General features: G+C 71.9%; 59 protein-coding genes (2 of these 59 cut by a window edge). 31 read left to right on the top strand and 28 right to left on the bottom strand.

The window, feature by feature from the left end; genetic code table 11:
* Positions 1–1,069, bottom strand: partial view of a tetratricopeptide repeat protein gene (locus tag ACH4K4_RS10885; RefSeq protein ID WP_398166400.1) — the 5' portion only. The gene continues 281 nt to the left of window position 1, outside the view; only the first 1,069 of its 1,350 coding nucleotides appear in the window; its start codon is at positions 1,067–1,069; the stop codon falls past the left edge of the window.
* Between the two features lie 127 nt (positions 1,070–1,196).
* Between ACH4K4_RS10885 and ACH4K4_RS10890 the strand changes: the two genes are divergently transcribed.
* The 3 genes from ACH4K4_RS10890 to ACH4K4_RS10900 all read left to right on the top strand — a co-directional run bounded on the left by ACH4K4_RS10890 (position 1,197) and on the right by ACH4K4_RS10900 (position 3,252).
* Positions 1,197–1,451, top strand: a complete 255-nt coding sequence (locus ACH4K4_RS10890) for a hypothetical protein (protein WP_398167157.1) — start codon at positions 1,197–1,199, stop codon at positions 1,449–1,451.
* Positions 1,452–1,876: 425 nt separating this feature from the next.
* A complete protein-coding gene (locus ACH4K4_RS10895) occupies positions 1,877–2,320 on the top strand; it encodes a glycine-rich domain-containing protein (RefSeq protein WP_398166402.1) in 444 nt (147 codons plus the stop codon).
* Positions 2,321–2,424: 104 nt separating this feature from the next.
* The gene (locus ACH4K4_RS10900) at positions 2,425–3,252 is read left to right on the top strand and encodes a protein kinase (RefSeq protein ID WP_398166404.1); all 828 of its coding nucleotides are present in this window, start codon (positions 2,425–2,427) and stop codon (positions 3,250–3,252) included.
* A 17-nt stretch (positions 3,253–3,269) separates the two neighbouring features.
* Here ACH4K4_RS10900 and ACH4K4_RS10905 read toward each other — a convergent pair whose 3' ends face one another.
* Both ACH4K4_RS10905 and ACH4K4_RS10910 read right to left on the bottom strand, forming a co-directional pair.
* Complete coding sequence (locus ACH4K4_RS10905; RefSeq protein ID WP_398166406.1) at positions 3,270–4,019, bottom strand: hypothetical protein; 750 nt, start codon at positions 4,017–4,019, stop codon at positions 3,270–3,272.
* On the bottom strand, positions 4,016–4,660 hold the full coding sequence (locus tag ACH4K4_RS10910; RefSeq protein WP_398166408.1) for a TetR/AcrR family transcriptional regulator: 645 nt from the start codon (positions 4,658–4,660) through the stop codon (positions 4,016–4,018). Before ACH4K4_RS10910 ends, ACH4K4_RS10905 begins: the two co-directional genes overlap by 4 nt.
* 97 nt (positions 4,661–4,757) lie before the next feature.
* On the opposite strand from ACH4K4_RS10910, the gene ACH4K4_RS10915 reads away from it, so the two are divergent.
* Positions 4,758–5,504 carry a Clp protease N-terminal domain-containing protein gene (locus ACH4K4_RS10915; protein ID WP_398166410.1) on the top strand — a complete coding sequence of 249 codons (747 nt, stop codon included), beginning with the start codon at positions 4,758–4,760 and terminating at the stop codon, positions 5,502–5,504.
* 47 nt (positions 5,505–5,551) lie between these two features.
* Here ACH4K4_RS10915 and ACH4K4_RS10920 read toward each other — a convergent pair whose 3' ends face one another.
* From ACH4K4_RS10920 to ACH4K4_RS10930, 3 genes are read right to left on the bottom strand one after another with little or no spacing between them, the layout of a single operon-like run.
* Complete coding sequence (locus ACH4K4_RS10920) at positions 5,552–6,289, bottom strand: isocitrate lyase/phosphoenolpyruvate mutase family protein (RefSeq protein ID WP_398166411.1); 738 nt, start codon at positions 6,287–6,289, stop codon at positions 5,552–5,554.
* Positions 6,286–6,750: a carboxymuconolactone decarboxylase family protein gene (locus tag ACH4K4_RS10925; RefSeq protein WP_398166413.1), complete on the bottom strand. Its 465-nt coding sequence runs from the start codon at positions 6,748–6,750 to the stop codon at positions 6,286–6,288. The genes ACH4K4_RS10920 and ACH4K4_RS10925 overlap by 4 nt, the downstream gene beginning before the upstream one ends.
* The gene (locus tag ACH4K4_RS10930; RefSeq protein ID WP_398166415.1) at positions 6,750–7,220 is read right to left on the bottom strand and encodes a carboxymuconolactone decarboxylase family protein; all 471 of its coding nucleotides are present in this window, start codon (positions 7,218–7,220) and stop codon (positions 6,750–6,752) included. Before ACH4K4_RS10930 ends, ACH4K4_RS10925 begins: the two co-directional genes overlap by 1 nt.
* 47 nt (positions 7,221–7,267) lie before the next feature.
* On the opposite strand from ACH4K4_RS10930, the gene ACH4K4_RS10935 reads away from it, so the two are divergent.
* Positions 7,268–8,701: a PLP-dependent aminotransferase family protein gene (locus tag ACH4K4_RS10935; protein ID WP_398166417.1), complete on the top strand. Its 1,434-nt coding sequence runs from the start codon at positions 7,268–7,270 to the stop codon at positions 8,699–8,701.
* Here the strand turns inward: ACH4K4_RS10935 and ACH4K4_RS10940 are convergent.
* Positions 8,675–9,571, bottom strand: coding sequence for a hypothetical protein (locus ACH4K4_RS10940; RefSeq protein WP_398167159.1), 897 nt, complete (start codon positions 9,569–9,571; stop codon positions 8,675–8,677). The genes ACH4K4_RS10935 and ACH4K4_RS10940 overlap by 27 nt on opposite strands.
* 124 nt (positions 9,572–9,695) lie before the next feature.
* Here ACH4K4_RS10940 and ACH4K4_RS10945 point away from each other — a divergent pair, with 124 nt between their 5' ends.
* Both ACH4K4_RS10945 and ACH4K4_RS10950 read left to right on the top strand, forming a co-directional pair.
* Positions 9,696–10,097, top strand: a complete 402-nt coding sequence (locus tag ACH4K4_RS10945; RefSeq protein WP_398166419.1) for a hypothetical protein — start codon at positions 9,696–9,698, stop codon at positions 10,095–10,097.
* Between the two features lie 40 nt (positions 10,098–10,137).
* A complete protein-coding gene (locus ACH4K4_RS10950; protein WP_398166420.1) occupies positions 10,138–11,322 on the top strand; it encodes a glutathionylspermidine synthase family protein in 1,185 nt (394 codons plus the stop codon).
* A gap of 35 nt (positions 11,323–11,357) precedes the next feature.
* On the opposite strand, the gene rocD is transcribed toward ACH4K4_RS10950, so the two are convergent.
* Positions 11,358–12,572 carry an ornithine--oxo-acid transaminase gene (gene rocD, locus ACH4K4_RS10955; RefSeq protein WP_398166421.1) on the bottom strand — a complete coding sequence of 405 codons (1,215 nt, stop codon included), beginning with the start codon at positions 12,570–12,572 and terminating at the stop codon, positions 11,358–11,360.
* 251 nt (positions 12,573–12,823) lie between these two features.
* Between rocD and glyA the strand changes: the two genes are divergently transcribed.
* The 3 genes from glyA to ACH4K4_RS10970 all read left to right on the top strand — a co-directional run bounded on the left by glyA (position 12,824) and on the right by ACH4K4_RS10970 (position 15,954).
* Positions 12,824–14,101, top strand: a complete 1,278-nt coding sequence (gene glyA / locus ACH4K4_RS10960) for a serine hydroxymethyltransferase (RefSeq protein WP_398166422.1) — start codon at positions 12,824–12,826, stop codon at positions 14,099–14,101.
* A 110-nt stretch (positions 14,102–14,211) separates the two neighbouring features.
* On the top strand, positions 14,212–15,225 hold the full coding sequence (gene trpS, locus ACH4K4_RS10965) for a tryptophan--tRNA ligase (protein WP_398166424.1): 1,014 nt from the start codon (positions 14,212–14,214) through the stop codon (positions 15,223–15,225).
* A gap of 147 nt (positions 15,226–15,372) precedes the next feature.
* Positions 15,373–15,954, top strand: coding sequence for a 2'-5' RNA ligase family protein (locus tag ACH4K4_RS10970; protein WP_398166425.1), 582 nt, complete (start codon positions 15,373–15,375; stop codon positions 15,952–15,954).
* Positions 15,955–15,973: 19 nt separating this feature from the next.
* Here the strand turns inward: ACH4K4_RS10970 and ACH4K4_RS10975 are convergent, their stop codons facing one another.
* On the bottom strand, positions 15,974–16,729 hold the full coding sequence (locus ACH4K4_RS10975) for a decaprenylphospho-beta-D-erythro-pentofuranosid-2-ulose 2-reductase (protein ID WP_398166426.1): 756 nt from the start codon (positions 16,727–16,729) through the stop codon (positions 15,974–15,976).
* A gap of 41 nt (positions 16,730–16,770) precedes the next feature.
* Complete coding sequence (locus ACH4K4_RS10980) at positions 16,771–18,141, bottom strand: FAD-binding protein (RefSeq protein WP_398166427.1); 1,371 nt, start codon at positions 18,139–18,141, stop codon at positions 16,771–16,773.
* A 255-nt stretch (positions 18,142–18,396) separates the two neighbouring features.
* On the opposite strand from ACH4K4_RS10980, the gene ACH4K4_RS10985 reads away from it, so the two are divergent.
* From ACH4K4_RS10985 to ACH4K4_RS11000, 4 genes are read left to right on the top strand one after another with little or no spacing between them, the layout of a single operon-like run.
* Positions 18,397–18,912 carry a phosphatase PAP2 family protein gene (locus ACH4K4_RS10985; protein WP_398167161.1) on the top strand — a complete coding sequence of 172 codons (516 nt, stop codon included), beginning with the start codon at positions 18,397–18,399 and terminating at the stop codon, positions 18,910–18,912.
* On the top strand, positions 18,905–19,882 hold the full coding sequence (locus ACH4K4_RS10990) for a decaprenyl-phosphate phosphoribosyltransferase (RefSeq protein ID WP_398166429.1): 978 nt from the start codon (positions 18,905–18,907) through the stop codon (positions 19,880–19,882). The genes ACH4K4_RS10985 and ACH4K4_RS10990 overlap by 8 nt, the downstream gene beginning before the upstream one ends.
* Positions 19,883–19,902: 20 nt before the next feature.
* Entirely contained in the window at positions 19,903–20,436 is a 534-nt protein-coding gene (locus tag ACH4K4_RS10995) for a GtrA family protein (RefSeq protein WP_398167163.1), read from the top strand.
* A gap of 9 nt (positions 20,437–20,445) precedes the next feature.
* Positions 20,446–21,393 carry a YihY/virulence factor BrkB family protein gene (locus ACH4K4_RS11000; protein ID WP_398166431.1) on the top strand — a complete coding sequence of 316 codons (948 nt, stop codon included), beginning with the start codon at positions 20,446–20,448 and terminating at the stop codon, positions 21,391–21,393.
* Positions 21,394–21,415: 22 nt separating this feature from the next.
* Here ACH4K4_RS11000 and ACH4K4_RS11005 read toward each other — a convergent pair whose 3' ends face one another.
* Positions 21,416–22,876: a D-alanyl-D-alanine carboxypeptidase gene (locus ACH4K4_RS11005; protein WP_398166432.1), complete on the bottom strand. Its 1,461-nt coding sequence runs from the start codon at positions 22,874–22,876 to the stop codon at positions 21,416–21,418.
* On the opposite strand from ACH4K4_RS11005, the gene ACH4K4_RS11010 reads away from it, so the two are divergent.
* The 5 genes from ACH4K4_RS11010 (at position 22,875) to ACH4K4_RS11030 (ending at position 27,235) form a co-directional block, all read left to right on the top strand.
* Entirely contained in the window at positions 22,875–23,132 is a 258-nt protein-coding gene (locus ACH4K4_RS11010; protein ID WP_360136385.1) for an SCO4848 family membrane protein, read from the top strand. The genes ACH4K4_RS11005 and ACH4K4_RS11010 overlap by 2 nt on opposite strands.
* Positions 23,133–23,540: 408 nt before the next feature.
* Positions 23,541–23,852: a hypothetical protein gene (locus ACH4K4_RS11015; RefSeq protein ID WP_398166434.1), complete on the top strand. Its 312-nt coding sequence runs from the start codon at positions 23,541–23,543 to the stop codon at positions 23,850–23,852.
* Between the two features lie 49 nt (positions 23,853–23,901).
* Entirely contained in the window at positions 23,902–25,371 is a 1,470-nt protein-coding gene (locus tag ACH4K4_RS11020; protein WP_398166435.1) for a WXG100 family type VII secretion target, read from the top strand.
* A gap of 101 nt (positions 25,372–25,472) precedes the next feature.
* Positions 25,473–26,663 (top strand): S8 family serine peptidase, encoded by a 1,191-nt coding sequence (locus ACH4K4_RS11025; RefSeq protein ID WP_398166436.1) that lies wholly within the window; start codon positions 25,473–25,475, stop codon positions 26,661–26,663.
* A gap of 62 nt (positions 26,664–26,725) precedes the next feature.
* Complete coding sequence (locus ACH4K4_RS11030) at positions 26,726–27,235, top strand: FBP domain-containing protein (RefSeq protein ID WP_398166438.1); 510 nt, start codon at positions 26,726–26,728, stop codon at positions 27,233–27,235.
* Positions 27,236–27,285: 50 nt separating this feature from the next.
* On the opposite strand, the gene ACH4K4_RS11035 is transcribed toward ACH4K4_RS11030, so the two are convergent.
* Both ACH4K4_RS11035 and ACH4K4_RS11040 read right to left on the bottom strand, forming a co-directional pair.
* Complete coding sequence (locus ACH4K4_RS11035) at positions 27,286–28,014, bottom strand: TetR family transcriptional regulator (RefSeq protein ID WP_398167165.1); 729 nt, start codon at positions 28,012–28,014, stop codon at positions 27,286–27,288.
* 131 nt (positions 28,015–28,145) lie between these two features.
* Entirely contained in the window at positions 28,146–28,973 is an 828-nt protein-coding gene (locus tag ACH4K4_RS11040; protein ID WP_398166439.1) for an alpha/beta fold hydrolase, read from the bottom strand.
* On the opposite strand from ACH4K4_RS11040, the gene ACH4K4_RS11045 reads away from it, so the two are divergent.
* The 3 genes from ACH4K4_RS11045 (at position 28,972) to ACH4K4_RS11055 (ending at position 30,400) form a co-directional block, all read left to right on the top strand.
* Positions 28,972–29,397 carry a MerR family transcriptional regulator gene (locus tag ACH4K4_RS11045; RefSeq protein ID WP_398166440.1) on the top strand — a complete coding sequence of 142 codons (426 nt, stop codon included), beginning with the start codon at positions 28,972–28,974 and terminating at the stop codon, positions 29,395–29,397. The two genes, ACH4K4_RS11040 and ACH4K4_RS11045, sit on opposite strands and share 2 nt — an antisense overlap.
* Before the next feature lie 157 nt (positions 29,398–29,554).
* Positions 29,555–29,875 (top strand): hypothetical protein, encoded by a 321-nt coding sequence (locus tag ACH4K4_RS11050; protein WP_398166442.1) that lies wholly within the window; start codon positions 29,555–29,557, stop codon positions 29,873–29,875.
* A 39-nt stretch (positions 29,876–29,914) separates the two neighbouring features.
* Positions 29,915–30,400: a hypothetical protein gene (locus ACH4K4_RS11055; protein WP_398166444.1), complete on the top strand. Its 486-nt coding sequence runs from the start codon at positions 29,915–29,917 to the stop codon at positions 30,398–30,400.
* Between the two features lie 14 nt (positions 30,401–30,414).
* On the opposite strand, the gene ACH4K4_RS11060 is transcribed toward ACH4K4_RS11055, so the two are convergent.
* The 5 genes from ACH4K4_RS11060 to ACH4K4_RS11080 form a co-directional block, all read right to left on the bottom strand.
* Complete coding sequence (locus ACH4K4_RS11060; RefSeq protein WP_398166446.1) at positions 30,415–31,188, bottom strand: succinate dehydrogenase iron-sulfur subunit; 774 nt, start codon at positions 31,186–31,188, stop codon at positions 30,415–30,417.
* Positions 31,188–32,942 carry a succinate dehydrogenase flavoprotein subunit gene (gene sdhA / locus ACH4K4_RS11065; protein ID WP_030676862.1) on the bottom strand — a complete coding sequence of 585 codons (1,755 nt, stop codon included), beginning with the start codon at positions 32,940–32,942 and terminating at the stop codon, positions 31,188–31,190. Before sdhA ends, ACH4K4_RS11060 begins: the two co-directional genes overlap by 1 nt.
* Positions 32,943–32,967: 25 nt before the next feature.
* Positions 32,968–33,450, bottom strand: coding sequence for a succinate dehydrogenase hydrophobic membrane anchor subunit (locus ACH4K4_RS11070; protein ID WP_398166447.1), 483 nt, complete (start codon positions 33,448–33,450; stop codon positions 32,968–32,970).
* Positions 33,451–33,459: 9 nt separating this feature from the next.
* Entirely contained in the window at positions 33,460–33,840 is a 381-nt protein-coding gene (gene sdhC / locus ACH4K4_RS11075; RefSeq protein ID WP_003985924.1) for a succinate dehydrogenase, cytochrome b556 subunit, read from the bottom strand.
* A gap of 252 nt (positions 33,841–34,092) precedes the next feature.
* Complete coding sequence (locus ACH4K4_RS11080) at positions 34,093–34,812, bottom strand: 2-oxo-4-hydroxy-4-carboxy-5-ureidoimidazoline decarboxylase (protein ID WP_398166449.1); 720 nt, start codon at positions 34,810–34,812, stop codon at positions 34,093–34,095.
* A gap of 113 nt (positions 34,813–34,925) precedes the next feature.
* Here ACH4K4_RS11080 and ACH4K4_RS11085 point away from each other — a divergent pair, with 113 nt between their 5' ends.
* The 3 genes from ACH4K4_RS11085 (at position 34,926) to ACH4K4_RS11095 (ending at position 38,517) form a co-directional block, all read left to right on the top strand.
* Positions 34,926–36,554 carry a glycoside hydrolase family 20 protein gene (locus tag ACH4K4_RS11085; protein ID WP_398166451.1) on the top strand — a complete coding sequence of 543 codons (1,629 nt, stop codon included), beginning with the start codon at positions 34,926–34,928 and terminating at the stop codon, positions 36,552–36,554.
* A 293-nt stretch (positions 36,555–36,847) separates the two neighbouring features.
* A complete protein-coding gene (locus ACH4K4_RS11090; RefSeq protein WP_398166453.1) occupies positions 36,848–37,537 on the top strand; it encodes an RNA polymerase sigma factor in 690 nt (229 codons plus the stop codon).
* A complete protein-coding gene (locus ACH4K4_RS11095; protein WP_398166455.1) occupies positions 37,537–38,517 on the top strand; it encodes a hypothetical protein in 981 nt (326 codons plus the stop codon). The genes ACH4K4_RS11090 and ACH4K4_RS11095 overlap by 1 nt, the downstream gene beginning before the upstream one ends.
* Before the next feature lie 161 nt (positions 38,518–38,678).
* On the opposite strand, the gene ACH4K4_RS11100 is transcribed toward ACH4K4_RS11095, so the two are convergent.
* Entirely contained in the window at positions 38,679–39,500 is an 822-nt protein-coding gene (locus ACH4K4_RS11100) for a L,D-transpeptidase family protein (protein WP_398166457.1), read from the bottom strand.
* A 291-nt stretch (positions 39,501–39,791) separates the two neighbouring features.
* On the opposite strand from ACH4K4_RS11100, the gene ACH4K4_RS11105 reads away from it, so the two are divergent.
* The gene (locus tag ACH4K4_RS11105) at positions 39,792–40,004 is read left to right on the top strand and encodes a hypothetical protein (protein ID WP_398166458.1); all 213 of its coding nucleotides are present in this window, start codon (positions 39,792–39,794) and stop codon (positions 40,002–40,004) included.
* Positions 40,005–40,220: 216 nt separating this feature from the next.
* Positions 40,221–43,175, top strand: coding sequence for an AAA family ATPase (locus ACH4K4_RS11110; RefSeq protein ID WP_398166459.1), 2,955 nt, complete (start codon positions 40,221–40,223; stop codon positions 43,173–43,175).
* Between the two features lie 55 nt (positions 43,176–43,230).
* Here the strand turns inward: ACH4K4_RS11110 and ACH4K4_RS11115 are convergent, their stop codons facing one another.
* The 5 genes from ACH4K4_RS11115 to ACH4K4_RS11135 all read right to left on the bottom strand — a co-directional run bounded on the left by ACH4K4_RS11115 (position 43,231) and on the right by ACH4K4_RS11135 (position 46,076).
* Positions 43,231–43,641: a hypothetical protein gene (locus ACH4K4_RS11115; protein WP_398166460.1), complete on the bottom strand. Its 411-nt coding sequence runs from the start codon at positions 43,639–43,641 to the stop codon at positions 43,231–43,233.
* A 20-nt stretch (positions 43,642–43,661) separates the two neighbouring features.
* Positions 43,662–44,048, bottom strand: a complete 387-nt coding sequence (locus ACH4K4_RS11120; protein WP_398166462.1) for a hypothetical protein — start codon at positions 44,046–44,048, stop codon at positions 43,662–43,664.
* Between the two features lie 34 nt (positions 44,049–44,082).
* On the bottom strand, positions 44,083–44,763 hold the full coding sequence (locus ACH4K4_RS11125) for a hypothetical protein (RefSeq protein WP_398166464.1): 681 nt from the start codon (positions 44,761–44,763) through the stop codon (positions 44,083–44,085).
* 23 nt (positions 44,764–44,786) lie between these two features.
* Entirely contained in the window at positions 44,787–45,164 is a 378-nt protein-coding gene (locus ACH4K4_RS11130; protein WP_398166465.1) for a hypothetical protein, read from the bottom strand.
* A gap of 204 nt (positions 45,165–45,368) precedes the next feature.
* Positions 45,369–46,076: a FadR/GntR family transcriptional regulator gene (locus ACH4K4_RS11135; protein ID WP_398166467.1), complete on the bottom strand. Its 708-nt coding sequence runs from the start codon at positions 46,074–46,076 to the stop codon at positions 45,369–45,371.
* A gap of 134 nt (positions 46,077–46,210) precedes the next feature.
* On the opposite strand from ACH4K4_RS11135, the gene ACH4K4_RS11140 reads away from it, so the two are divergent.
* Entirely contained in the window at positions 46,211–46,735 is a 525-nt protein-coding gene (locus ACH4K4_RS11140) for a gluconokinase (protein WP_398166469.1), read from the top strand.
* A gap of 53 nt (positions 46,736–46,788) precedes the next feature.
* The gene (locus tag ACH4K4_RS11145) at positions 46,789–48,186 is read left to right on the top strand and encodes a gluconate:H+ symporter (protein ID WP_398166471.1); all 1,398 of its coding nucleotides are present in this window, start codon (positions 46,789–46,791) and stop codon (positions 48,184–48,186) included.
* Here the strand turns inward: ACH4K4_RS11145 and ACH4K4_RS11150 are convergent.
* Entirely contained in the window at positions 48,122–48,946 is an 825-nt protein-coding gene (locus tag ACH4K4_RS11150; protein WP_398166472.1) for an AraC family transcriptional regulator, read from the bottom strand. The two genes, ACH4K4_RS11145 and ACH4K4_RS11150, sit on opposite strands and share 65 nt — an antisense overlap.
* A 54-nt stretch (positions 48,947–49,000) precedes the next feature.
* Here ACH4K4_RS11150 and ACH4K4_RS11155 point away from each other — a divergent pair, with 54 nt between their 5' ends.
* Positions 49,001–50,221, top strand: coding sequence for an MFS transporter (locus ACH4K4_RS11155; RefSeq protein ID WP_398166473.1), 1,221 nt, complete (start codon positions 49,001–49,003; stop codon positions 50,219–50,221).
* Here ACH4K4_RS11155 and ACH4K4_RS11160 read toward each other — a convergent pair.
* Positions 50,202–51,749: an FAD-dependent monooxygenase gene (locus ACH4K4_RS11160; RefSeq protein WP_398166475.1), complete on the bottom strand. Its 1,548-nt coding sequence runs from the start codon at positions 51,747–51,749 to the stop codon at positions 50,202–50,204. The genes ACH4K4_RS11155 and ACH4K4_RS11160 overlap by 20 nt on opposite strands.
* Before the next feature lie 44 nt (positions 51,750–51,793).
* Between ACH4K4_RS11160 and ACH4K4_RS11165 the strand changes: the two genes are divergently transcribed.
* A complete protein-coding gene (locus ACH4K4_RS11165) occupies positions 51,794–52,447 on the top strand; it encodes a TetR/AcrR family transcriptional regulator C-terminal domain-containing protein (RefSeq protein WP_398167166.1) in 654 nt (217 codons plus the stop codon).
* On the opposite strand, the gene ACH4K4_RS11170 is transcribed toward ACH4K4_RS11165, so the two are convergent.
* Positions 52,407–53,651 carry an acyltransferase family protein gene (locus ACH4K4_RS11170; protein WP_398166476.1) on the bottom strand — a complete coding sequence of 415 codons (1,245 nt, stop codon included), beginning with the start codon at positions 53,649–53,651 and terminating at the stop codon, positions 52,407–52,409. The two genes, ACH4K4_RS11165 and ACH4K4_RS11170, sit on opposite strands and share 41 nt — an antisense overlap.
* On the bottom strand, positions 53,648–53,651 hold the end of the coding sequence (locus tag ACH4K4_RS11175) for a polysialyltransferase family glycosyltransferase (RefSeq protein WP_398166478.1). Its footprint extends 1,370 nt past the window's final position; the window shows 4 of its 1,374 coding nt (coding positions 1,371–1,374); its start codon lies off the right edge, out of view; its stop codon occupies positions 53,648–53,650. Before ACH4K4_RS11175 ends, ACH4K4_RS11170 begins: the two co-directional genes overlap by 4 nt.

Below are 53,651 nucleotides of genomic sequence, written 5' to 3' on the forward strand. Positions count from 1 at the left end.
CTTCCAGCGCCGAAACCGCCCCTGTGTAGTCACCGAGCTCGAAGCGGACTTGGCTGATGTGGTAGTGGAGCGAGGCAGGATCGTAAGAGCCCAGCGCTTTGCCTCGTGATTCGGCCCGGTCCATCGCCACTTCCGCTTCCCGGATGTACCGCAAGGCGCCTGCCCGGTCCCCCGTTTGTGCCGACGCGTGCGCCTGCTGTCCCGCCAGAAAGGCGCGCATCCGCGGCCCCGCCTGCGGTGACGCGGCGGCAGCAGCATCGGCGAGCCTCGTCGCTTCCGACCCGTGCCCGAGGTCAACGGCTTGGACGCTCATGCCGCGGAGAGTGGTGCAGTACGTGAGGTGATCCTTTGCCGCCCCCGCAAGTTCAAGCGCTTTGAGGTAGTACTGCTGCGCCAACTGGTGTCTTCCCTCGTCCACGGCCATGTATCCAGTGAGGTAACACAAGTCGGACGCAGCGGAACGCATGGCGGTACGTACATCTTCCGGACCGTCTGCGCGCAGGGCGGGTACCACATGGTTGATCAGAAATGAGGCTGCCATCGGCCGGGCAAAGCGCCCGCCGAATTCGTCGTCCAAATCGCTGACGCGCTCTGTCCTAGCCGCGATCATCTGCACGTCGGCCATGCCGATACGCGCGGTCTTCCCGGTCCGTAGATCGTCCGCCCTGGCGACGACGTCCGGCCACCCAGGGACGGTCACGGCAACAGAGAACAGACCGGCACCGAGCACCCCACGCCGCGACGGATCCATGTCCATCCTCCCCAGCTCGTTCAGCCCTTCCACCGTACCTATCGTCTCGTACACGTGATCGGCTGGTGCGGGGAAACCCGCATCGGAGTGGGTGATTGGGCGATTCAGGCGACGGGCGAATGCTTCGACGACGAGGCGGCGTACCGACTCGCGCGGCACGGTTCCGCCCAACCAGTGATGTACGGCGCTGCCGTTGTACCGCAGGGGCGTGTTGCTCTCGGTGCCCACTCGGTTAACGGCTCGCGCGCACTGCTCAAGAGTCCAACCGCTCTCCGCGAACAGAAGTTGCAGATCGGCGTTCGGCGTCCGCTCGGCCATGTCAACTCCTGCTTTAAAGGCTTTAAACACGGGGCTCGAAGGCAACGGTACCGCCGTTGGCCGTAAGGGAGTTGGCTGGTCAGGTGACGACACGAAGGAAGGGTAAGTGATGACCTGCCACACCAGGATGGACACGGGGTCGAACGCCCCCGGACGAGGGAACCCGGCAAGGCGTACCACCTCTCACCGGACGCGCACTCCGGTCGTGGGTGTGCTGGTCAAGGACACTGCAACGTCCCGGACCGGCGAGTACCGCGACGTGGCCGGCGGCCGGTGGCTGCTGAGGCCTGTCGGAGGCGGGCGCGAGTGGGAGGCGGCCCCTGAGAACGTGCGGCCGGCGAGCCTTGACGAGCAGGAGTGCTGCCAGGTCGATCGGCAGTGAGACGCGGCTCCCCGGACGCGTCACGTGTCCTGGTCGACGACGTGCTTTCAGGTCGGCCTGGGGCGGTCTACTACCTGGGGTGCGTGCACGAAGTTGCATCCGGACCGTGCTGGCCCCGGTTTCCCCTCACAGAGGAACCGGAGGCCGCGGACGCATGGGCGGTGGACCACACCGGGGAGACGCACGGTATGCACACGCGGTGTGACGAGCACCGCCGACGGCCGCGCAAGACGTGCAGGCTCCTTGGGAGTGGCAATGGCTGAAACTTCCGCTCGCTGCCGGTGACGGTCCGCCTTCACAGCATTTCGCTCGCCGTGAGAGACCCGGCAGCGAGCGGGCTCCAACTCCGGGCGACTGCCCTCACCAGCGGGGCAATCGAGCGGCGCACGAAGCAGGATTCCACCGAAGAAAGAGGAGTACGAGAAATGGCGATGGTTGCAACCGAACGACGAACCGGCCGTGAACTGGTCGATGCTGGCCTGTTCGACAGCTTGGCCCGCTTCGTCGTCGTCCATGACGGCGAAACCCGCGAACGGGCAGAACGGATCATCGACCAGGCCGTTGCGTTTCTGGCATCGGTCGGTGGTACCGACATTCCCCTGGTCCCATCGGACGACGTGGACAAGGGACTGCACGCGTTCATCCTGCACACGCGGGAGTACGCCAGGTTCTGTGAGCAGAACAGCGGGCGATTTCTGCACCACACTCCGGCGGGGCCCGGCAAACTCGCCCGTTCGTTCGCCGCGGTGTCGGCGAGTGCGTGTGCCATGAAGGCGCGCGGGTTCTTGGTCCACGAGGATCTGTGGACCGTGCATGGGCTGTCGGCCGGCCTGTGCGACTCGGACGACGGTCGCCCCTACGCCGTCTAGTTCCATTTTCCAGGAGCCGAGCCGGCTCCCTTGCGGGGGTCGGCTCACCCATCGAGAGGGACACCATCGTGGAACCCCCGGTCCCCTGCCCCCTACCGCGTGGCGTGGAACAAGCACTCAAACCGATCAGTACTCGGTTGGTGGTCAACCGTCGTGGATCCACTGTCTGGGACGTACAGGCGGAAGCGGAGCGGTACGCCGTGAAGGTCGGGCGCCCCGTTCCTGCGACGGACGAGCACCCTGGACACCCCTGGACCAGCCTCGCACCTGCCCGTGAAGCCTTGATCTTGCAGCGTCTGCAAACGTTCGCGGTCTATGGCACGTGGGTTTACGGCACGTGGAACGCACAGCCGTGGCACGCGGGAACCGACCTGTACGAGCTGTGGGGACCGCATCGCAGCGGTGAGATCAACATCCCGTTCGACCTGGCACCGGCTCTCGCGTGCGCCACGAAGCTCGCTGCGCTGCACGACCGGAATTGGATTCACGGAGACATCCAACCGGCGCATTTCATCATCGGGTCCGACGGCGGCGCTACGGTCATTGATCTGGCCCTGGCGCAGGGTGGTTCGCTGCCGGGGGAGCTGGATCTTCCCTATCCCGGGTGTCTGGTCCATTACGAGAGTCCCGAGATCTCCCGTAGCGTCCTGGAGAAGGGAACGGCGACTCCCACCACGGCTTCCGACGTGTACGGGTTTGGTGCGTCGTTGTTCATGAGTGCTACGGGGTGGAGGCATGTCGAGTACCCGGACGATGCCCCGCGATCGGTGCAGCGTAAGGCCGTTGCCGCCGTTCCGCACCGTCCGGTGACCGTTCCCGGAATGTTCGGCAAGCTGATCGAAGCCATGCTGAGCCCCGCCCCAGGGGACCGGCCGACCAGTGCTGAAGTGTGTTCCGTCCTCGCGCACGCCATGGGCAGCGCGGCGCGTTGACGCGTCGCGGGACGTCGTCAGTCGCCGGTGGTGGGCCGGACGTGGCGCCAGTGTTGGGTCTTGTTCTTGTCTTCCCGGACGACTACGCCCAGTTCGGCCAGTTCGGTCCTGAGCTGTTCGGCGTCCTGCTTCTCGCCCTTCTTCAGTGCGTGCGCCCGGGCCTTGAAGAGGGCGTGGGCGCCGGTGGGCAGGCCGGGTTGTGCGGGGACCCAGCGGCGGAAGTCGGCGGCGTACGGGTCGCCGTCCGGCCGCCACGGGTAGCCGTGCCGTTCGAAGGCGGCCGCGAATCGCTTCGCGTCGAAGTCGCCGTGCAGCCGGGCCAGTTCGGTGGAGTCGTGGCCGAGCAGCACCAGGTTCTTGCCGTCCTGGAAGACCGCGGCGGTGGCCGCGCGCGGCACCGTGCGGGTGACGCCGTCGACGGTCAGGGCGGCCTGGTCGGGACCGATGTCGGCGGTCACGTACTCAAGATCGGCGAAGAACGCGATGGCCAGGCCGGCGAGGACGCCGACGATCAGGGCGCCGATCGACAGCAGCGGTTCGGGCGCGGACGCGACCAGCTTGAACACGCCCTGCATGGGGGCCCAGGGGAGCGACGCCACCCAGTCCGCCGCCCTGCTGGCCAGCCACAGCGCCACTGCTCCCAGTACGGGGAAGCCGGCCCACAGCAGGGCGCGTTCGCCGGTGGTGGGGCCGACGGCGGTCGGGTCGGAGGAGGGCGGCGGGGCTTTGGACAGCGAAGTCTCGGGCGCCGGGGTGTCGGAGGTCATGGGGCCGGTTCTCCCTCTGGGACGGTGCGGGTCGGTTTCAGGTGCCGGGGCGCTTCGCCGCCGGTCAGCCAGGTGACGATGCGCCGTAGCTCGGCCGCGTGCGTGGCGGGGTCGAAGCCCGGTTCCCCGGCGGAGAGGTAGGCGGCGTCCAGCAGCCCCTGGATCCAGCCGGCGACCCGTTCGGGTGGGAAGGGGAGGGGGCGTCCCGCCGCGGCGAGGCGCGCCGTCAGGGTTTCCAGGGCGGTGCGTACCTGGGCGGTGTCGGCCAAGATCAGCCGGGCGAACTCCTCGTCCCGGTTGACCTGGAAGACGACCGCCGCCGCGAGCCCCGGCACGAGCGGGTCGGCGAGGTCGGTGAGCAGATGGTCCACGAGGAGGCGGATGCCGTCGTCCGGCCGGTCCTGGGCGACGGCGCGGGCGCAGGCCTCGGCGTTGCGCGGCAGGTCGTCGCTGAACAGCGCGTGGAAGATGTCGCGCTTGGTGGCGAAGTAGTGGAAGAGGGTGCCCGAACCGATGCCGGCGGCGCGGCAGATGCGCGCGGTGGACGTGCCGTCGACGCCGTGCGCGGCGAACTCGACCGCGGCGGCGCCGAGGATGTGGGCCCGTTTGCGGGCGTGCTCTTCGGGGTTGACGGTACGCATCGCGTCAATAGTAGAGCGGGCGCTCTAGTAAAGCCAGGGAAGAGAGGTCGTCAACCTGGGGTTGACGGTCCGGAAGGCGTCAACTTACGGTTGACGCATGACGCAACCCACTGGAAGCACCCCTCCGATCCGCCTCGACGACCTGATCGAGGCCATCAAGAAGGTCCACCCCGACGCGCTGGACCAGCTGACCGACGCGGTGCTCGCGGCCGAGCACCTCGGCGAGGTCGCCGACCACCTGATCGGCCACTTCGTGGACCAGGCCCGCCGCTCGGGCGCCTCCTGGACGGACATCGGCAAGAGCATGGGCGTCACCAAGCAGGCGGCCCAGAAGCGTTTCGTTCCCAAGACGCCCGGCGAGGCGTCCGACCTCGACCCCGGCCAGGGGTTCAGCCGGTACACGGAGCGGGCCCGGAACGTGGTGGTGACCTCGCAGAACGAGGCCCACGCGGCGGGCAACGACCAGATCGGCACCCTGCACCTGGTGCTCGGCCTGCTGGCCGAGCCGGACGGGCTCGCGGCGCGGGCGATCGTGGCGCAGGGCGTGACCCTGGAGGCCGTCCGCCGGCGCGTGGCCGAGTCGCTGCCGGCCCCGTCCGGCGAGATGCCCGCGCTGATCCCGTTCGACGCGCAGGCGAAGAAGGCGCTGGAACTCACCTTCCGCGAGGCGCTGCGCCTGGGCCACAACTACGTCGGCACCGAGCACATCCTGCTGGCGCTGCTGGAACTGGAGGACGGCGACGGCGTGCTGAACGGCCTCGGCATCACCAAGGAGGCGTCCGAGGCCGACGTCGTCGCGGCCCTGGCGGAGATCGTGGCCGCCACGCAGAAGAAGCAGAAGTGACCGGGCGGGGGTGGTGGCGGAGGCCGTCACCACCCCCGTACGGCAGGTCAGCCGGTACGGAGCGCCTCCGCCGTCGCCCGTACCGAGTCCATCGCCCGCCGGTGCAGCCCGCCGCCGAAGGTGACCCGGGACGCGCCCAGCGTGCCGAGTTCGCGGGGGGACGGGCCGGCCGGCACGGCCAGGGCGTTGACCGGCAGCCCGATCCGGTCGGCCAGTTCCCCCAGGACCTCCGGCGGCGCGAGGATCGGGTAGACGCAGTCGGCGCCGGCGGCGGCGTACCGCAGCCCGCGGCGCACCGCCTCCTCCACCTGCGCCGCCAGGTCCGTCCCGCCGCCCGCGCCGTGCAGGAACACGTCGGTACGGGCGTTGATCACCAGCGCGTCGCCCGCCGCGGCGCGGATCTCCGCGAGCCGGTCGGCCTGCCGCGCCATGTCGGTGAGCTGCCCCTGCTCGCCGTCCTCGATGTTGCAGCCGACCGCGCCGGTGGCGGCGATGCGTTCCACCAGCTCCTTCGCGGGCAGGCCGTACCCCGCCTCCAGGTCCGCGGTCACCGGTACGTCCACGGCCCGTACGATCCGGGCGACCGCGGCGAACATCTCGTCCGGCGTCGTGCTGCCGTCCGCGTACCCCAGCGACGCCGCGACCCCCGCGCTCGGCGTCGCCAGGGCCGGGAAGCCCGCCGCCGCGAAGATCCGCGCGCTTTCCGCGTCCCACGGGCCGGGCAGGACGAGCGGGTCGTCCGCCGCCCGGCCGTGATGCAGGGCGCGCAGGGCCGCGGCGGTCATGCCCCGCTCCCGATGGGCTGGCGGACCGCGACGTTGATGCGGTTCCACATGTTGATGGTGGTGATCAGGGCGATCAGGTGGGCGAGTTCGGGCTCGTCGAAGTGGGCGGCGGCGCGCTCGTAGACGGTGTCCGGTACGAAGCCGTCGGTCAGGACGGTGACGGACTCGGTCAGGGCGAGGGCGGCCTGCTCCTTCTCGGTGTAGTGGGCGCCGGCCTCCTCCCAGGCGTTGAGGAGGTAGATGCGCTCCTCGGACACTCCGGCCTTCCGCGCGTCCTTGATGTGCATGTCGAGGCAGAAGGCGCAGTGGTTGACCTGCGAGGCGCGGATCAGGACCAGTTCGGCCAGGACGTCGTCGCCCAAGCCCTTCTTCGCGGCGATGTGCGCGTTCAGCAGGGGCTGGTAGACCCCGGGGGCGCGCTGGTAGAAGTCGAGCCGGGCCGAGTCGGTGGTGGTCGTCATCATGCCTGTCCGGGGGTCATACGGGTGGTCACGCCGAAGCGGTTCCACGCGTTGATGGTCGTGATGAGGGCGATGAGCTGGGCGAGTTCGGGCTCGTCGAAGTGGGCGGCGGCGCGCTCGTAGACGGTGTCCGGTACGAAGCCGTCGGTCAGGACGGTGACGGACTCGGTCAGGGCGAGGGCGGCCTGCTCCTTCTCGGTGTAGTGGGCGCCGGCCTCCTCCCAGGCGTTGAGGAGGTACACGCGCTCCTCGGTCTCGCCCTCCTTGCGGGCCTCCTTGATGTGCATGTCGATGCAGAAGGCACAGTGGTTGACCTGCGAGGCGCGGATCTTCACCAGGTGGACCAGCGCCGGGTCCAGGCCCTTCTTGGCCGCCGCGTCGAGCGCGACCATCGCCTTGTAGACCTCGGGCGCGTTACGCGCGATGGCGATCCGCGGCTGGTGGTGCCCGTGCTGGGGGTTCGTCGTCATGCCAATGACGCTACGCCGCCATTGGCACCCGGGTATGGTCCATTCGCATGGACGATTCCTGGGCCACTTTCGGCCGTGACCTGCACCTGGACCTCGCCGGGTCCGGCGGGCTGCGCGCCTCCCTGATGCGTGCCCTGCGCGACGCCGTCCGCACCGGACGCCTGGCCCCCGGCACCCGGCTGCCCTCCTCCCGCTCGCTCGCCGCCGACCTCGGCATCGCCCGCAACACCGTCGCCGACGCGTACGCCGAACTGGTCGCCGAGGGCTGGCTCAGCGCCCGGCAGGGCTCCGGCACCCGCGTCGCCCGGCGCGCCGAGCCGTCGCGCCCCGCGCCCCCGGCCCGGCGCGCCGCCCCCGCCCGGGTGCCCGACCGTCCGCGCTACGACCTGCGGCCCGGCACCCCCGACGTCTCCGGGTTCCCCCGCACCGCCTGGCTGGCCGCCGCCCGCCGCGCGCTCACCACCGCCCCCAACGACGCGTTCGGCTACGGCCCGCCGCCCGGCCGCCCGGAACTGCGGACCGTGCTCGCCGACTACCTGGCCCGCGCCCGCGGCGTACGCACCGACCCGGAACGCATTCTCGTCTGCACGGGCTTCATGCAGGGCCTCGGCCTGATCGCCCGCGTCCTGCGCGACTCGGGTGTCCGCGCGATCGGCACCGAGGCGTACGGCCTCCCCTTCCACCGCGACGTACTGGACCGCGCCGGGCTGCGCGCCGCCCCGGTCCCGGTCGACGGGCACGGCGCGGACACGGAACGGCTGGCGGACCTGCCGGGCGTACGGGCGGCCCTGCTCACCCCGGCGCACCAGTTCCCCACCGGCGTACCGCTGCACCCGGACCGCCGCGCCGCCGTCATCGACTGGGCGCGTTCCAGTGGCGGGCTGGTGCTGGAGGACGACTACGACGGTGAGTTCAGGTACGACCGGCAGCCCGTGGGGGCGCTGCAGGGACTCGACCCCGACCGGGTCGTCTACCTCGGCACCGCGAGCAAGAGCCTCGCCCCCGCGCTGCGGCTGGCCTGGATGGTGCTGCCGGACCACCTCGTCGACCCGGCGCTCGCCCTCAAGAGCACCGGGGAGTGGCAGACCGGCGCGCTGGAGCAGCTGACCCTCGCCGAGTTCCTCTCGTCCGGCGCGTACGACCGGCACGTACGCGGTATGCGGCTGCGCTACCGGAGGCGGCGCGACCAGCTCGTCGCCGCGGTGGCCGAACAGGCGCCGCACATCAAGGTCGGCGGCATCGCCGCGGGCCTGCACGCCGTCCTCGAACTGCCGCCCGGCACCGAGCAGTCCGTCGTCCAGGCCGCCCGCTGGCAGGGCCTCGCACTGGAGGGGCTGAGCGCCTTCGCACACCACGCGGCCGCGGGAGGGGGCGGCGAGGTGCCGCGCGACGGTCTGGTCGTGACGTACGGCAGGCCGCCGGACCACGCGTTCGCGGGCGCCCTGGAGGCGCTGCTACGGGTGCTCCCGCCCGCGCCGTAGACCGCTCGCGGCCGGTTCCCGGGCCGCAGCGCCGGCCGGCTCCGCCGTGTCCGGCACCTCGCCGAAACGTGCCAGGGCGAGTGCGCCCAGCACCGCCAGGGCGAACCCGGCGAAGCCCAGCGGCGCCAGGCCGGCGCGCGTACGGTCGCCCAGCCAGACGACGCCGACCAGTGCGGGCCCCAGGGTCTCGCCGATCACCATGCCCGCTGTGGCCGCCGTCACCGAACCGCGCTGGAGGGCCGAGGTCAGCAGCAGGAACGCCGCGCCGCCGCCCACAAGCAGGGCGTAGGCGGCCGCATTGGACACCAGCGGAGCCGGCGAGAGGTCGGGGATCAGGCGGACGGCGACCTCCACGACACCGAAGCCGAACCCGGCGCCGAGCCCCAGCGCCGCCGCCCGCGCCCGGTCGGGCAGCCGCCCGGCCAGCGCCCCCGAGGCCAGGATCGCCAGCGCCACGGCCAGCACACCGAAGCGCAGCGCGGTCGAACCCGTACCGCTGCCCTCCGCGCCGGAGGCGAGCCCCAGCATGGCCAGCCCGCCGCACACCACCGCCACGGCGGCCCACTCGGCCCGGCGGAGCCGCACGTGGAGCAGCGGTACGGCGACGACCGCGGTCACGGCGAGGCCGGCGGCCAGGGCCGCGCCCACCGCGTAGATCGGCAGGGAGCGCAGCGCCACCAGCTCCAGGAGGAAGCCGCAGCCGTCGAGCGCCAGGCCGAGCAGGTAGCGCCACTGGCCGAGGACGCGCAGCAGCAGTCTGGGATCCACCCCGGAACCGGAGCCGGTTCCGGGGGCCGTGGCGCGGGCCGCCACTGCCTGGAGTACCGAGGCCGTACCGAAGCAGACCGCCGAACCGAGCGCACAGATCATCCCAAGCAGCACACATCGACTGTAGGCGCGGCACCTCCCGCGGCCCGTTGCGGCCGCCCGCGGGACGGCCTTTAGGCTGGCCTGGCTGAAAACTGATGCCACGGATGTACGGGGGAAGACAGGGATGGCAGAGCACACGAAGGCCCGGCGGCGGTTGCGGTCGAGCACGGTGATCCTCGGCGGCATGGGGGCGCTCGCGGCGGCGCTGACCTCCTGCGGCTCGGAGCCGGACAAGCGCTGCGTGGACAAGAACAGCTACGACGCCGTCAAGGGTTACCGGGTCGTCGACTCCAAGTCCTGCACCGGCAAGAGCGGTTCCGGTGGCACCGGCAGCACGGGCGGCACCGGCGGCGGCTCGTCGTCCGGCAAGGGCAAGGGCACCGCGGGCCAGGGCCGGAAGCCGGTCGACGGCCGGTGGTATTACGGCTCCGACGTCAACGGCCGGTACGCCGACTCCGGGACCTTCAGCCACAGTGCGGCCGTCAACCGCGGCGGCTTCGGCTGCTCCGGCTCCAGCGGCGGGTGACGGCGGTGCGGCAGGCAGGGAACGCGGGCGGGACCCGCACGTGAAGCGGCACACCACACAGCCGCGCGCCGGCTGGCAGCAGACCGTCGAGGCGCAGGGCCTGATCTACCCGCTGACCCGCTACCCGGACGACTCGCTGCGCCCGTACTGGGACGAGAGCGCGTACTACTCCTTCTCGCTGCCCGAGGTCGAGGCGCTGGAAGAGGTCGTCGAGGAACTGCACGCGATGTGCCTGGCCGCCGCCGCGCACATCGTCGAGCACCGGCGCTTCGCCGACCTCGGCATCGAGGACGGGCGGCTGGCCGGGCTGGTCGCCGAGTCGTGGCGGCGGCGCGCCGAACTGCCGACCCTCTACGGGCGGTTCGACCTGCGCTACGACGGCACCGGGCCCGCCAAGATGCTGGAGTACAACGCGGACACGCCGACCTCGCTGGTCGAGGCGGCGGGCCCGCAGTGGTTCTGGATGGAGGACCGGTTCCCCGGCGCCGACCAGTGGAACTCCCTGCACGAACGGCTGATCGAGGCGTGGCGCAAGCAGGCCGGGCTGCTGCCGCCGGGCGCCCCCGTGCACTTCGCGCACTCGGCGGGCGACGAGCTGGGCGAGGACCTGATGACCGTCGCCTACCTGGAGGAGACGGCGCGGCAGGCCGGGCTGGAGACGGTGGCGATCCCGGTCGAGGACATCGGCTGGGACGGCCTCTCCGGCCGCTTCGTGGACCAGCGGCTGCGCTTCATACGGGCCTGCTTCAAGCTCTACCCGTGGGAGTGGCTGGCCACCGACGCGTTCGGCCCGCACGTCCTGGACACCCTCGACAACGGCGGCGGCACCGGCAGCACCCTGTGGATCGAGCCCGCGTGGAAGATGCTCCTCTCCAACAAGGCGCTCCTCGCGATCCTCTGGGAGCTGTACCCGGGCCACCCGAACCTGCTGCCCGCCTACCTCGACGGTCCGCGCGGCCTGGCGGACGGGCCGGGTTACGTGGCCAAGCCGCTGCTCGGCCGCGAGGGCGCGGGCGTCACCGTCCACGAGCCCGGCGCGGCCCCCGTCGTCCGCGACGAACCCTGCTGCTACCAGGAGTTGGCCCCGCTGCCCGACTTCGACGGCAACCGGGTGGTGCTCGGCGCGTGGGTCGTCGAGGACGAGTCGGCGGGGCTCGGCATCCGGGAGTCCGCAGGGCTGGTCACGGACGAGTACGCGCGGTTCCTGCCGCACGTGATCCTGTAGGGCGGTAGGCCCCGCGCGGGGCCTACCTGCCGGTGTCACCCGCCCAGCACCGTCCGCAGCTGGTCCAGGCCCCAGTCCAGGTCCTCCTTGCTGATGACCAGCGGGGGTGCCAGCCGGATCGTGCTGCCGTGGGTGTCCTTGGCCAGCACGCCGCGCGCCATCAGCCGCTCCGAGATCTCCCGGCCCGTCCCCAGGGACGGGTTGACGTCGACGCCGGCCCACAGCCCGCGCCCGCGCACCGCGTCCACCGCGCCGCCGCCCACCAGCATCCCCAGCTCGTGGTGCAGGTGCTCGCCCAGTTCCGTGGCGCGCTGCTGGTACTCGCCGGTCCGCAGCATCGCGAGGACCTCCAGCGCCACCGCGCAGGCGAGGGGGTTGCCGCCGAACGTCGAGCCGTGCTCGCCCGGCCGGTACACGCCCAGCACCTCGCGCGAGGAGACCACCGCCGACACCGGCACGATGCCGCCGCCCAGCGCCTTGCCGAGCACGTACATGTCGGGTACGACGTCCTCGTGCCGGCAGGCGAAGTCGGTGCCCGTGCGCCCCAGCCCCGACTGGATCTCGTCCGCGATGAACAGGACGTTCCGCTCGCGGGTCAGCTCCCGTATCCCCGCCAGGTAGCCGGGCGGCGGCACCAGCACGCCCGCCTCGCCCTGGATCGGCTCGACCAGTACCGCCACCGTGTCGTCGTCCACGGCGGCCGCCAGCGCGTCCAGGTCGCCGTACGGAACGATCTCGAAGCCGGGCGTGTACGGGCCGAAGCCCGCGCGCGCCTCCGGGTCGGTGGAGAAGGAGACGATCGTCGTGGTCCGGCCGTGGAAGTTGTTCTCCGCGACGACGATCTTCGCCAGGCCGTCCGGGATGCCCTTGACCTGGTAGCCCCACTTGCGCGCCGTCTTGACCGCCGTCTCGACGGCCTCGGCGCCGGTGTTCATCGGCAGCACCATCTCCATGCCGCAGAACTCGGCGAGCTGCGTACAGAAGTCGGCGAACCGGTCGTGGTGGAAGGCGCGCGAGGTGAGCGTCACCCGCCCCAGCTGCGCCGTGGCCGCGCCGATGAGGCGGCGGTTGCCGTGGCCGAAGTTGAGCGCCGAGTACCCGGCCAGCATGTCCAGGTAGCGCTTGCCCTCCACATCCGTCATCCAGGCCCCTTCGGCGGAGGCCACGACGAGGGGGAGCGGGTGGTAGTTGTGGGCGCTGTGGGCTTCGGCGACGGCGATGCTGCGTTCCGTGGACGTCGTGGGGCTCACCATGGACTCCGTTCGGTATGCGGGCGATCTCGGGCGAGGAAATGCCGTTGAGCGGACGGTATGCGAAGAACCTTGCGCCGCACACCCCCCGTTAGAATGGCCTCGCGCACCGCGACTGGCGCACGGGGAAGCGACCCCGAGGGAGCGGTGCGCGGCCGTCGGAGCACGGCCGCCACGAGGTGCCGCCCGCCTGGGCACCCCGGGAGTACGACCGGTAAGCCGAACCGCACCCGATCGCCCCGGAGGACCTCATGAGCCATCCCCTGTCCCATCCCGCCCTCTTTGCCGCCGACCCCGAACTGGCCGCCCTGGTCGGTGCCGAGGAGGTCCTCCAGGCCGAGACGCTGCGCCTGATCCCCTCCGAGAACTACGTCTCCACCGCGGTACTGGAAGCCACCGGCACCGTCCTGCAGAACAAGTACAGCGAGGGGTACGCCGGCCGTCGCTACTACGAAGGCCAGCAGAACATCGATCGTGTCGAGCGCCTGGCGATCGAGCGCGCCAAGGCCGTCTTCGGCGTCGAGCACGCCAACGTACAGCCGTACTCCGGCTCGCCCGCCAACCTCGCCGTCTACCTCGCCTTCGCCGAGCCCGGCGACACGGTGATGGGCATGTCCCTGCCGATGGGCGGCCACCTCACCCACGGCTGGGGCGTCTCGGCCACCGGCAAGTGGTTCCGCGGCGTCCAGTACGGCGTACGGGCCGACACCGCCCGGATCGACTTCGACGAGGTGCGCGACCTGGCCCGCAAGGAACGCCCGAAGCTGATCTTCTGCGGCGGTACGGCCGTGCCGCGCACCATCGACTTCGCCGCCTTCGCCGAGATCGCCCGCGAGGTGGACGCCGTCCTGGTCGCCGACATCGCGCACATCGCCGGGCTGGTCGCGGGCGGCGCGCACCCCTCCCCGGTGCCGCACGCCGACGTCATCTCCACCACCACCCACAAGACGCTGCGCGGCCCGCGCGGCGCCATGCTGATGTCCCGCGAGCAGTACGCGAAGCCGCTGGACAAGGCGGTCTTCCCGGGCCTCCAGGGCGGCCCGCACAACCACACCACCGCGGCCGTCGCGGTCGCCCTGCACGAGGCGGCGCAGCCGTCCTTCCGCGACTACGCGCACGCCGTCGTCGCCAACGCCAAGGCCCTCGCCGACCAGCTGCTGGCCCGCGGCTTCGACCTGGTCTCCGGCGGTACGGACAACCACCTGATCCTCATGGACCTCACGCCCAAGGAGGTCCCGGGCAAGGTCGCGGCGAAGGCCCTGGACCGGGCCGGCATCGTCGTCAACTACAACACCGTCCCGTTCGACCCCCGCAAGCCGTTCGACCCGTCCGGCATCCGCATCGGCACCCCGTCGCTGACCTCGCGCGGCCTGGGCACCGAGCACATGCCGCAGGTCGCGGACTGGATCACGAGGGGCGTGACGGCCGCGGGCGCGGGCGACGAGGCGGCGATCGCCACGATCCGCGCCGAGGTGGCCGAGCTGATGGGCGCCTACCCGGCGCCGGGGCTGGTCGCCGACCCGGCCTGACGGGCTCCGGGGCGGCGGCCGGCCGCGGAACCCGCCGGCCGCCCCGCCCCGGCCTCCCGGGTGCCCGGCCCCGCGCCGTTCCCGTCCGCGGACCTGAGACAATGACTGCCATGGCTCTCGATCGTCCGCGTGTACTCTCCGGGATTCAGCCCACCGCCGGCTCCTTCCACCTCGGCAACTACCTCGGCGCCGTCCGCCAGTGGGTGGCGCTGCAGGAGTCCCACGACGCCTTCTACATGGTGGTGGACCTGCACGCGATCACCATCCCGCAGGACCCGGTGGCGCTCCGCGCGAACACCCGGCTGGCCGCCGCCCAGCTGCTGGCCGCCGGGCTCGACCCGGAGCGGTGCACGCTCTTCGTCCAGAGCCACGTCCCCGAGCACGCCCAGCTCGCCTGGGTCATGAACTGCCTGACCGGCTTCGGCGAGGCCAGCCGGATGACGCAGTTCAAGGACAAGTCCGCCAAGCAGGGTGCCGACCGCACCAGCGTCGGCCTGTTCACGTACCCGATCCTGCAGATCGCCGACATCCTGCTGTACCAGGCCAACGAGGTCCCGGTGGGCGAGGACCAGCGCCAGCACATCGAGCTGACCCGCGACCTCGCCGAGCGCTTCAACGGGCGCTACGGCGACACCTTCACCGTCCCCAAGCCGTACATCCTCAAGGAGACCGGCAAGGTCTACGACCTCCAGGACCCGGCGGTCAAGATGAGCAAGTCGGCGTCGTCGGTGAAGGGGATCATCAACCTCCTGGACGAGCCCAAGGCCTCCGCCAAGAAGATCAAGAGCGCGGTCACGGACACCGACACGGTGATCCGCTACGACGCCGAGGCGAAGCCGGGCGTCTCCAACCTGCTGACGATCCACTCCACGCTCACCGGCGAGTCCATCGCCGACCTGGAGAAGAAGTACGAGGGCAAGATGTACGGCGCCCTCAAGACGGACCTCGCGGAGATCATGGTCGAGTTCGTCACACCCTTCCGGGACCGTACGCAGGAATATCTGGACGACCCCGAGACGCTGGACTCGATCCTGGCCAAGGGCGCCGAGAAGGCCCGCTCGGTGGCCGCCGAGACGCTGGCCTCGGCGTACGACCGGATCGGCTTCCTGCCCGCCAAGCACTGACCGGCCGGGGCGGGGCCGCAGAGGTCCTTCCCCCGCCGTAAAGGGCCCTCGGTCCCGTCGTGGTCGGGACCGAGGACGGTCGCCGCGGGCCCGGCCCACCCGGCACACTGGCAGCCGGGACACCAACAGCTTCAGGAGGAGGACGCAGTGGGGACCGTAACGCTCGGCGTTTCGATCGCGGTCCCGGAGCCGTACGGCAGCTTCCTCCAGGAGCGGCGCGCGGGCTTCGGGGACCCTCACGCACACGGCATCCCCACGCACATCACCCTCCTGCCGCCCACGGAGGCCCGCGCGGAGGACATCCCCGCCGTCGAGGAGCACCTCGCCGAGGTCGCCGCGGGCTTCGCCCCCTTCCGGCTCCGCCTGGAGGGCACGGACAGCTTCCGGCCGTTGTCCCCGGTGGTTTTCGTCAAGCTGGTCGAGGGCGAAGAGGCGTGCACCGCCCTCCAGGAGCGGGTGCGCGCGGTGTCCGGCCCGTGCGCCCGCGAACTTCAGTTCCCGTACCACCCGCATGTGACCGTCGCGCACGGCATCTCCGAAGAGGCCATGGACGAGGCGTTCGTGGCGCTCAAGGACTTCGAGGCCGCCTGGACGATCGACGGGTTCGCGCTCTACGAGCAGGGGGCGGACGGCGTCTGGCGGCTGGAGCGGGAGTTCCCCTTCGGGGCGCCCGCCTCCGGCGTCCCGCGCCAGGCCGACCTGTCCCGGCCGCCGACGCCGACCCGGTAGCGGCCCGGCCCGCGGGGCGTCACAGCGGGAGCCGTCGGAAGAGTGCCCGTGGCATATGCCGGAGTACGCACATCACCGGCCGCAGCGCCCCCGGCACCCACACCACCTCGCTCCGCCGCCGCAGCCCCAGCTCGACGGCCTCCGCGACCGCCTCCGGCGTCGTCGCCAGCGGCGCGGCCTCCAGGCCCGCCGTCATCCTCGTCCGCACGAAACCTGGCCGGACGGCCATCACGTGGACGCCCGTCCCGTACAGCGCGTCCCCCAGGCCCTGCGCGAACGCGTCCAGGCCGGCCTTGCTGGAGCCGTAGACGAAGTTCGATCGGCGGGCGCGCTCACCGGCGACCGAGGAGAGCACGACCAGCGAACCGTGCCCCTGGACGCGCAGCGACCTGGCGCAGACCAGGCCCGCGGAGACCGCGCCGGTGTAGTTGGTCTGCGCGACGCGGACCGCCTCGGCGGGCTCGGCCTCCGCGCGCTCCTGGTCGCCCAGGACCCCGAAGGCCAGCAGCACCACGTCCACGTCCCCCTCGGCGAAGACCTTGCCCAAGGCCTCCTCGTGGCCGCCGGTGTCCAGCGCGTCGAAGGCCACCGTACGGACCTCGGCGCCCAGCGAGCGCAGCCGTACGGCCGCGTCCTCCAGCGCGGCGGACGGGCGGCCCGCCAGCCAGACCGTGCGGGCCCGGCGGGCGGTCAGGCGGCGGGCGGTGGCCAAGGCGATCTCGGAGGTGCCGCCGAGGACCAGAAGGGACTGGGGGGAGCCGAAAGCGTCCTTCACGGGTGTCCTTGCGAGAGCGGGAAAGGGGAGGAAATGCCTGGTCACAGGGCCAGGCGCCGGGAGAGGTCCGAGGTGAACACCCCGCGCGGGTCGAGGCGGGCGCGCAGCGCGCGGAACGCGTCCGCGCGCGGGTACATCGCGTCGACCAGCTCCGGCCGCAGCCGGGCGTCCTTGGCCAGGTAGACCCGGCCGCCCGCCGCCGCCACCGCCTCGTCCAGCTCGTCGAGGAACGCGCCGAGACCGGGCAGCCCGGCCGGCACGTCCAGGGCCAGCGTCCAGCCCTCGGCGGGGAACGACAGCCAGCCGGGGCCGCCCGCGCCGAACCGCTTGAGGACGGCCAGGAACGACGGGCAGCCGCGCGCCGCGACGCGCTCCACGACGTGCCGCAGCGTCGCCTCCTCCCCGTGCCCGACCACGAACTGGTACTGCACGAAGCCGCCGCGCCCGTAGACGCGGTTCCAGTGCGGCACCCCGTCCAGCGGATGGAAGAACGCGGAGATCTTCTGCAGCTCGCCGGTCCTGCGGCGGGGCGCCTTGCGGTACCAGCACGCGTTGAACAGGCCGGCGGACCGGCGCCCGAGCAGCCCCTCGGGCAGGCCGCGGGGGGCCGGCGGCAGCCGCCGGGGGCGGAAGGCCAGCGGGGCACGGCGGGCGCGCGCGTGCAGGGCCTCCGGCGGGGCGTGGTCGCCGCGGGTCAGCACCGCGCGGCCGGTCGCCGCGCCGCGCGCGAGAAGGTCCACCCAGGCCACCGAGTAGCGGTAGCGGTGGTCGCCGGCGGACAGCCGCGCCAGCAAGTCGTCCAGGTCGGCCGCGCGTTCGGTGTCCACCGTCATCAACGACGTCCGTACGGGCACGAGCCGGACCGTCGCGGCGAGGATCACCCCGGTCAGCCCCATGCCCCCGGTGGTCGCGTCGAAGAGGTCCGTACCGGGCCGTACGGTGCGCACCCCGCCGTCCGCCGTGAGGAGTTCGAAGGACCGCACGTGCCGGGCGAAGGAGCCGCTCACGTGGTGGTTCTTGCCGTGGATGTCCGCGCCGATCGCGCCGCCGACCGTCACGTACCGCGTGCCCGGCGTGACCGGCACGAACCAGCCCAGCGGCAGCAGCACCTCCATCAGCCGGTGCAGGCTGACGCCCGCGTCGCACACCACGACGCCCGCCTCGGCGTCGATGGAGCGGATGCGGTCCAGTCCCGTCATCTCCCACACCGCGCCGCCCGCGTTCTGCGCGGCGTCCCCGTAGGCGCGCCCGAGTCCCCGGGCGATGCCGCCGCGCGGCCCGCACTCCCGTACCGCGGCGGCGGCCTCCTCGTACGAGCCGGGGCGGACCAGCCGCGCGGTGGTGGGGGCGGTGCGGCCCCAGCCGGTGACGGAGGCGGTACGGAAGCCGGCCGGGCCGGCGGGCGACGACATGCCAGTGACCGTAGTGCGGCCTTTGCGTTGAATGGGGCTCTTGCGCCGCTACCCGCCGAAAAGAGTGATTAATGGGGTGGATGGGCTAATCACGGCGACAGGGCGGGCGGTGCGCCCGAGAGTCGGTGAGGAGCCCCGCGGACACACCCGGGGGCTTGAGGGATAGGCGCCGGGCGGGTCGCGACGAAGCGGGCGGCCCGCCCGGCGGGCTCGCACGCGGACCGGATCGAGGTGACCCCGCTGTCCCCGGAAGAGATGGACCACCGCCTGCTCGCCGCACTGCGCGCCTGCGGTACCGACGCGCGCGTGGCCGCCGCCACCCGCGCCCTCTCGCACGGCGGCGAGCACGGAGCGCTCTGGCTCGCCGCCGGGCTGGCGGGCGCCGCGGCCGACCGGCCCCGGCGCGCCGCCTGGCTCCGCGGCACGGCCCTGGCCCTCGCCGCCCACCTGCTGAGCGTCGGCCTCAAGCGCGTGGTCCGCCGCCCCCGCCCCCGGCTCCCCGGTCCCGCACCGCTCGTACGCACCGCGAGCGCGCACTCCTTCCCGAGCGCTCACGCCGCCTCCGCCACCGCGGCCGCCGTCGCGCTGGGCGCGCTGCGGCCCGCGGGCGCGGCACTGCCCGTGCCGGCCGCGGCGATGTGCCTGTCGCGGCTGGTGGCGGGGGTGCACTATCCGTCGGACGTGGCGGCGGGCGCGGCGCTGGGGGCGCTCACGGCGTCCCTCGGCGGCGGCCGTGCCGCCGGCTCCCGGACAGGCGGTGGCCGTGACTGAACGCACCGCCGTCCTGGAGGAGTCGCCGCCCGGCCCCGGCATGGCCCCCGCGGCGCCCGTCGGCCTGCGCGCCCGCGCGCTCGTGCTGCCCCTCGGCCTGCTGCGCACCGCCCGCCCGCGCCAGTGGGTCAAGAACGTTCTCGTGGCCGCCGCCCCAGCCGCCGCCGGCGACCTCTTCCTGCGGCCCACGCTCATCCGACTCCCGGTGCTGTTCGTCCTGTTCACCGCCGCCGCGGCCGCCGTCTACCTCGTCAACGACGCGCGCGACGCCGAGGCCGACCGGGCACACCCCGACAAGCGCCGCCGCCCGGTCGCCGCGGGCGAGGTCCCCGTACCGGTCGCCTACGCCGTCGGCGGCCTGCTCGCCGTCCTCGCGCCCGCCTCCGCCGCCGTGCTCTGCAACCCGGCCACCGCCGCCCTGCTCTGCGCGTACCTCCTCATGCAGCTCGCCTACTGCGTCAGCCTGAAGAACGTCCTGGTCGTCGACCTCGCCGTGGTCACCACCGGCTTCCTGATGCGGGCGCTGGCCGGCGGCCCCGCGCTCGGCATCCCGCTGTCCCGCTGGTTCCTGATCACCGCGGGCTTCGGCGCGCTGTTCATGGTCGCCGCCAAGCGCTACTCCGAAGCGCTGCGGGTGGCGGGGGAGCGGCGCGAGGACAAGGGCGAGACACGGCCGCTGCTGCGCGAGTACAGCGACGGCTACCTGCGCTTCGTGTGGCAGCTGGCGGCCGGCGGCGCCGTCCTCGCGTACTGCCTGTGGGCGCTGGAGAGCGGTGGCACGGCCGCGAGCGTGCTCCCGTGGCGCCAGCTGTCCATGATCCCGTTCATCCTCGCCGTCCTGCGCTACGCGGTCTTCGCCGACCGGGGCGCCGCGGGCGCGCCGGAGGACGTCGTGCTGCGGGACCGCCCGCTGGCCGTCATCGGGCTGGCCTGGACCGGGCTGTACGCGATGGCCGTCGCGGACGTATGAGCGAGGCGAACGCCGCCCCGATGGCCCCCGCCCCCCGCCCCCGGCTGCCGGAGCGGCTGCGCGCCCTCGCCCCGGAAGTACTCGGCTTCGCGGTGGCCGGCAGCCTCGCGTACGCCGCCGACCTGGCGCTCTTCGTCTGGCTGCGCGGCGGGTGCGGCCTCGACCCGTTCACCGCCAAGTCCCTCTCCTTCCTGGCCGGCTGCACGGTCGCGTACGCCGGGAACGCGATCGGCACCTACCGCACCCGGACCCGCCCGGCACCGCACCCGCCCACGGGGCACGGCGCCCGCCCCCGCCCCCACACCCGCGCACGCGTCCGCCGCTACGCCGTCTTCCTCGCCGTGAACCTCGCCGGCGCCCTCGTTCAGCTGACCTGCCTGGGCGTCTCGCACCACCTCCTCGGCCTCACCTCCGCGCGCGCCGACACCGTCTCGGGCGCGGGCGTCGGCATGGCGCTGGCGACCTGCCTGCGTTTCTGGGGTACGCGGACGCTAGTCTTCCGCCACGCGGGCGACATACCTGTTCAGATGGTGTCGAAGGCTGACGAAGGGTAGGCGTGGCGCATGGAATGGTTGAGCAAGCTGCCGGTCCTCGGCCCGGCCGTGTCCTGGCTGATGACCACGCACCTGTGGCGGGCGTACGAGCGCATGCAGGCCGTGCACTGGACCCGGCTGGCCGCCGCGATCACCTTCACCAGCTTCGTGGCGATCTTCCCGCTGATGACGGTGGCCGCCGCGATCGGCGCCGCGCTGCTCAGCGAGCAGCAACTGCACGACCTGCAGAAGAAGATCGCGGAACAGATCCCCGGCATCTCCGGCCAGCTCGACTTCGGCGGACTCGTCGAGAACGCCGCCACCGTCGGCGCCATCGCCGCCGTGGCCCTGCTGTTCACCGGCGCCGGCTGGGTCGAGTCGCTGCGCGACTGCCTGCGCGCCGTCTGGGAGAAGGACGACGAGGACACCAACATCTTCGTCGCCAAACTCAAGGACGTCGGCCTGCTGCTCGGCCTCGGCGGCATCGCCCTGCTCTCGCTGGCCTGCTCCGGCTTCGCCACCGCGGCCGTGGGCAAGGCGGCCGACGCGCTCGGCCTGGCGGAAGGCGGCGTGGGCAGCGTCCTGCTGACCGCCGCCGGCTTCTGCATCGCCGTACTCGCCGACTTCCTGCTGCTCGCCTACGTCCTGACCAAGCTGCCCGGCGTCCACCCGCCCCGCCGCGCCGTCGTCATCGCCGGCTTCATCGGCGCCATCGGCTTCGAACTCCTCAAGCTCCTCCTCAGCGGCTACCTCAAGGGCGTCGCCGCGAAGAGCATGTACGGCGCCTTCGGCACCCCCATCGCACTGCTCCTGTGGATCAACTTCACCGCGAAGCTGGTGGTGTTCTGCGCCGCCTGGACGGCGACCGAACGCTGCGATCCGGAGTCGTCCCGCAAGTCGCTGGACTGCGACGACGGGGCGGAGGGCGGCAGCAAGAAGCCGGACGGCCGCAACAGCGACAAGGGGGCGGGCGCATAAGCGCTCCGCCCCTTACCTGCGCCTACCCCCGGCGGCGGCGCATCAGCTCGGGGAGCGGCCAGCGCCGGTGCACCGCGAACGCCAGCCCGCCCAGCACGACCAGCACGCCGCCCGCGATCGCCGCCGCGGTCCAGGCGCCCCCCGACCCGCCGGACGAGTCCTCAAGACCGGCCTTCGCCTTGTCGCCGTCCAGCTTGGCGCCGCCGGCCCGCGCGTCGCCCTCCTCGCTCCTGGGCCCGACCAGCCGGCCGACCGGCTCGACCTTGTCCGCCGCCGCGAAACCCCAGTCGAACAGCTTGGCCGTCTCCTTGTACGCCTCGTTGTGCTCCTTCTTCTCCGGGTTCATGACCGTGACGAGCAGCTTGCGCTCGCCGCGCTGGGCGACCCCGGTGAACGTCGAACCGGCATTGGTGGTGGAACCGTTCTTCACACCCGCTATGCCCGGGTAGGGCTTGACGTCGTAATCCCCGCTGAGCAGCCGGTTGGTGTTCTGGATACCGAACGACCCGCGCTTTCCGTCCTTCATCTCACCCGGGAACTGCGCGCTCACCGTGGAGCAGTACTCCCGGAAGTCCGCGTTCTGCAGCCCCGCGCGGGCGAACAGACTCAGGTCGTACGCGCTCGACACCTGACCCGGCGCGTCGTAGCCGTCCGGCGTCACCACATGCGTGTCCGTCGCGTTCAGCGCCTCGGCCTGCTTCTGCATCTCCTGCACGGTCTTGGCCGTACCACCATTCATCGCGGACAGCGTGTGAACAGCGTCATTCCCGGAGCGCAGAAAAACCCCCAGCCAAAGGTCGTGAACCGTATAACTCAAATTCTCCTTTATCCCCACCAGGCTGCTGCCGTCGCCCATGCCCGCCAGGTCGGCCGGCTTGACCGTGTACTTCTGGTCCTTGGGGAACTTCGGCAGCACCGTGTCGGCGAACAGCATCTTCAACGTGCTCGCCGGCGGCAGCTGCCAGTGCGCGTTGTGCGCCGCCAGCACCTTGCCGCTCTCGGCGTCCGAGACGATCCAGGAGCGCGCCGTCAGGCCCTCCGGCAGCTTGGGCGCCCCCGGCTTGAGCTGCACCTGCGTACCGGCCTGGGCCAGCCGCCCGCCACCGACCTTCGACATCTCCGCGGGCGGCACCGGGGCCTTCGGCGCGTGCTGCCCGCCCTTGCCGTCCGTCGGCTTCTCGTCGGCGTGCGCGGGAGCGGCCAGGAGAAGCGGCGGCAGCAGGACGGCGGTGCCGGCCAGGGCCGCGGCCGTACGGGTGAAAGCGGGCCGCGCGGCGAAGGGACGGACCGCGGCACGCGCGGCGGCGGTGTCACCGGATACGGGCCCGGATACGGCCCCGGGCGTCGCGGCGGTCGGATGAACGGCAGGAGTGGTCGGCACGTCGGTGAACGTACCCTCCGCCGCGCCGGACCCGTCCGGCACCCCACGGAAGAGTGCCCCGGCCGACCGCCGTATGGAGCCGCTGTCCATACTGGATTCCATGAAGCTCTCGCGCCCCGTCGCCTGGTTCCTGCTCGCCTTCGGGGTATGGAGCTGGTTCATCTGGATCACTTTCGCCAAAAACCTGTGGAAGGACGGGAGCGGCCTCGCCTTCGACGACGCGGGTGACCCGACCGCCTACTTCTGGGTGCACCTCGCGCTCGCGGTGACGTCCTTTCTCTTGGGGACGGCAATCGGTGTGATCGGGTTCCGCGGCGTACGAGCCCTCCGCAACCCCACCCCCACCCCAACCCCCTGACCCCCGCCCGTCACCCCTTCCCACCCCACCGCTCGTGCGCTATCTCACACGTGGCGCGCCACTTGCGCGGTGAAATTCCGTGACGCCTCGTCCGCGGTGGTGCCGAATACGGTGCGACGATTGTGGGCCGGTGCGTGTCAGAGAGGCCCTGGAACGGGCATGCATCGCGGGTGAGTTGTGGTGTGCCACGGGGTGGATGGGTTGCGTTGCAGCAATGCAGCCGCAAATGTCGACGACATTTGGTGTGCAATCGGGCAAATCATGACTTCTGATCTTGCGGTCCACCCTCTGCTGCCCCTACTTTTTACACTCTTTGCATTGCTCTGCGCGCGCCAGCCGGACCGCCTTGCGGTACCGGGTGTGGCGGACCCGCGCGGCGGCGGTGCGGGGTAACGGGGAAGGACTTCGATGGGCGAGCAGTACCGGGTCGATCTGCACGAACTGGACAGTGTCGTACGCAAGCTCAAGGGCTTGCAGGGCGACATGGACGAACCGAGCCAGAAGGTCAAATACAGCACGAGCATTCCGAAGTCCGCCTTCGGCTCCAATTTCCAGGAGGCCTCGGATCTCGGCACGGCGCACGACAAGATGCAGAACTACATGACGCAGGTCGTCGACGCGCTCCAGGATCTCATCCGGGAATTCGGCGAGAAGGCCGATCGCAGTCGCGGGGCGTACGAGGACCGGGAACAGGAAGCCCGTACGTCGATGAACGGCTGAGGTCCCGGCAGTACGAGAACCGAGAGAACGACGACCGAGGGGGAAGGTCATGGCCGGTGGCCAGATGGATGCCGAGGGCACCAAGGCGTACGCCAAGCAGATCGACGAGAAGCACCGGAAAGAGAACCTCAAGCAGTTCGATTCCTACAAGCCCATTCCGGTTTCGAAGTCGGACTTCCATCACCACGGGCTGAACGCCCTGCGGGCGATGATCGAGCACGCCGACCCGGGGGCGCTGGAGACCTCCGGCGACCACTGGCGCGCGTCCGCCGACCGGCTGGCCGGCCAGGACGGCAACGGCGGCATCCGCAAGGCGTTCATGGACGCCGTCGACCACGCCACGGCCCACTGGGAGGGCAAGGCCGCCGACGCGTTCCGGCGTGAGGCGGCACAGGTCCTCAAGAAGATCGACCGGACCTACGGACACGCCCGCAACGTCGAGTCGATGCTGATCGGTACCCGGTCGTCGGGACCGGAGTCCGGTATCGCGCACAACCTGCGCCAGGCGAAGAAGACGATGTCCGGGATCGAGGACCCGGGCAAGATGGAGAGCGCCTTCAACTCCTCGGGTGACGACTCCCAGTTCCACCGGGACATGGCGAACCCGAAGATGGACGCCAGGATGGCGCTGGAGGCCAACCGCGACAAGCTCTCCCTGAGCAAGGAGCGCCAGGTCGAGGCGGTCATCGTCATGGAGGAGCTGGCCAACCACTACCGGCTGCAGAGCGGCAAGGTCAGCGACCCGCCCGGCCCGCCGCCCGGCAAGGGATCCGACTGGCCGACGGAGCCCGGTGTCTACCCGCCGGCCCCGCCCGTCAACATGCCGGTCCCCGGCGGCCCCCGGCCCAAGCCCTCCTCCGTCACCCCGCACGGTTCGGCCAAGGGCAGCGGTTACGACGGCATCGGTGGCGGCATGAACATCCAGCCGACGCACGAGCCCGTACGCACCGGTCTGGACGGCCTCCAGGGCGGCACCATCACCCCGGTGGGCCCCGGCATCACCGGCGGTGGCGGCAGCGGCGGTCCCGTCAGCGGCCTGGGTGGCGGCACGTCCACCGGCGGCCCGTCAGGCGGCTTCATCGCGCCCGTCCCGTACGGCAGGACGGGCGGTCCGGGCGGCGGTGGCGCGCGTTCCAACCCCGGCGGCCGGGGCGGCGTACTGGGCGGCACCAAGGGCGGCGGCGCGGGCGCCGGACGTACCGGCACGCCCGGCGGCATGGGCGGCGGTGCCGTGGGCGGCGGCGCGGGACGTGGCGCCGCCGGCCGGGGCGGCTCCCCGGCCCGTACGCGCGGTGGAGTCGTCGGAGCTCCGGGCGGTTCGGGAGGCGGCGCCAAGCAGGGTGGCGGCGGTCTGCACCGCAGCCGTGGTGGCACACAGGCGGGCGCCCCGGGGGCAGCCGCCGCGAACAACCGCGCGAAGGACAAGGACCGGACCAAGAAGGAGCGCCCCGACTACCTGGTCGAGGACGAGGAGACCTGGACGCCGCAGCGCAACGTGGCCCCTCGCGTGATCGAGTAGGGATGTACGTACCGTCGGCGCCGGCTCTATGAAGTGGTACGAAGAGGTGCCCCGCACGCTCGGTGCGGGGCACTTCCGACGGAAGTAGTGAGGATCAAGGCATGAAGGTCACCCGAACCCTGCGCGCGGCCGCCGGTGCCGCGCTGACCGGAGCGCTGCTCCTCACCGCGGCCGGGCCGGCTTCGGCGGACCAGGTACGGTCCGGGCTGTGGCCGTTCCAGGCGTACGACGTACAGAGCATCTGGAAGCAGGCCACCGGCAAGGGCGTCACCGTCGCCGTCATCGACTCCGGCTTCCGTACGACGCACCAGGACCTGGCCGGTGCCCTTCTGCCCGGCAAGGACTTCCCCAACGCCTCCGCGGACCAGAAGAAGGAGACCGCGTCTCCGGGGCAGGACATCCGCGACCACGGCACCGGCATGGCGGGGCTCATCGCGGGGCGCGGCCACGGGCCGGGCGGCAGCCAGGGCGTCAAGGGGCTGGCACCGGGCGCGAAGATCCTGCCGTTGACGGCCGACAAGAGCGCCCCGGAGGCGACCCGCTACGCCGTGGACCACGGCGCCCAGGTGATCAACATGTCGTTCGTCGCGGACGACAACACTCCCGACATGTGCGAGTCCATCCACTACGCGGTCGAGAAGGGCGTCGTCGTCCTCGCCGGTGTCGGCAACGACGCCCTGCCGGACACCCGCATCCCGGCCGGCTGCCCCGGCGCCATCGGCGTCGGAGCCGTGGACGAGTTCGGCAAGGCCTGGGACGGCGGCAACTACAACAAGTCGGTCGACGTCCTGGCACCCGGCGTGAAGATCCCGTACCCGAACGGCACGAGCGACACGGGCTACTTCACCGCCGACGGCACCTCGATGGCCACCGCCTACGCCTCGGCCACGGCAGCCCTGCTGCGCGAGAAGTACCCCGACCTCACCCCGGGCCAGATCGCCAACCGCCTGGTGAAGACCGCCGGCCTGGCGAAGCGGCAGAAGGCCGAGAACCTCAAGCTGCCCGACGTTCACTACGGCTACGGCTTCATCCAGCCCCTGGCCGCGCTGACCCGCGACATTCCCGCCGGACCCGCCGAGGGCCCGCTGCCCATGCCGCAGGGCAAGGCGTCGAAGGACGCGGTGGTCGCGGGCGCCGACAAGGGACAGGACCCCGACCCGCCGATCGGCGGGAAGAAGATGCTGCTCTACGGGGGCGGGGCAGTGGGAGTGATCCTGCTGGTCGGACTCGTCGTGCTCGTCGTCGTCCTCGTACGCCGCCGCGGCAACACCGGCCCGCAGGCCTGGCGCTGAAGCCCGCCCCCTCCCATAATTCAAGCGACACCCACCCACCCCCTTTGTTAGTTTCCACAGTCATGGATCCGTTGGGTGAAAAAGAGATACGCGCCTCCTTCGTGAATTGTTCGAAGGGGGAGGCGAGCCGGATCAATCTTCCGGTGGGGCTTTCCGGGGTGCCGTGGGGGGATCTGGACTTTCTTGGGTGGCGGGATCCGGGGGCGCCGGACCGGAGTTATCTGGTGGCGCCCCGGGAGGGCGGGATCGTCGGGGTGACGTTGCGGGTGCCGCAGGGGGTGCGGCGGAGTTTCACCAAGACGACCGTGTGTTCGCTGTGTATGACCGGGCATCCGGGATCCGGGGTGAGCCTGCTCGCCGCGCGGAAGGCCGGAGTGCTGGGGCGGCAGGGGAATACCGTCGGTACGTACATCTGCGCCGATCTGGCGTGCTCGCTGTACGTGCGCGGGAAGAAGAAGTCCGAACTCGCCGGGCGGCATGAGGAAACCCTGCCGTTGGAGGACCGTATCGCTCGCATGGTGATGAATCTTGACGCGTTCCTGGACAAGGTTTTCGAGGCGGCGGCGAGCTGAGGGTGAGCGGCGCGGCGGCTGTGGTGCCGCGCCGTGTACGGATCCCGGGCTCACGAGCGGGCGGGGCGGGTTGCCGCGCCCGCGGCCGCGGGGAAGACGAATTCGGCGAGTACGTCGGTGACTTCCCGCACGAGCGGGCGCAGCACCCGGAAGCGGGAGGCGGCGACCGCGCGGGCGACCAGGGGAGAGGTGCGTTCGACCAGGCGGCGGCTGCGTTCGCGGTGCTCCGAGCGGTCGTGCACCCAGTACAGGATCAGGCCCATGTGCTGGAGCCAGAGCAACTGGGGGAGCCGTTCGGCCAGTTCCGGGTCGGCCTTGGTGTCCGCGCCGGCCAGGACCTGCCGGTGCAGGGCGATGGCGGCCTCGCGCGGGCCTTCGGAGGCGTCCGAGAACGGGCTGAGCGGGCTGTCGGGGTCGGCGGCGTTCTTGAAGAACTGGGCGGCGAACCGGTGGTACGGCTCGGCGATGTCGAGCCAGGCCGTCAGCACGCCGCGCAGCCGGCCCGCCAGGTCCCGCTCGCGTTCCAGTACGTCCGCCACGGCCGCCGCGTGCTCCGCGGTGATGCGGTCGTAGAAGCCCTGGATCAGGTGCTCCTTGGAGGCGAAGTAGTAGTACGCGTTGCCGACCGAGACGCCGGCCTCCTGGGCGATGGCCCGCATGGTGGTCTTGTCGTAACCGCGTTCCTGGAAGAGGCGGAGGGCGGTTTCGAGGATGAGGGTGCGGGTCCGGGAGCCGTGCGGGCTCCGTTCGGGCGCGTGGCCCGCCGTACGGCCGGCCACCGCGCCCCGGTCCGCGCCGCCGTCCGCCGGACCACGCGCTCCGCCGTCCGCCGGGCCGCGTGCCCCGCCCGCACCCGCCCTCGTCGTTTCGTCCACGCCACCGACCCTAATACCGGCCCCGGCGTGGCCCCCTACAGCTCCCGCTCGGCCAGGAACTTCAGGATCAGGCCCTGCCACTCCTCCGGCCGCTCCGCCATCGGCACGTGCCCGGTGGCGATCTCCGCGTACTCGGCTCCCGGGATGTGGTCGGCCAGGTAGCGCGAGTTCGACGGGTGGATCAGCTGGTCCAGCGTGGCGGCGATGACCAGCGTCGGTACGGCTATCGCGGCCAGGTCGCCGGTGGTGTCCACCTCCTTGACCAGCGCGGACTGCTCCGCCGAGCCGGCCGGCGGCCCGTCGGGGCTGTCGTCGAGCACGACGGCCAGTTCGGCCGGCGACATGGCGTTCACGGCCTCGGGGGAGAGGCCGCTGAGCGCGCGGGCCTGTGCGAAGCCGGCGTAGTCGCCGCGCTCCAGCAGGCGCAGCCACAGGTCGAGCCAGATGTTCGCGCGGTGGTCGGGCTTGGCGAGTCCGGCGGTCAGGACGAGGCCGCGGACCCGCTCCGGGTGCCGTGTCGCGGCCCGTACGGCCACCGCGGTACCGAGGGAGAAGCCGATCAGGGTGAAGGTCTCGACGCCCGCCGCCACGGCCTCGGCCACGAGGGCGTCGGCGAGGCCGTCCAGCTCCAGGGGGCCGTCGGCGCGCGGCGTGTCGCCGGAGCCAGGGTAGTCGGGCGCGACGACCGTGTGGCCGGTGGCCGCCAGTGCGGGGACGAGGTCGGCGTAGTTGCCGGCGATGCTGCCGGTCGCGCCGTGTGCGAGCAGGATGCCGCGGGCGGCCGGGGTGGTGCCGGGCTGGGCGGGGGTGACGGAGGTGGACAGGGCGGGAAGGCGCGGGGCGACCGCGGGAATCTTCGTCATGTGCGACAGGTTGACCCCTGACATCGGTGTGAAGGTCAAGTTGCCCGAGCGCTCCGGAGCCAGCGCCCGCTCGCTGCGCTACTACGAGCAGCAGGGCCTGCTACGCGCGGACCGCGACGCCAACGGCTACCGCCGCTACGGTCCGGACGCGCTGGACACCGTCGCCCGTATCCGCGAACTCCTCGCCACCGGCCTGAGCGCCGACGCCATCCGCCACTTGCTGCCCTGCGCGCAGGGCGGCCCGGGGCTGGTCTTCTGCGACCTGTCGTGCAGCGTGCTGGAGCGGCAGATGGCCCGGCTGGACGCGGAGATCGCCGAACTGGCGCACCGGCGCGAGGCGTTGGCGCGTTACGCGCACGTCATGCGCCAACGGCGGGGCCAAGGACGGGCGTTGGCGCAGCTGTCGCTGCGTTCGGCCTCCTGACCTGCGCGGATGTTCTCTCATTCCTTTCTCATTGAACAAATTTGGGCTCAACGGCGCGTACGGCTTGCGCGAGCGGCACCCGAGCCGGATCCTCGGTGCACCGCTGTTCGGGGGAACAGTGGTGCGGTCACAGCATCGGGGGATTGTTGTGTTACGTGTGCACTTCACGGCAGAGGACCTGAACCGGACACGGATCGCCGAGGGGGCCGACCCCCTGTGGGAAACCGTGCTGAGCTTGCACCGGCTGCGGGACAGCCGCACCGAACCGGCCCTGTCCGCCTGGCGGCAGCACGCCGCACGCCACGGCCCCGGCCCCTTGCGGAGGCTGCTGCCGCTCGTCCCGCCGCGCGGCTACTTCCCCGACTTCCTGACCCCGGTGGCCGGTTCGGCCGGTGTGGAACCGGGCCTGGAAGCGGTGATGACGACGCCCCGGCACCGCCTGCGCACCGAGATCGGCCTGCTGGCCGGGCAGGCGTAGCGCTCCGGGCACGGGCAGCACGCCGCCCCGCACTCCTGGATGCGCTCCCTCGCCGACGGTGAGCCGGCCGCCCTGCGCGCACTCGCCCGGAGCCTGCGCACTTATCACCACACCGCCCTCGGCCCCGGCTGGCCGCTGATCGGGCGGCGCGTCGAGGCCGACCGCACGCTGCGGCAGCACGCGCTGCGCCAGGAGGGCGCCGAGGCCATGCTGCGCACCTTCGGGCCCGCGATGCGCTGGCGGCGCCCCGTCCTGGAGGTGGCCTACCCGCGCGACGGCGACCTGTGCCTGGAGGGACGGGGCCTGCTGCTCGTGCCGTCGTACTTCTGCACCGACCCGGTGACCCTGGCCGACACCGAGCTGCCGCCGGTCCTCGTCTACCCGGCGGCGCCGCTCGCCGGGGCGGGGCGGGCCGGGCACGACCGGCCCGGACATGCCGAAGGGCTCCGCTTCCGTACGTACGGAAGCGGAGCCCTTCGCGGCTTCCAGACCAGGTTCGGGTCGCTGACCGGAACCAGGTTCTAGGGACTGCCCCGGGATTAGAAGCGACGCGTGATCAGCGCGCGCTTGACCTCCTGGATCGCCTTGGTGACCTCGATACCGCGCGGGCAGGCGTCCGTGCAGTTGAAGGTCGTACGGCAGCGCCAGACGCCGTCCTTGTCGTTGAGGATTTCGAGCCGCTGCTCGCCGCCCTCGTCACGGCTGTCGAAGATGAAGCGGTGCGCGTTGACGATCGCCGCCGGGCCGAAGTACTGGCCGTCGTTCCAGAACACCGGGCACGAGGACGTGCACGCGGCGCACAGGATGCACTTGGTGGTGTCGTCGAAGCGCTCGCGGTCCTCGGCGGTCTGCAGGCGCTCGCGCGTCGGCTCGTTGCCGGTGGTGATCAGGAACGGCATCACGTCCCGGTACGCCTGGAAGAACGGCTCCATGTCCACCACGAGGTCCTTGAGGACCGTCAGGCCCTTGATGGCCTCGACCGTGATGGGCTTCTCCGGGTTGATGTCCTTCAGCAGCGTCTTGCACGCCAGGCGGTTCTTGCCGTTGATCCGCATGGCGTCGGAGCCGCAGATGCCGTGCGCGCAGGAACGGCGGAAGGTCAGCGTGCCGTCCTGCTCCCACTTGACCTTGTGGAGGGCGTCCAGGACGCGCTCCTTGGGGTCCATCTCCAGCTGGAAGTCCTGCCAGGTGGCGTCCTCGGAGACCTCCGGGTTGAACCGGCGGATCCGCAGCGTGATGGTGATGGTGTGCGAGGCGCCGTCCTCGGCCGCGTCCAGGGCCTTGGAGTGCTTTTCGAGGGTGGAGGTGCTCATCAGTACTTACGCTCCATCGGCTGGTAGCGGGTCTGGACGACCGGCTTGTAGTCGAGCCGGATCGACTCGGAGCCGTCTGCCGCCACCTCGCGGTACGCCATGGTGTGCCGCATGAAGTTGACGTCGTCGCGGTTGGGGTAGTCCTCGCGGTAGTGACCGCCGCGGGACTCCTTGCGGGCCAGCGCGGACACGGCCATCACCTCGGCCAGGTCGAGCAGGTTGCCCAGCTCGACGGCCTCCAGCAGGTCGGTGTTGAACCGCTTGCCCTTGTCCTGGATGGACACGTTCAGGTAGCGCTCGCGCAGCTCGCCGATCTTCTCGACCGCGGTCTTGATCGTCTGCTCGGTGCGGAACACCATGACGTTGGCGTCCATGGTCTCCTGGAGCTCCTTGCGGATCTCGGTGACCCGCTCGTTGCCCGAGGCCGAGCGCAGCCGCTCGACCTGCTCCTGGACCATCTTCGCCGGGTCCTCCGGCAGCTCGACGAAGTCGGCGGTGGCCGCGTACTCCGCCGCCGCGATGCCGGCCCGGCGCCCGAAGACGTTGATGTCCAGCAGCGAGTTGGTGCCCAGGCGGTTGGCGCCGTGCACGGACACGCAGGCGACCTCGCCGGCGGCGTACAGGCCCGGCACGACGGTGGTGTTGTCGGCCAGCACCTCGCCCTCGACGTTGGTCGGGATGCCGCCCATCGCGTAGTGCGCGGTCGGCTGGATCGGGATCGGGTCCGTGTAGGGCTCGATGCCGAGGTAGGTGCGCGCGAACTCGGTGATGTCGGGCAGCTTGGCGTCCAGCTGCTCCGGCGGCAGGTGGGTGAGGTCGAGGTAGACGTGGTCGCCCTCGGGACCGCAGCCGCGGCCCTCGCGGATCTCCGTGTAGATGGAGCGCGAGACGACGTCACGCGAGGCGAGGTCCTTCATGACGGGCGCGTACTTCTCCATGAAGCGCTCGCCGTCCTTGTTGCGGAGGATGCCGCCCTCACCGCGGGCGCCCTCCGTCAGCAGGATGCCCATCCGCCAGATGCCGGTCGGGTGGAACTGGAAGAACTCCATGTCCTCCAGCGGCAGCCCGCGCCGGTACGCGGCGGCCTGGCCGTCACCGGTCAGGGTGTGCGCGTTGGAGGTCACCTTGAAGAACTTGCCGGTGCCGCCGGACGCGAAGATCACGGCCTTCGCCTGGAAGACGTGGATCTCGCCGGTGGCCAGCTCGTACGCGACGACGCCGGCCGACTTCTTCACGCCGTCGACGTCCTGGAGCAGCAGGTCCAGGACGTAGAACTCGTTGAAGAACTCGACGCCCTCCTTGACGCAGTTCTGGTACAGCGTCTGGAGGATCATGTGGCCGGTGCGGTCCGAGGCGTAGCAGGACCGGCGGACCGGGGCCTCACCGTGGTTGCGGGAGTGGCCGCCGAAGCGGCGCTGGTCGATCGTGCCGTTCGGGGTGCGGTTGAACGGCAGGCCCATCCGCTCCAGGTCCAGGACGGAGTCGATGGCCTCCTTCGCCAGGATCTCGGCGGCGTCCTGGTCGACCAGGTAGTCGCCGCCCTTGATCGTGTCGAAGGTGTGCCACTCCCAGTTGTCCTCCTCGACGTTGGCCAGGGCGGCGGCCATGCCGCCCTGGGCCGCGCCGGTGTGGGAGCGGGTCGGGTACAGCTTCGTCAGGACCGCGGTGCGGCTGCGCTTGGTGGACTCGATGGCCGCGCGCATGCCCGCGCCACCGGCGCCGACGATGACCGTGTCGTACTTGTGGATCTTCATGAGTCGGTTACCTCAGCCCCGGGGCCTAGCGGATGTTCGGGTCGAAGGTGAAGATCACCAGCGTGCCCAGAAGGACGGTGAACACCGTGGCGGTGTACAGCAGCATCTTCAGCCAGAAGCGGGTGTTGTCCCGCTGCGCGTAGTCGTTGATGACCGTGCGCAGGCCGTTGGCGCCGTGCAGCATCGCCAGCCACAGCATCGCCAGGTCCCAGATCTGCCAGAACGGCGAGGCCCAGCGGCCGGCCACGAAGGCGAAGCCGATCTTGGAGACGCCGCCGTCCAGCACGAGCTGGATGAGCAGGTGGCCCAGGACCAGGACGACCAGCACGATGCCGGACAGGCGCATGAAGAGCCAGCCGTACATCTCGAAGTTCGTACGGGTGGTCTTGGGCGTCTTCTTCGTACGCTTGCGGGGCGGCTCGATCACGGGAGCCGGGTTGTCCACGTCGTACAGGGACACGGAGTCGTTCACAGCGGGACCTGCGGGGGATTGTGTTTCAGCAGACATCGCGCGTCATCAGCTCCCGAACAGCGTGCGCAGCGTGTGCTGCAGCACGGGGTAGAAAGCGCCGGCCATCAGGACGGCCCACACACCGACAACGGTCCACAGCAGCTGCTTCTGGTACTTCGGTCCCTTGGACCAGAAGTCCACGGCGATCACACGGAGACCGTTGAGCGCGTGGAAGAGGATGGCGGCCACGAGGCCGTACTCCATCACGTTGACGAGGGGCGTCTTGTACGTGGCAACGACGTCGTCATAGGCCTCGGGGGAGACGCGGACGAGTGCGGTGTCGAGGACGTGCACGAACAGGAAGAAGAAAATGAGGACGCCGGTGACTCGGTGAGCCACCCAGGACCACATGCCTTCCCGGCCGCGGTACAGCGTTCCAGCCGGCACGGAAAAACCCTCCGGGAGCGGGGATTGGGGCCTGCCGGCTTCTCTGTCGGTCTGGCCCGGCCGGGTACGGTCCACCGGCCCTGGCCATCGTAGCGACGGACTGTCGGTTCCTCCCGCCGGGGTCCTCAGGTGTGATCAAACAGGCACGTACGGGCTATCACACGAGGACGAACCGGCCCTATACGACCACGGGGGCCACCGGGTAGGGGGCGTACGGGCCCGGGACCGCCGGGGCCGCGCGCCGGGGCGCCGTCAGGCCGCGCGGCGGGCCAGCCGGCCGCGGGCGAGCCGGCGCAGCTCGTCCGCCGCGATGGCCCGCTCCTCCTCGGGCTCGTTGCCGAGCCGGTCGTGGATCCCGGACAGCACCGCGTTCAGCAGTTCGGTGTCGCGGTAGCCGTCCAGGCAGATGACGAAGGCGTGCCGGAACTGGCGCTCGTACTCGGCGTGCGCGGCGCGCAGCGCGGTGTGCGCCGCGAGGGTGCCCGGGCCGCGCGCGCCGACGAGCGGGCGTGGCGAGACGGTCTCCCGGACCAGCGCCTCGTCCAGGTCGCCGGGGGACAGGTCGTAGCTGGCCTCGTCGGCGGCGGCCAGCAGGGCGTCAGGGTCCGGGTACGGGCGGTGCGCGGCCAGGCGGCGGGCCCAGCGGCGGCTGCCGCAGCAGTCGAGCAGGACGGCCTCGGCGGCCTCGGGGGAGGCGGCGTTCAGGCGGTCCAGGCCGGTCGGGCGGCCGGTGGCGCCGGTGCCGGGAGGGGGTGGCGGCAGGGGGCGGGGCTTCTGGGAGGGTGTGGCGGGCCGGGGAGTGCGCAGCGGCGTCGGCGCGGCGGCCGGGGTCTCGCTGGACAGCTTGGGCTCCTCGGGGCGGCGAACGCTGGGTCGGGGCGGCCGGAGCGCACGGTTCCGGCAGGCGGGGCCCGTCGGCTCCGGGAGGGACGAACGGAATGAGACGCCACCGTAACGACGTCTGTCGATCACTGTCCGGCGGATGCACGAATTTCACCCGGATGAGGACGCTTTCGAGCGCGTAGTGGACGGCGACGTCCGTCACCTGGCAATACCTTCGCCCCGGAAAGGGAGGTTTTGCGTATATGAGGACCGGAAAACTGACCACGGCCGTCACGGCAGGCGTGACGGCCGCCCTCACGGCACTGGCCGTCGCGGGCTGTTCCCACGACGGATCCCCGCCGAGAGGCGGCCCCGCCAGCCCCGTCTCCGCCGTCCCCACCCCCACCTGGGACCCGGTGCAGGGCCCGCCGCGCACCGTGCCCGCCGTGCAGAAGTTCAGCGCGGCCGACGGGCGCGGCTGGCGGCCGGCCAAGCAGGCCCGCGTCGTGGTGCCCGACGGAGAGAAGAGCCCGGTAGCGGACGAGGCGCGCCGGTTCGCCCGTGAGCTGGGCGGCCTGCGCACGGTCTGGGGCAAGCAGACCGTCCAGCCCGGCGACGTCGAGCTGCGCCTGTCGGGCGGCGCGGACGCCGCCCGGCGGACCGACAACGCCCCCGTGTACGACACCGCCGACGAGGCCTACACCCTCACAGCGCGCGGCACCCGCCTCACCCTCACCGCCCCCACCGACGCCGGCGTCTTCAACGGCACCCGCACCGTCCTGCAGTCCGTACGAACCTCCGGCGGCGTCCCCGAAGGCACCGTCGAGGACCGGCCCGACCGCGCGCAGCGCGGCTTCATGCTGGACATCGCGCGCAAGCACTTCGACGCGCAGTGGATCGAGGACCGCATCCGCGACCTGGCCGGCCTCAAGCTCAACCAGCTCCAGCTGCACTTCTCCGACGACCAGGGCTTCCGCATCGAGAGCGAGAAGCACCCCGAGATCGTCTCCGCTGACCACCTGACCAAGGACCAGGTGCGCCACCTCGTGGACGTCGCCCGCGGCCTGCACGTCACCGTCATCCCGGAGATCGACTCGCCCGGCCACCTCGGCGCCGTGCTCCGCGCCCACCCGGACCTCCAGCTGCGCTCCGCCGACGGCCGGACCCGGCGCGGCGCGATGGACATCTCGAAGCCGGGGGCCGCCGAGATCGTGGACGACCTGCTGCGCGAGTTCGCCCCGCTCTTCCCCGGCAACCACTGGCACCTGGGGGGCGACGAGTACCGGGCCCTCGCCGACCGCGACCCGAAGTCGAACTACCCGGACCTGGCCGAGGCGGCCCGGGACAAGTACGGGGACGGCGCCTCGATCGAGGACCTGGCCACCGGCTGGCTCAACGACCGCGACAAGACGGTGCGCGCCGCCGGTGCCAAGCAGGTCGAGGCCTGGAACGACGGGTACTTCCGCGACACGGACGTCGCCCCGGACTCCGCCCGCACCGTCGCCTACTGGACGGGCAAGGAGATCGGCGCACGCGAACCGGACGAGTACCTCCGGGAGGACCGCAAGGTCGTCAACCTCAACGACGAGTACCTCTACTACGTCCTCGGCGAGCCCAACGACATGCCGTACCCGACCGGCGAGCGTATCTACACCCAGTGGACGCCCGGGGTGCTGCGCGGCACCAAGGCCGTACCGGAATCACTGTCCGGAGCCGACCGGGTGCTCGGGGCGCGCCTGGCGGTGTGGTGCGACCAGGCCGGCGAGCAGACGCAGCAGCAGGTCGCCGACGGCATCCGGATGCCGCTGCGCGCGCTGGCGCAGAAGGTCTGGGATCGCCGCGATCCGGCCCTGTCCTGGCAGGACTTCACAAAGCTGGCCGACCAGGTCTGAGCGGCCAGGGCCGGACGCGGCGAAGGGAGGGGACGACCGGGGCCGCCACCCCCCACAGGAGAGGCCCCGGCCGTCGTTCCAGAGAGGCCCGGTGAAGGGCCCCTGTTCCCTACAGCGCCGCGGGCCGCGAAAGCGTCACACGGGTGCGGGCGGCAGCCCGGGTGCCCGGTGCGCGGTCGGCCGGGTTACCGTCAGCGGGGACACACGGGTTACCAGGGGTACCGGTGAGGTCCGGGAACAGCGAATCGGCAAGGACCGGGCGGCGGACATTCCGCGTGCGACAGGATGGACCCGTGCGAGGGGACGACACTCAGCCGGACGACGGCCGGCTGACGGTCGCCGTACAGGCGGCGCAGGGTGGTGACGAGGCGGCGTTCCGTACCGTCTACCGCGCCGTACATCCCCGGCTTATCGGATATGTACGGACCTTGGTGGGGGAAGCGGACGCCGAGGACGTCGCCTCCGAGGCGTGGCTGCAGATCACCCGCGACCTGTCCCGCTTCAGCGGCGACGCCGACCGGTTCCGGGGCTGGGCCGCACGCATAGCCCGCAACCGCGCCCTGGACCACATACGGATGCGCGGACGCCGCCCCGCGGTCGGCGGCGACGAAACCGAACTCGCCGACAAACCGGGCGGGTCGGACACCGCCGACGAGGCCATGGAAGCCCTCGGTACCGGCCGCACCTTCCGGCTCATCTCACGGCTGCCGCAGGACCAGGCCGAGGCCGTGGTCCTGCGGGTGGTGGTGGGCCTGGACGCGAAGAGCGCGGCAGGCGTACTGGGCAAGCGGCCGGGAGCGGTACGGACCGCCGCCCACCGCGGACTGCGACGGCTGGCCGACCTGCTCGGCGCCGGCGGCGCGGACGGCGGCGGAACGGCGGGCGGAGTGCCCCAGCAGGGCACCGGACGGGGTGAGGGCGCGGCGGAATCGTACGTACCGGGTGTGACGGAAACGGCCGCACGAACGCAGAAGGACATGTGATGGCCGACGACCGGTACCACTGGCTCGACGAGGACGCCGCGGAGCGACTGCTGCGCGGCGACCCCGCCGGTTCCCCGGCCGGCACCGGCGCCGCGGAACTCACCGCCCTGCTGAACGCCGCCGCCGCGGCGGGCCGGGACACGGCCGGGGACACACCGCTCCCCGGCGAGGAAGCCGCCGTCGCCGCCTTCCGGCAGGCACGCGACGGCGCGGGGACCCGGCCGCGCGCCTCCGCGCGCACCCGCTTCGGACGCCCCCTCCGGCGCGGCTTCATGGTCGCGCTCGCGGGCTGCGCGCTCGGCGGCGTCGCCGTGGCCGCGGGCGCCGGCGTCCTGCCGACCCCCTTCCGCAGCGGCACCGGCCCCAATCCGGCCACCAGCGTCTCCGCCGCCGAAACCCCGGGCCCGCCGGCCTCCGACGGCACCGGCACGACCGACGAAGGCGCCTCCCGGATGCCGGACGCCACCCCCGGCACGGACCGGCCCGACCCGCTGGCCACCGACGCGGGCAGCGACGGCAAGACCGGCAGCACCCCGCCGCCCGGCCCCGGCCGGCGCACCCCCGGCGGTGACGCGACCGGCGGCGACACCGACGCCTCCGGCGGGAAGACCGGCGACGACCCGAAGGAAAAGCCGGACGCCAAGGAGAGACACCGGATCGGCGTCACGTTCTGCCGCACCTACGAGTCCGGCAGGCGCTCCGTCCTGGGCCAGGACACGCTGCGCCGTCTGGAGCGCGCCGCGGGCGGCTCCGACAAGATCCACGCGTTCTGCCGCCAGTACCTGTCACAGGGCGGCGGCACCTACGAGGACGGCCGCGACGACGGCGGCCGCGGCCACCACGGTCAGGGCGGCGGCCCCGGCCGGGGCCACAGCGACAAGGGCCACGACGACGGCCGCGGACACGCCCCGCCCATAAGCGCACCTGGCGCACCGGGCCCGTTCCGCGCCCCCGCAGCCCCCCTCGTCGCTCGGGTGTGACGTTTTCCGGGCCACCGGCGCAGTACGTAGTGAAGCCGACTGGTCATCGGCTTGCGCGCGAGCCGGGGTTCCCCCCGTACCAACGGCTCGTCGCACCCGGCGCGGGTGGGGCACGTTCCCCCGGCCCTGCCCGCGCCACCCTCCACCGCTCCCGCGGCGGCTCACTTGTAGATGACGACCTTGTCGCCCTTCACGACCTGATGGAACAGAGCGGCGATCCTCGCCTGGTCACGCACGTTGACACAGCCGTGGGACGCGCCCCGGTAACCGTGGGCCGCGAAGTCGGCCGAGAAGTGGACGGCCTGACCGCCACTGAAGAACATCGCGTACGGCATGGCCGTGTGGTAGATCGTCGAGACATGCCGACGGCTCTTGAACATGATCCGGAACTCGCCCTCCCGGGTCGGCGTGTACTGCGCGCCGAAACGCACGTCCATCGCCGACCGGACCCGCCCGTCCACCATCCACGCGAGCGTGTTGCTGCGCTTGCTGATGCACAGCACACGCCCCGCCAGGCAGCGGGGATCGGGCTCGGCGACCGGCCTGCTCGTGGGCGGATACATCTCGGCGCGCGTCGGCGGACGCGTCAGAGCCCGCAACGCCGCCCAGGACGCACGGTCGAGACTGCCGGTGCGCGGCAGCCCCTGCTGACGCTGGAGCGCCGCGACCGCGGCGGCCGTGACCGAACCGTAGAACCCGGTGGGATTGCGCTGAAACAGGCGCAACTGGGTCAACCGCGCCTGTAGTTCGCGTACGCGCGGCCCGCGGGACCCCTTCCGGAGGACGGGCCTCGGCAGGCGGTGCGCGGCTTTGGAGGTGTGGAGGCGGGTGGGGGGCGCGTTGGTGGGCACGGGCGCGGGGAACGCGTCCGCGCGCCCCGGGATGTGGTCCTGCTGCGTCACCGAAGGGACCGGTGGTGACGGGCCGCCGCCGGGTGGAGTGATCGTTACGGTCTTGCACCCGGCCGTCACGGCAAGCACCATCAGCCCTGCGGCTACGGTATGTCCTTTGCGCACCTTCTGTTGTTTCCCAGACACACGGAAACGGAACCTTCGCTTCGAGCGGTGCGCGCGGTGCGCGCTGGCGCGCGTTTTGCGCGTTAGGCCCGGTGGGCGGCGGGGCCGGGGCCCCGCAGGGGGCACTCTCCCCCCGGCCGGAGGCTGGGGGAGAGATACCCCCCTACGCGGCCCCGACCCCACCACAAACCAGCGCAACCCCGCGCGAAGCGCAAAGCCGCGCGCATCGCATCCAGCCCCACAGGAGACACTGGCTACATGTCTTCACCCCGCCGCACCTGCCCCATCTGCAGCCGCGAGATCGCCGTCGTCGGCGGCCGGTTCGCCCGGCATGATCCGCCAGGACGCCGCACCGTATTGGAACTGATCTCGTGCCCGGGATCGCGGCGGATCGCCCCCATGATGGCTCCGGCGGAGCGGCTCTTCGATCCGGAGGAGCCTCCGTTCCCGGGGCAGCAGCCGTTGTTCTGAGCCGTGTGGTGATCACCACGAGATCATCCGCGCCCGACCACGAGAAGACAGTGGGGTCGGGGTCACCCCCCGTGCCTCAAGTCACCTTCCGCATAAGGGAATCCCGGGCCGTCCAAGCGGCCCCCCGGCCGGTCCGCATGATGAGACGCGCCCCGAGGCGCAACCCCGGCATCCGGGCCGACGTCTGGCATTCCGATCGACGGAAGTAGGGGCCAGATGAGCGACGGTCGCACGGGTGATGGAGCCGGGCGGGGAGATCTGCGGGAGCCCGGCCTGGCCGGGCGCGCCGGCGAGCTGACGGTTCTCGGCGCGGTGGCCGAGGAGGCCCTCGCGGGGCGGACGCGCGTCGTGCAGTTGGCGGGCAATGCCGGCATGGGCAAGTCGGCCCTGCTGGATCACTGGCTGGACGGTGTTCCGCGGTTCCGGGAAGCGCGGGTGCGCTGCCACCGGCTGCAGCGTGACTTCGCTTTCGGTACGGTCCGGCGGCTGCTGTACCCACTGGTCGCCGCAGCCGGTGCGGAAGGCGCGGAAGGCGCGGGAGACGCGGAAGACACGGCCGGTACGGCCGGTGCGCAGGGCCGGCGGTCGTTGCTCGAAGGCGCGGGCGACACGGTGCTGCACATTCTCGACCCGGAGGGGCCGTGGAACAGCGCCTCGGGTTCCTCATCCACCTCAGCCGCCTCCGCCGCCGAGACACTGGCAGGTCTGGACCGCCTCGTTCTCCGGCTGGCGCGGCGGCAGCCGCTTCTGCTGGCGGTCGACGATCTGCAGTGGATCGATCCGCCGTCACTGCGCTGGCTGGCGCACCTGGTCAACCGGGCGGACGCCCAGCCGATCCTGGTGGCCGTCACCACCCGTACCGGTGAGCGTCCGGCGCCCGGCGATGCGTACGACGCTCTCGTACATCCTGCCGTCTGCCGCACCCTGGCGTTGGAACCGCTGGGGCCGGCGGACGTGGCGCAGCTGGTGGCGCTGGAGTTCTGGGTGCCCCGGCCGGACCCGTCCTTCAGTGCCGCGTGCCACGCGGCCACGGAGGGGCACCCGCTCTTTCTGCGGGCGCTGCTGTGTGACGCGCGGCGCGGTGGCGTGCGGCCCACGGCGGAGGACCGGGATCGGATCAGGACCTTCGGCCTGCCCACGCTCCTGCGCGAGGTACGGCACCGGCTGGGGCAGGGGTCCCCGGCCGTGGCCGGGCTGGCGCGGGGGCTGGCGGTTCTGGGGGACGGCATGCCGTGGCCGCTGCTCGCGGCGTACTGCGGCACCGGTGAGGCGGTGGTCCGTTCGGCGGCTGCCGAGCTGCACTCTCTCGGGCTGCTGGGCGCGGGGGACGAGCCGCGCTTCGTCCACCGGGTGGTGCGGGACGCCGTTCTGGCGGAGTGGCCGCCTCAGGAGGTCGGCGCGGCTCACGCGCGGGCGGCCCAGGTGTTGCATCTGAGCGGGCGCCCCGACGAGGAGGTGGCCGCGCACGTGATGGCGGCCGGGCCGGTGTCCGGCAGTTGGCCGTTGGTGGTGCTGCGCCGGGCCGCGGCGGAAGCGCTGCGCCGGGGCGCGGCCGAGACCGCAGTGACGTATCTGCGGCACGCTGTCTTCCAGCCCGCCACGCCGGGGGAGCACGCCCGGGTGCTCCTGGAACTGGCCGTGGCCGCCAGTCACTACGACACGGGTCTCGCCGTCTCGTACGGTACGGCCGCGTTGGAGAACCTCACCGACGACGCCGCCCGCTCCGAGGCCGTCGGGGTGCTGGCTTACTCGCATCTGATGGCGCGCGGCGGCCGCGATGGCGGCCCGGACCTGGCGCGCCTGGCGGCCGAGCTGGGCGCGCGCACCGGTGCCGGTGACCGGGAGGCTTCGCTGCGGATGCAGGCGCTGGCCGAGTGGCTGGAGTTCGAGCGTGCCTCGGTCCGTATCGCGGAGCGGAGCGACCGCCGCGTCGCTCCGGCCGACCTGGCGGGCCACACGCCGGGGGAGCGGCAGCTGCTGGCCGTCCGCGCCTTCGCGGCCTTGCGTGCGGGGGAGCCGGCCGAGCGGGTCACCGAGTTGCTGGAGCGGGCCAGGGTGCATCTCCCCGCCTTCTCGTACGACCTCTTCCCGCTGCACTACTTCGTCGCCCAGGCCCTGCTGTACCTGGACGACCTCGACGCGGCCGGCGAGCTGTGCGGCCGTCTCCTGCGCGGGACGCGGGACACGGGCACGGAGCCACTGGCCTCCTGGCTGCTGGTCTGCCGGGCCGCCGTCGCGCTGCGCCGGGGCGACGTGGCGCAGGTCGCGGCGGTGGCGCGGACCGTGTCCGAGCGGGCCTGTGCCGCGGGTGACGTCCCCTGCCGGATGACGTTGGACACGATCCGGATGGACGCCTTTCTGGAGCAGGGCGACCTGGCGGAAGCCGAGCGCATCGCGGCCGCCCACTCCGCGACGGACCCGGCGGACGCGTCCTGGGAGTGGCCGCGGTTCCTGATGAGCCTGGCGGCGTTGCGTACGGCCCAAGGCGACCGGCGCGGCGGGCTGGCGCTGCTGCGGGAGTGCGGGCACCACTTCGAGGCGGCGGGCACCGTCAGCCCGGCGATCGGGCCTTGGCGTTCTCGTGCCGCCGGTGTCAGCCTCCTGCTGGGGTACGGGCACGACGCGCACGCGCTCGCCGAAGAGGAACTGGAACGGGCGCGGCGCTGCCGGATACCGCGGGCCGTCGGTGTGGCGCTGCACGCCGCCGGGCAGGTCGCCGGAGGGGCGGGTGGCCTGGAGCTCGTGGCCGAGGCGGTGGACGTACTGGAGCGCACACCCGCCGAACTGGAGCTCGCGCGGGCGCTGTACACGCTCGGGGGCGCGCTGCTGCGGCGCGACGACCGGCCGGGGGCCCGTACGGCGCTGCGCGGCGGGCTGGACATCGCCGTCAGGTGCGGGGCTTCCGCGCTCGCGCGCAATCTCCAGCAGCGCCTTCACGAAGCGGGTGGCCGGGCCGGCAGCCGGGGTGCGAGCGGCTGCCCCCTGACGGCCGGGGAGGAACGCGTCGCCGCGCTGGCCGCCGAGGGGTGGAGCAACAAGCGGATCGCCGAGCACCTCTTCGTCTCCCTGCGGACCGTCGAAACGCATCTCACCGGGGTCTACCGCAAACTGCGCATCGAGGGGCGGCGCGAACTGGGGCCGGCGTTGCGGGCGTTGTGGCAACAACGCTGACCCGGCGCTGCTGGTCCGCAGTGCCGGGTCAGGGTGCCGGGCCGGTGGTGCCGGGTCAGCAGTTCACGCGCAGGACGTCGGCGTAGTTCGGCCAGGTCCCTTTGAGCTGGTAGCAGTGGTTCTTGCCGGCGTCGTCGATGGTGACCGTCTTCGGCGGGCCGCCCGTGTATCCGGCGAAGGTGACCTTGACGGTGGCTCCGGTCGCCCCTTCCGGGAAGTTCGCCTTCCAGGTGGCTCCCACGGCCTTGGCGTTGTGGCAGTAGTTCTTCTTCTCGATGCCTTCAGGCCCCTGCCATTCGTAGCAGGTGTCGACGAAGTACATCGCGTCGCTTTTGAACTGGACGAAGTTCTCCGCGCTCGCGGCGGCCGACGGGGCCGTCAGGATTCCGCCGCCCAGTACGGTGGCGAATACGGCCGCACCGAATCCGCCCGCCCGCCGTACCCGTCGCATTCTGTTTTTTGTCACGGTGTTCCTCCCGGCCGGGGCTAGCACGACTTCTCGACGATCTTCGCGGTGAACGTGGTGCCGTAGAGCGTGTAGCAGTAATCGCGCTTGAGGTCGGTGATCTGCGGTGAGAGGTTTCCGCCGCCGACCTGTGCGAGCGCGTTCACGTTGAGCTCCACGCCGGTCGCGTCGTCCGGTATCTCCACCCGCCAGGTGTCGTGGATTTTCTTCCCGGAGTCACAGCTGTCGGCGGTCTGCGAGCCCTGCCACTTGTAGCAGGAATTGACCACGAACCCGCCCTCGTTCGAGAAATTGATGTAGTGGCCCGAGCCGGCGGCGAAGGCCGGCGGTGCCGTCACCACCGCGCCGGCCAGTCCGATACCGATCGCGGCGGCGGCGCAGGCTGCCGCCCGCCTGATGTCCGTCATGGCTGCGTCCTTCCGTGGGTCCCGTGGTTCATCGTCAGCCGCACGCCTTGATGTCGGACTTGACGCGCTGGGAGTTCTCCTTGAGGAGCGCCTCGGTGCGCACCCCGGAAATCTTCGCGCCGCCGAACTTCCCGCCCTGGACGGTGATGTCGGAAACGGTGCGTTCCATGTCGTGACCCAGCTTGAGCGTGCCCCGGTACCCCGGCTTCACGGTCATTTCGACGCTTTCGGTCTTCGTTTCGGTATTGGTCTCGTTGTACTGCCCGTTGATCCCGATACCGACGCCCTTGGCCAGCGGGATGTCGACGGAGCCTCCCACGTTCCAGCCCCAGGCGAACGCGTGCATACCGCCGACCGTCTGCTTGAGGTCGGTGGTGCCCGCGCCCGTCGGGCAGTTTTCGAGCACCTTGGCCTGGGTGCCGTCGCTCCCCGCGTCGAACCACTTCGTCACCTTTTCCGGGGTGCCGACCGTGGCCGCCTTGCAGGAGACCGACTGGCTCTTGCACTGTTCAAGGGCTTCCTTGACCCGGGCCGGGTCGGTGTCCTTGATTCCGTTCTTGTACTCGACCGTCGGTGTCGCCTGGTTCACCCAGTTGTCCGTCGCGCCGTCCACGGCGGGGTATTCGGGCGGAACGGCCAGGGCTGCCGGGACGGTGCAGGCGAGTGCGGTGGTGAATACGCCGGCCACCACGCCCATGCGCGTGTACTTCCTCATGGCTCTGCTCTCTTCCTCGTGTGTCAGCAACCGGTTTGGATCAGCTTTTGCGAGCCGAGCAGGCCCTGGATCTCGAAGCAGTGGTTCTTGCCGGTGTCCTTCACCGCGGCGCTGTCCACGGCCTTGTCCCAGGGCGACAGCTTGAGGTTGACCACGGCCGAGGTGGCGTCCGCCGGGAAGTACGCGGTCCGGGACTGGCCCACGGGCCAGCTCTGGTGGCAGTAATCCTTTCCGCTGACGCCGATCCACTCGTAGCAGGTGGTGGCGACGATTCCCGCCTTGTTGGTGATTTTGACGTAGTTCTCGCTCCCCGCGTGCGCGGCCGGGGCGAGTGCCAGGGCGGCGGCGCAGAGGGTCGCACCGGCCGCCAGGCTGAATACCGTCCTTCGGGCAGTTCTCAAGGTTCCGGCCTTTCTTTGAACTGTGCTGCGGCGCGGGAGAAGAGCATCGTTTCGTGATGCCGCGCCGTGTGGTCACAGTTATGCCCGGCCGGGCCGCTGTTGGGAAGAAATAAGGCCGAGGGCTGCGGTACGGAACGGGAATTCAGCGGTCGACCACGAATTCCCGTACGGGGGACCACGACGCGAAGCCGTGGCCGGCCGCGACTACGGTGCGAGAACGTCCAGTTCGGCCATGGCGCCGGCGGTGATCTCGCGGGTGAGCGCCTCGGCGCGGTCCGCGTCGCCGGTCCGTACCGCCTCGGCGACCTGGACGTGCAGGGTCACCGCGGCCGGGTCGGGGTCGGTGAACATCACGTGGTGGTGGGTGCGGCCGGTGAGGACGGCGGCCACCACGTCGCCGAGCCGGGCGAACATCTCGTTGCCGGAGGCGGTCAGCACGACGCGGTGGAAGGCCACGTCGTGCACCAGGTACGCGTCGAGCTGCTGGCCGCGCGAGGTGGCGACCATGCCCATGGCGTGCTCGGTCAGCTCGGCGCACTGCCCGGGGGTGGCGTACCGGGCGGCCAGGCCGGCCGCGGTCGGCTCGACGGCGGAGCGCAGCACGGTCAGGGAGCGCAGCTGCCGGGGGCGGTCGGGGCCGTCCAGCCGCCAGCCGATGACGCGCGGGTCGTAGACGTTCCACTCCTCGGCGGGGCGCACGGTCACGCCGACGCGGCGCCGCGAGGCCACCAGGTGCATGGACTCCAGGACCCGTATCGCCTCGCGGATGACCGTGCGGGACACCTCGAAGCGCTCTTCGAGCTCGTCGGTGCGCAAGATCGTGCCCGGCGGGTACTCGCCCGCGGTGATGGCGGGTCCCAGGGACTCCAGTACCCGCGCGTGCAGTCCCTGCCCCGCCCCCTGGTTCTCCATGGGGCAAGCCTACGTTCCCGCGGCGGCCCGCCTTTAAGTATGACTTTTACGTCACAGAGGCTTGAATACGTCGTATCTCATGGGTTTCAGTGGGACGACAGACCGATGTCAAAGAGGACAGCGAGGTACACGGGATGAGCACCCACGTCATCGTCGTGATGGGCGTGGCCGGCACCGGCAAGACGACGATCGGGCCGCTGGTGGCCGCCGGCCTCGACGTCCCCTACGCCGAGGGCGACGACTTCCATCCCCCGGCCAACATCGCCAAGATGTCGGCCGGCACCCCGCTGGAGGACGCCGACCGGTGGCCCTGGCTCGACGCCATCGGCGCCTGGGCCCACGGCCGGGCCGGCCGGGGCGGCGTCGTCAGCAGCTCCGCGCTCAAGCGGGCCTACCGCGACCGCCTGCGGGCCGCCGCGCCCGGCATCGTCTTCCTGCACCTGACCGGCGACCGGTCGCTGATCGCGTCCCGGATGGCCGAGCGCAAGGGCCATTTCATGCCCACCGCGCTGCTGGACTCCCAGTTCGCCACCCTGGAGCCGCTCGGCGCCGACGAGGCGGGCGTCGCCGTCGACGTGTCCGGCACCCCGCAGGAGATCGCCGAGCGCGCCGTCACCGCACTGCGCCACTACGACACCGGCCGGACCACCCCCGCGTAAACCGCTCCGGGGCCACCACCACAACCAGTACCAGTACCCCTTAGGGAACAGCCGTGACACATCTCAGCGTCGAGATGCTGGCAGCGGACGCGACCGAGCCGATCACCTCGGCCGGTCACGCGCAGCTCGGCATCGCCGTCCTCGCGGGCATCGCCGTCATCGTCCTGCTCATCACCAAGTTCAAGCTGCACGCCTTCCTGTCCCTGATCATCGGTTCGCTGGTGCTGGGCGCGGTGGCGGGCGCACCGCTGGACAAGGCCATCGCCAGCTTCTCGTCCGGCCTCGGCAGTACGGTCGCGGGCACCGGCATCCTGATCGCGCTCGGCGCGATCCTCGGCAAGCTGCTCGCCGACTCCGGCGGGGCCGACCAGATCGTCGACACGATCCTGGCGAAGGCGAGCGGCCGCGTGATGCCGTGGGCGATGGTGCTGATCGCGGGCATCGTGGGTCTGCCGATCTTCTTCGAGGTCGGCATCGTGCTGCTGATCCCCGTGGTGCTGCTGGTCGCCAAGCGCGGCAACTTCTCCCTGATGCGCATCGGCATCCCGGCGCTGGCCGGTCTGTCCGTCATGCACGGCCTGATCCCGCCGCACCCGGGGCCGCTGGCCGCCATCGACGCGCTGCACGCCAACCTGGGCGTCACCCTGGCCCTCGGCGTGGTCGTCGCCATCCCCACCGCGATCGTGGCCGGCCCGCTCTTCTCCCGTTACGCCGCCCGCTGGGTGGACATCCACCCGCCGGAGAAGATGGTGCCCGAGCGCGCCTCGGGCGAGCTGGACAGGCGCCCCGGCTTCGGGATCACCGTCGCCACGGTGCTGCTGCCCGTCGTGATGATGCTGGCCAAGGCCTTGGTGGACGTGGTCGTCGACGACAAGGGGACGACCGTCCAGCGGGTCTTCGACGTGGTGGGCTCGCCGCTGATCGCGCTGCTCACCGCCGTCATCGTCGGCATGTTCACGCTGGGCCGGTCGGCCGGCTTCACCAAGGGCCGGATCGCCACCACCGTCGAGAAGTCCCTGGCCCCCATCGCCGGCGTGCTGCTGATCGTGGGCGCGGGCGGCGGCTTCAAGCAGACCCTGGTGGACGCGGGCGTCGGCCAGATGATCCTGGAGCTCTCCAAGGACTGGAACATCTCCACGCTGCTGCTGGCCTGGCTGATCGCGGTCGCGATCCGGCTCGCGACCGGCTCCGCGACGGTGGCCACCATCTCCGCCGCCGGCCTGGTGGCGCCGCTCACCGCCGACATGTCCACCACCCACACCGCCCTGCTCGTCCTCGCCGTCGGCGCCGGTTCGCTGTTCTTCAGCCACGTCAACGACGCGGGCTTCTGGATGGTGAAGGAGTACTTCGGCATGAACGTCGGCCAGACGCTCAAGACCTGGTCGCTCATGGAGACGCTGATCTCGGTCGTCGGGATCGTGTGCGTCCTGCTGCTGTCCCTGGTGTTGTAGGGCTGACGAGGGCCCGGTGGGCGCCCGGCGTGTGTCCGAACGACCGGCGGAACGCGTCGGTGAAGGCGCTGGCCGAGGCCCAGCCGCAGCGGTGCGCGATCGCGGTCACGGACAGCGCCGGGTCGTCCCGCGTCAGCAGCAACAGGGCGTGGTGCAGGCGCAGCTGCGTACGCCACTGGGGGAAGGTCATGCCCAGGTCGGCGCGGAAGAGACGGGCCAGGGTCCGTTCGCTCGCCCCGGCGCGGGCGCCCAGCGCGGCGAGCGGGCGCGGGTCGGCGGGGTCCTCCCGCAGCATCGCGCAGACCGCCGCGAGTCGCGGGTCGCGGGCCCTGGGCAGGTGCAGGGCCTGGAGCGGGGCGTGGCGCAGCTGGTCGAGGAGTACGGCCAGCAGGCGCCGCGCCTCCGCCGTGCGGCGGCTGCCCGGGCCGCTGTACGCGATGATCAGCTCGCGCAGCAGCGGGCCGACCGCCAGGACGGCGGGCCGGTCCGGACCCAGCGGATCGGCGTCCACCGGTACGCCCACGGTGTGCAGGTCGGTGTCCCCGTGCGCCCGGTGCTCGTGCACCGTTCCGGCCGGGATCCAGATCGCGCGGGTGGCCGGGGCGACCCAGCTCCCGGCGTCCGTGGTCACGGTCAGCACCCCGCGCCCCGCGTAGACGATCTGGTGGATGTCGTGCGCGTGCGCCGTCACCTCGGAACCCTGCGGCAGAAAACGGGTGATGGTCGTGACGTGCGGCGGGTGATGGCGGAAAACCGGCATGACGTGGCAGCTTATTGGAAGCCCGCCACCGGGTGCGGTCACGACGATCGACGCATGACGACGAAGCGAGCGGCCGCCGCCCGGCGGCCCGTCACGATGACGGCCGTCGGCCACGCGGCGGTGGACTTCTACCAGGGCGCCGTACCGGCCCTGGTGCCCTTCCTGGTGGCCGAGCGGCACTACGGCTACGCCGCCGCCTCCGGCATCGTGCTGGCCGCCACCCTCCTCTCCTCCCTCGTGCAGCCCCTGTTCGGCTCGCTCACCGACCGCTGGACGATGCCCTGGCTGATCCCGGTGAGCACCCTCTGCGCCGGCGTGGGCATCGCCCTGTCGGGACTCGGCGACTCCTACGTCCTGACCTGCGCCGCGGTGGCCCTCTCCGGAATCGGTGTGGCCGCCTACCACCCGGAGTCCGCACGGCTGGCCCGTGTCGCGAGCGGCGGCAGCCATGTCGCGATGGGCTGGTACTCCCTCGGCGGCAATATCGGCTTCGCCCTCGCCCCGGCCGCCGTCGGCCCGCTGCTCTCCGCGGGCTCGCTGAGCGCGTCGCCGTGGCTGGTGGTTCCCGCGGTGGCGGGCGTCCTGCTCACCGCGTCCGTGATCCGCGCCCTGGCGCCCCGGGCGGCCGTGGCCAAGGCCACGGCACGGTCGGCGGGCCGCGACAACTGGCCGGAGTTCCTGCGGCTGACGGCCGTCATCGTCTGCCGTTCCATCGTTTTCGTGGGCCTGAGCGCCTTCGTCGCCGTCTACGCCCAGCAACGTGTGGGCGGCGGCGCGACCGCGGGTTCGGCCGCGCTGTTCGTGCTGTTCGCGGGCGGTGCGGTGGGCACCGTGCTCGGCGGCCGGCTGGCGTCCCGGTGGGGCCGGGTCCGTACGGTACGGATCGCCTACGCGGCCACCGTCCCGGCCGTCGCCGGGCTGGTCCTCGTCCCCGGCCCCGCGCTGTACGTCTTCGCCGCCCTTTCGGCCACGGCCCTGTACGTACCGTTCTCCCTGCACATCACGCTCGGCCAGGACCTGCTGCCGAACCGTATGGGCACCGCGAGCGGCGTCACCCTGGGCCTGGCCGTCAGCGTCGGCGGCGTCGCCTCCCCGGCCATCGGCGCCCTCGCCGACACCACGGGCCTGCGGACCGCCCTGCTGCCGCTGATCGCGCTGTGCGCCGTGGCCTGGCTCGTCGCGCGGACGCTGACCGAGCCGGGCGAGGGGGACCGGCGTCCGGCACCCTCCGGGGAGGGTGCCGGGCAGGCCGCCACTAGCGTGCCGCAGCCGTGAGGACGCCGAACCGGGCCAGCTCGTCCGGCAGGCCGGAGGCGTCGTCGGCGGCGTAGGCCACGTAGCCGTCGGGCCGTACGAGGAACAGGCCCTCGCCGTACGCGTCGCGGGCGTGGCCCCCGGCGTCGAGCAGGTCGGGGGCCTGGCCGCCGACCCGCAGCGTACGGATCGTCTCGCCGTCGAGCGCCGGAAGGCCGGCGTCCCCGACGGCCAGCAGGGTGAAGTGCGGGCCCTGGAAGACCTCGAAGAGGCGGCGCGGGGTGCCGTCGGGGGTGGTGCAGGGCGCGTCGGGGGCCCGGTCCCCGGCGCGCAGGGCGCCGTCGGCGAGGCCGGCGCGCCGCTCGGCGGTGAGCGGTCCGTCCGGGTAACCGACATCCATCTGGTGGAGGTTCTTGTCGCGCCGCATGTTGCCCGTGCGGTGCAGCCGGGTGCTGGTCTCCAGGATGCCGGCGGCGATCGGCAGCCGTTCGGCCTCGTAGCTGTCGAGCAGGTCCTCGGGCGCGCCGTGCCGGATGACCTGGCCCAGCTTCCAGCCGAGGTTGTAGGCGTCCTGGACGCTGGTGTTCAGGCCCTGGCCGCCGGCGGGGGAGTGCACGTGCGCCGCGTCGCCCGCGAGGAAGACCCGGCCGACCCGGAAGCGGTCGGCCAGGGCGGCGTTCGGGCGGAAGGCGGAGGCCCACAGCACCTCGCCCAGCTGGTCGAGGGTCAGGTGGGTGCGTTCCGCGATCAGCTTGCGCACGCCGTCGGGCGAGGTGTCCGGTTCCGCGTCGGGGTTCTCGTAGCCCGCCATGAGCAGGAAGTAGTCGTCCCGCGGGGCCGGGAGGAACGCGACGAAGTCGGTGGCCCGGAACTCGCCCCACATGTGCCAGTGCCGCCGGTCCAGCCCGTCGAGGCGGATGTCGGCGGTGAGCATCGGGTACGGGGCGACGGACCGGCCGGTCATGGTGACGCCGAGCGCCTTGCGGACCGTGCTGCGCCCGCCGTCGGCGGCGACCAGGTAGGAGGCGCGTACCGTGCGGGCGGTGCCGTCGGCGCGCACGACGCGGGCCGTGACGCCGTCCGCGTCCTGGGTGAAGGACTCCAGGCCGGTGCCGAACGCCACCGTGCCGCCCAGCTCGGTCAGCCGCGCGTACTGGACCTCCAGGTTCCGCCACTGCGGGACCATCAGCGTGGTGCCGTACGGAGCGGTCGGCGTCGGGTCGTTGGGCACGATCATCTCGCGCTCGTCGACCATGCGGTCGTTCTCCCAGATGCCCGCCGCCGGGTACGGCCCGCCGGCGGCCCGCACGGCGTCGAGCACCCCGAAGTCCTCGTACACCTCCTGGGTGCGGGGCTGGATGCCGCTGCCGCGGGTGCCGGGCGCCAGCCGGTCCAGGCGCTCCAGGACCAGGGCGCGCACGCCGCGCCTCGCGAGGTCGAGGCCGAGGGCCAGGCCGGTGGGCCCCGCGCCGGATATCAGTACGTCCACGTGGTCGGGCAGGGCGTCGGAGGGGACCGGGTACGCGTCCTTAACGTTGTTAAGTGCCATGCTTCCGAGGGTGCGCTTAACGGTGTTAAATTGTCAACGTGGCTATGAGACTTGACCGAAAACTGGTGGCGGACACCGCCCTGCGGCTGCTGAACGACGTCGGCCTCGAAGGGCTCACGCTGCGCCGCATCGCCAAGGAGCTGGACGTCCAGGCGCCCGCGCTCTACTGGCACTTCAAGAACAAGCAGGAGCTGCTCGACGAGATGGCCACCGAGCTGTACCGGCGGATGACCGAGCCGTTGCTCGCGGCCGGCGGCGGCTTCGGCGGCGACTGGAAGGGCATGCTCACCGCGTCGTGCCGGGACATGCGGCGCACGCTGCTCGATTACCGCGACGGCGGCAAGGTCTTCGGCGGTACCCGGATGCGCGACTGGGCGCCGATGCGGCCCATGGAGATCTTCCTGGCCACGCTGACGGAGGCCGGGTTCACACCGGACCGGGCCGCGCGCGCCTGGTTCACCACGTACGCCTACACCATCGGCTACGTGATCGAGGAGCAGTCCGTCTTCCCCCTGCCCGGCGCCCCGGAGCGCGACCCGGCGTACGACCAGGAGGACCGGGTGCGGCGCCTGGGCGCCGACTACCCGCTCACGGCCGGGGCGGGCGCCGAGATGTTCGGCGACACCGCGCGCGGGTTCGAGGACGGCCTGCGGGTCGTCATCGCGGGTATAGAGGCCGTGCTGCTGCACGACCGGTAGGCCGCGGGTCGATCGCCCGCTTCAGTACGGGCGTGAGCGGGCGCTCCACCCAGCGGTGCAGCATCCACGCCAGCACCAGCATCAGCCCGACCGTCAGGACGAGGACCGCGTACGACGGCAGCCGCAGACCACCGTGCAGCGCCCGCACGGCCACCCAGCCCAGGTGCTCGTGCACGAGATAGAACGGGTACGTCAGCGCCCCGGCGACGGTCAGCCAGTGCCGGTTCGCCCACCGCATCCGGCCCAGCGCGATCGCCGCCACCAGGGCGAAGCCCGCCGTGACGATCGCGACGATCACCAGCGCCGAGCGGTAGGAGAAGGCGCCGGGGGAGGGCGGGTGCCAGAGTCCGGCCACCGCGTAGTGCTGGCCGGTCAGCCAGCTGACGCCCACCACCGCCCACGCCACCGGGTCGCGCCCGCCGTAGCGGTGCAGCAGATAGCAGCCGATGCCGCCGATGAAGAACGGCGCGTACTGCGGCATCAGCACGACGTCCAGCGCCGGGACGCGCGCGGCCTGCGCCAGCGCCGCCGCCAGCGTCCAGCCCGCGCAGAACAGCACCACCCGGCGGCGCGTCGCACCCGGCAGGACGACGCAGAGCGCGAACAGCGCGTAGAACCGCATCTCGGCCCACAGCGTCCAGCACACGCCCAGCACCCGCTTCGCGCCCAGCGGTTGCTGGAGCATGGTCAGGTTCGTCAGCACGTCGCTCGGGCCCAGCGCCTCGAACGCCACCCACGGCAGCGCGAAGACGGCCGTGACCAGCAGGACCGCGACCCAGTACGCCGGATACAGCCGCGAGACGCGGGAGGCGGCGAAGGCACGCAGCGAACGCCCCCAGCCGCTCATGCAGATGACGAAGCCGCTGATGACGAAGAAGATCTGGACGCCCAGGCAGCCGTACGCGAACACCACGTGCAGCGTGGGGAACTGGTGCGCCGGCGAGCTGCCCCACGCCTTGGCTATCTCGCCGCCCCGGCCGCCGAGATGGTAGGCGGCGACCATGAGGGCGGCGAGCAGCCGCAGCCCGTCCAGGGCGCGCAGGCGCGGCGCGCCGCGGAATCTCTTGCCGGGCGGGGCCGCCGCGCCGCCGCGTACGTCCGGCGCGGCGTGCGTCGGCCGGGGCGGCAGGGTGGACACGGGGGACGCGGACGGGCCGGGGACCGCGGCGGGCGGCGGCACCTCGGCGGGAAGCTGTGCGGTCAT

The sequence above is a fragment of the Streptomyces sp. NPDC017529 genome (assembly GCF_044329785.1).
Lineage (GTDB): Bacteria > Actinomycetota > Actinomycetes > Streptomycetales > Streptomycetaceae > Streptomyces.

What these genes read in the sequence shown, in the direction of transcription:
- ACH4K4_RS11165 (WP_398167166.1), top strand. Translation starts at nt 51,794, where the DNA reads ATGAGACTTGACCGAAAACTGGTGGCGGACACCGCCCTGCGGCTGCTG.
- ACH4K4_RS10935 (WP_398166417.1), top strand. Translation starts at nt 7,268, where the DNA reads ATGGACGATTCCTGGGCCACTTTCGGCCGTGACCTGCACCTGGACCTC.
- ACH4K4_RS11160 (WP_398166475.1), bottom strand. Translation starts at nt 51,749, where the DNA reads ATGGCACTTAACAACGTTAAGGACGCGTACCCGGTCCCCTCCGACGCC.
- ACH4K4_RS11010 (WP_360136385.1), top strand. Translation starts at nt 22,875, where the DNA reads ATGAAGCTCTCGCGCCCCGTCGCCTGGTTCCTGCTCGCCTTCGGGGTA.
- ACH4K4_RS11140 (WP_398166469.1), top strand. Translation starts at nt 46,211, where the DNA reads ATGAGCACCCACGTCATCGTCGTGATGGGCGTGGCCGGCACCGGCAAG.
- ACH4K4_RS11105 (WP_398166458.1), top strand. Translation starts at nt 39,792, where the DNA reads ATGTCTTCACCCCGCCGCACCTGCCCCATCTGCAGCCGCGAGATCGCC.
- ACH4K4_RS11045 (WP_398166440.1), top strand. Translation starts at nt 28,972, where the DNA reads ATGTGCGACAGGTTGACCCCTGACATCGGTGTGAAGGTCAAGTTGCCC.
- ACH4K4_RS10925 (WP_398166413.1), bottom strand. Translation starts at nt 6,750, where the DNA reads ATGACGACCACCACCGACTCGGCCCGGCTCGACTTCTACCAGCGCGCC.
- ACH4K4_RS11005 (WP_398166432.1), bottom strand. Translation starts at nt 22,876, where the DNA reads ATGGAATCCAGTATGGACAGCGGCTCCATACGGCGGTCGGCCGGGGCA.
- ACH4K4_RS11170 (WP_398166476.1), bottom strand. Translation starts at nt 53,651, where the DNA reads ATGACCGCACAGCTTCCCGCCGAGGTGCCGCCGCCCGCCGCGGTCCCC.
- ACH4K4_RS11070 (WP_398166447.1), bottom strand. Translation starts at nt 33,450, where the DNA reads ATGTCTGCTGAAACACAATCCCCCGCAGGTCCCGCTGTGAACGACTCC.
- ACH4K4_RS10985 (WP_398167161.1), top strand. Translation starts at nt 18,397, where the DNA reads ATGGACCACCGCCTGCTCGCCGCACTGCGCGCCTGCGGTACCGACGCG.
- ACH4K4_RS11085 (WP_398166451.1), top strand. Translation starts at nt 34,926, where the DNA reads ATGAGGACCGGAAAACTGACCACGGCCGTCACGGCAGGCGTGACGGCC.
- ACH4K4_RS11040 (WP_398166439.1), bottom strand. Translation starts at nt 28,973, where the DNA reads ATGACGAAGATTCCCGCGGTCGCCCCGCGCCTTCCCGCCCTGTCCACC.
- ACH4K4_RS11000 (WP_398166431.1), top strand. Translation starts at nt 20,446, where the DNA reads ATGGAATGGTTGAGCAAGCTGCCGGTCCTCGGCCCGGCCGTGTCCTGG.
- ACH4K4_RS10945 (WP_398166419.1), top strand. Translation starts at nt 9,696, where the DNA reads ATGGCAGAGCACACGAAGGCCCGGCGGCGGTTGCGGTCGAGCACGGTG.
- ACH4K4_RS11125 (WP_398166464.1), bottom strand. Translation starts at nt 44,763, where the DNA reads ATGAGGAAGTACACGCGCATGGGCGTGGTGGCCGGCGTATTCACCACC.
- ACH4K4_RS10940 (WP_398167159.1), bottom strand. Translation starts at nt 9,571, where the DNA reads ATGATCTGTGCGCTCGGTTCGGCGGTCTGCTTCGGTACGGCCTCGGTA.
- ACH4K4_RS11110 (WP_398166459.1), top strand. Translation starts at nt 40,221, where the DNA reads ATGAGCGACGGTCGCACGGGTGATGGAGCCGGGCGGGGAGATCTGCGG.
- ACH4K4_RS11055 (WP_398166444.1), top strand. Translation starts at nt 29,915, where the DNA reads ATGCGCTCCCTCGCCGACGGTGAGCCGGCCGCCCTGCGCGCACTCGCC.
- ACH4K4_RS10980 (WP_398166427.1), bottom strand. Translation starts at nt 18,141, where the DNA reads ATGTCGTCGCCCGCCGGCCCGGCCGGCTTCCGTACCGCCTCCGTCACC.
- ACH4K4_RS10995 (WP_398167163.1), top strand. Translation starts at nt 19,903, where the DNA reads ATGGCCCCCGCCCCCCGCCCCCGGCTGCCGGAGCGGCTGCGCGCCCTC.
- ACH4K4_RS10890 (WP_398167157.1), top strand. Translation starts at nt 1,197, where the DNA reads ATGGACACGGGGTCGAACGCCCCCGGACGAGGGAACCCGGCAAGGCGT.
- ACH4K4_RS11025 (WP_398166436.1), top strand. Translation starts at nt 25,473, where the DNA reads ATGAAGGTCACCCGAACCCTGCGCGCGGCCGCCGGTGCCGCGCTGACC.
- ACH4K4_RS10915 (WP_398166410.1), top strand. Translation starts at nt 4,758, where the DNA reads ATGACGCAACCCACTGGAAGCACCCCTCCGATCCGCCTCGACGACCTG.
- ACH4K4_RS11135 (WP_398166467.1), bottom strand. Translation starts at nt 46,076, where the DNA reads ATGGAGAACCAGGGGGCGGGGCAGGGACTGCACGCGCGGGTACTGGAG.
- trpS (WP_398166424.1), top strand. Translation starts at nt 14,212, where the DNA reads ATGGCTCTCGATCGTCCGCGTGTACTCTCCGGGATTCAGCCCACCGCC.
- ACH4K4_RS11100 (WP_398166457.1), bottom strand. Translation starts at nt 39,500, where the DNA reads ATGGTGCTTGCCGTGACGGCCGGGTGCAAGACCGTAACGATCACTCCA.
- sdhA (WP_030676862.1), bottom strand. Translation starts at nt 32,942, where the DNA reads ATGAAGATCCACAAGTACGACACGGTCATCGTCGGCGCCGGTGGCGCG.
- ACH4K4_RS10920 (WP_398166411.1), bottom strand. Translation starts at nt 6,289, where the DNA reads ATGACCGCCGCGGCCCTGCGCGCCCTGCATCACGGCCGGGCGGCGGAC.
- ACH4K4_RS10930 (WP_398166415.1), bottom strand. Translation starts at nt 7,220, where the DNA reads ATGACGACGAACCCCCAGCACGGGCACCACCAGCCGCGGATCGCCATC.
- ACH4K4_RS11015 (WP_398166434.1), top strand. Translation starts at nt 23,541, where the DNA reads ATGGGCGAGCAGTACCGGGTCGATCTGCACGAACTGGACAGTGTCGTA.
- ACH4K4_RS11095 (WP_398166455.1), top strand. Translation starts at nt 37,537, where the DNA reads ATGGCCGACGACCGGTACCACTGGCTCGACGAGGACGCCGCGGAGCGA.
- ACH4K4_RS10905 (WP_398166406.1), bottom strand. Translation starts at nt 4,019, where the DNA reads ATGACCTCCGACACCCCGGCGCCCGAGACTTCGCTGTCCAAAGCCCCG.
- ACH4K4_RS11030 (WP_398166438.1), top strand. Translation starts at nt 26,726, where the DNA reads ATGGATCCGTTGGGTGAAAAAGAGATACGCGCCTCCTTCGTGAATTGT.
- glyA (WP_398166422.1), top strand. Translation starts at nt 12,824, where the DNA reads ATGAGCCATCCCCTGTCCCATCCCGCCCTCTTTGCCGCCGACCCCGAA.
- ACH4K4_RS11060 (WP_398166446.1), bottom strand. Translation starts at nt 31,188, where the DNA reads ATGAGCACCTCCACCCTCGAAAAGCACTCCAAGGCCCTGGACGCGGCC.
- ACH4K4_RS10910 (WP_398166408.1), bottom strand. Translation starts at nt 4,660, where the DNA reads ATGCGTACCGTCAACCCCGAAGAGCACGCCCGCAAACGGGCCCACATC.
- ACH4K4_RS11150 (WP_398166472.1), bottom strand. Translation starts at nt 48,946, where the DNA reads ATGCCGGTTTTCCGCCATCACCCGCCGCACGTCACGACCATCACCCGT.
- ACH4K4_RS10895 (WP_398166402.1), top strand. Translation starts at nt 1,877, where the DNA reads ATGGCGATGGTTGCAACCGAACGACGAACCGGCCGTGAACTGGTCGAT.
- ACH4K4_RS11155 (WP_398166473.1), top strand. Translation starts at nt 49,001, where the DNA reads ATGACGACGAAGCGAGCGGCCGCCGCCCGGCGGCCCGTCACGATGACG.
- ACH4K4_RS11120 (WP_398166462.1), bottom strand. Translation starts at nt 44,048, where the DNA reads ATGACGGACATCAGGCGGGCGGCAGCCTGCGCCGCCGCCGCGATCGGT.
- ACH4K4_RS11020 (WP_398166435.1), top strand. Translation starts at nt 23,902, where the DNA reads ATGGCCGGTGGCCAGATGGATGCCGAGGGCACCAAGGCGTACGCCAAG.